The organism is Brevibacillus sp. YAE8 (genome assembly GCF_057543335.1).
The window spans coordinates 1-57,671 of record NZ_BAAIYG010000021.1 but is presented as its reverse complement, the minus strand read 5'-3'; the positions used below and the strand labels follow the sequence as shown (position 1 = coordinate 57,671).

49 protein-coding genes and 1 other RNA gene (1 of these 50 running past the window's edge) are annotated in these 57,671 nt (G+C 52.0%); 41 read left to right on the top strand and 9 right to left on the bottom strand.

Annotation, left to right across the window (positions count from 1 at the left end; genetic code table 11):
• Nucleotides 1–121, bottom strand: the start of a protein-coding gene (locus AC27IT_RS20285; protein ID WP_327920076.1) for a FecCD family ABC transporter permease. The gene continues 890 nt to the left of window position 1, outside the view; 121 of the gene's 1,011 nt are visible here — the first part of the coding sequence; the start codon lies at nt 119–121; its stop codon lies beyond the left edge, outside the window.
• Between the two features lie 208 nt (nt 122–329).
• On the opposite strand from AC27IT_RS20285, the gene AC27IT_RS20280 reads away from it, so the two are divergent.
• Complete coding sequence (locus AC27IT_RS20280; RefSeq protein ID WP_025849005.1) at nt 330–1,340, top strand: ABC transporter substrate-binding protein; 1,011 nt, start codon at nt 330–332, stop codon at nt 1,338–1,340.
• Between the two features lie 77 nt (nt 1,341–1,417).
• Here the strand turns inward: AC27IT_RS20280 and AC27IT_RS20275 are convergent, their stop codons facing one another.
• From AC27IT_RS20275 to AC27IT_RS20255, 5 genes are all read right to left on the bottom strand, one after another.
• Complete coding sequence (locus tag AC27IT_RS20275) at nt 1,418–2,671, bottom strand: YjgB family protein (RefSeq protein ID WP_327944795.1); 1,254 nt, start codon at nt 2,669–2,671, stop codon at nt 1,418–1,420.
• The gene (locus AC27IT_RS20270) at nt 2,661–3,185 is read right to left on the bottom strand and encodes an RNA polymerase sigma factor (protein WP_327944794.1); all 525 of its coding nucleotides are present in this window, start codon (nt 3,183–3,185) and stop codon (nt 2,661–2,663) included. The genes AC27IT_RS20275 and AC27IT_RS20270 overlap by 11 nt, the downstream gene beginning before the upstream one ends.
• Before the next feature lie 120 nt (nt 3,186–3,305).
• On the bottom strand, nt 3,306–4,052 hold the full coding sequence (locus AC27IT_RS20265; RefSeq protein WP_005826954.1) for an ABC transporter permease: 747 nt from the start codon (nt 4,050–4,052) through the stop codon (nt 3,306–3,308).
• Entirely contained in the window at nt 4,049–4,804 is a 756-nt protein-coding gene (locus AC27IT_RS20260; RefSeq protein WP_007782223.1) for an ABC transporter ATP-binding protein, read from the bottom strand. Before AC27IT_RS20260 ends, AC27IT_RS20265 begins: the two co-directional genes overlap by 4 nt.
• Before the next feature lie 79 nt (nt 4,805–4,883).
• Entirely contained in the window at nt 4,884–5,279 is a 396-nt protein-coding gene (locus tag AC27IT_RS20255) for a YqzM family protein (RefSeq protein ID WP_327944793.1), read from the bottom strand.
• A 298-nt stretch (nt 5,280–5,577) separates the two neighbouring features.
• On the opposite strand from AC27IT_RS20255, the gene secG reads away from it, so the two are divergent.
• The 6 genes from secG to AC27IT_RS20225 all read left to right on the top strand — a co-directional run bounded on the left by secG (nt 5,578) and on the right by AC27IT_RS20225 (nt 12,893).
• Complete coding sequence (gene secG / locus AC27IT_RS20250; protein WP_003843341.1) at nt 5,578–5,820, top strand: preprotein translocase subunit SecG; 243 nt, start codon at nt 5,578–5,580, stop codon at nt 5,818–5,820.
• 143 nt (nt 5,821–5,963) lie between these two features.
• Complete coding sequence (gene rnr, locus AC27IT_RS20245; protein WP_025849014.1) at nt 5,964–8,468, top strand: ribonuclease R; 2,505 nt, start codon at nt 5,964–5,966, stop codon at nt 8,466–8,468.
• 205 nt (nt 8,469–8,673) lie between these two features.
• The gene (smpB, locus tag AC27IT_RS20240; protein WP_005826964.1) at nt 8,674–9,147 is read left to right on the top strand and encodes an SsrA-binding protein SmpB; all 474 of its coding nucleotides are present in this window, start codon (nt 8,674–8,676) and stop codon (nt 9,145–9,147) included.
• Between the two features lie 168 nt (nt 9,148–9,315).
• Nucleotides 9,316–9,672, top strand: a transfer-messenger RNA (tmRNA) gene (gene ssrA / locus AC27IT_RS20235).
• A gap of 139 nt (nt 9,673–9,811) precedes the next feature.
• Complete coding sequence (locus AC27IT_RS20230; RefSeq protein WP_283858335.1) at nt 9,812–10,237, top strand: hypothetical protein; 426 nt, start codon at nt 9,812–9,814, stop codon at nt 10,235–10,237.
• 1 nt (nt 10,238) lies between these two features.
• Entirely contained in the window at nt 10,239–12,893 is a 2,655-nt protein-coding gene (locus AC27IT_RS20225; RefSeq protein WP_283858334.1) for a KGGVGR-motif variant AAA ATPase, read from the top strand.
• 684 nt (nt 12,894–13,577) lie between these two features.
• Here the strand turns inward: AC27IT_RS20225 and AC27IT_RS20220 are convergent.
• Complete coding sequence (locus AC27IT_RS20220) at nt 13,578–13,997, bottom strand: hypothetical protein (RefSeq protein WP_260507610.1); 420 nt, start codon at nt 13,995–13,997, stop codon at nt 13,578–13,580.
• A gap of 959 nt (nt 13,998–14,956) precedes the next feature.
• Here AC27IT_RS20220 and AC27IT_RS20215 point away from each other — a divergent pair.
• The 6 genes from AC27IT_RS20215 to AC27IT_RS20190 all read left to right on the top strand — a co-directional run bounded on the left by AC27IT_RS20215 (nt 14,957) and on the right by AC27IT_RS20190 (nt 23,157).
• Nucleotides 14,957–16,636, top strand: a complete 1,680-nt coding sequence (locus AC27IT_RS20215; RefSeq protein ID WP_026558087.1) for a PucR family transcriptional regulator — start codon at nt 14,957–14,959, stop codon at nt 16,634–16,636.
• Between the two features lie 210 nt (nt 16,637–16,846).
• Nucleotides 16,847–17,596: an aspartate/glutamate racemase family protein gene (locus tag AC27IT_RS20210; protein ID WP_007786486.1), complete on the top strand. Its 750-nt coding sequence runs from the start codon at nt 16,847–16,849 to the stop codon at nt 17,594–17,596.
• Between the two features lie 42 nt (nt 17,597–17,638).
• Nucleotides 17,639–18,979, top strand: a complete 1,341-nt coding sequence (locus AC27IT_RS20205; RefSeq protein ID WP_007786488.1) for an MFS transporter — start codon at nt 17,639–17,641, stop codon at nt 18,977–18,979.
• Between the two features lie 38 nt (nt 18,980–19,017).
• Complete coding sequence (locus tag AC27IT_RS20200) at nt 19,018–21,060, top strand: hydantoinase/oxoprolinase family protein (RefSeq protein ID WP_283858332.1); 2,043 nt, start codon at nt 19,018–19,020, stop codon at nt 21,058–21,060.
• 4 nt (nt 21,061–21,064) lie between these two features.
• On the top strand, nt 21,065–22,834 hold the full coding sequence (locus AC27IT_RS20195; RefSeq protein ID WP_007786492.1) for a hydantoinase B/oxoprolinase family protein: 1,770 nt from the start codon (nt 21,065–21,067) through the stop codon (nt 22,832–22,834).
• Entirely contained in the window at nt 22,822–23,157 is a 336-nt protein-coding gene (locus AC27IT_RS20190) for a cupin domain-containing protein (RefSeq protein ID WP_007786494.1), read from the top strand. The genes AC27IT_RS20195 and AC27IT_RS20190 overlap by 13 nt, the downstream gene beginning before the upstream one ends.
• Nucleotides 23,158–23,851: 694 nt before the next feature.
• On the opposite strand, the gene AC27IT_RS20185 is transcribed toward AC27IT_RS20190, so the two are convergent.
• Nucleotides 23,852–24,865, bottom strand: a complete 1,014-nt coding sequence (locus AC27IT_RS20185) for a LacI family DNA-binding transcriptional regulator (RefSeq protein ID WP_007785944.1) — start codon at nt 24,863–24,865, stop codon at nt 23,852–23,854.
• A gap of 596 nt (nt 24,866–25,461) precedes the next feature.
• Here AC27IT_RS20185 and iolG (AC27IT_RS20180) point away from each other — a divergent pair.
• The 28 genes from iolG (AC27IT_RS20180) to AC27IT_RS20045 all read left to right on the top strand — a co-directional run bounded on the left by iolG (AC27IT_RS20180) (nt 25,462) and on the right by AC27IT_RS20045 (nt 57,414).
• The gene (gene iolG / locus AC27IT_RS20180; protein ID WP_283858331.1) at nt 25,462–26,499 is read left to right on the top strand and encodes an inositol 2-dehydrogenase; all 1,038 of its coding nucleotides are present in this window, start codon (nt 25,462–25,464) and stop codon (nt 26,497–26,499) included.
• Between the two features lie 14 nt (nt 26,500–26,513).
• Complete coding sequence (locus AC27IT_RS20175; RefSeq protein WP_283858330.1) at nt 26,514–27,608, top strand: LLM class flavin-dependent oxidoreductase; 1,095 nt, start codon at nt 26,514–26,516, stop codon at nt 27,606–27,608.
• Nucleotides 27,609–27,659: 51 nt separating this feature from the next.
• Nucleotides 27,660–28,199: an NADPH-dependent FMN reductase gene (locus AC27IT_RS20170; protein ID WP_026558082.1), complete on the top strand. Its 540-nt coding sequence runs from the start codon at nt 27,660–27,662 to the stop codon at nt 28,197–28,199.
• Between the two features lie 157 nt (nt 28,200–28,356).
• Nucleotides 28,357–28,794 (top strand): riboflavin kinase, encoded by a 438-nt coding sequence (locus tag AC27IT_RS20165; protein WP_007785953.1) that lies wholly within the window; start codon nt 28,357–28,359, stop codon nt 28,792–28,794.
• Entirely contained in the window at nt 28,791–29,072 is a 282-nt protein-coding gene (locus AC27IT_RS20160) for a hypothetical protein (RefSeq protein WP_007785955.1), read from the top strand. The genes AC27IT_RS20165 and AC27IT_RS20160 overlap by 4 nt, the downstream gene beginning before the upstream one ends.
• Before the next feature lie 501 nt (nt 29,073–29,573).
• Nucleotides 29,574–30,665 carry a tartrate dehydrogenase gene (locus AC27IT_RS20155; RefSeq protein WP_026558080.1) on the top strand — a complete coding sequence of 364 codons (1,092 nt, stop codon included), beginning with the start codon at nt 29,574–29,576 and terminating at the stop codon, nt 30,663–30,665.
• A gap of 71 nt (nt 30,666–30,736) precedes the next feature.
• The gene (fba, locus tag AC27IT_RS20150; protein ID WP_007785959.1) at nt 30,737–31,600 is read left to right on the top strand and encodes a class II fructose-1,6-bisphosphate aldolase; all 864 of its coding nucleotides are present in this window, start codon (nt 30,737–30,739) and stop codon (nt 31,598–31,600) included.
• Nucleotides 31,601–31,663: 63 nt separating this feature from the next.
• Nucleotides 31,664–32,701, top strand: a complete 1,038-nt coding sequence (locus tag AC27IT_RS20145; protein ID WP_007785961.1) for a LacI family DNA-binding transcriptional regulator — start codon at nt 31,664–31,666, stop codon at nt 32,699–32,701.
• Between the two features lie 249 nt (nt 32,702–32,950).
• Nucleotides 32,951–33,952, top strand: a complete 1,002-nt coding sequence (locus AC27IT_RS20140; protein WP_007785962.1) for a LacI family DNA-binding transcriptional regulator — start codon at nt 32,951–32,953, stop codon at nt 33,950–33,952.
• 309 nt (nt 33,953–34,261) lie between these two features.
• Nucleotides 34,262–35,464 (top strand): MFS transporter, encoded by a 1,203-nt coding sequence (locus AC27IT_RS20135; RefSeq protein ID WP_283858329.1) that lies wholly within the window; start codon nt 34,262–34,264, stop codon nt 35,462–35,464.
• 33 nt (nt 35,465–35,497) lie between these two features.
• Entirely contained in the window at nt 35,498–36,523 is a 1,026-nt protein-coding gene (gene iolG, locus AC27IT_RS20130; RefSeq protein WP_283858328.1) for an inositol 2-dehydrogenase, read from the top strand.
• A 75-nt stretch (nt 36,524–36,598) separates the two neighbouring features.
• Nucleotides 36,599–38,035, top strand: coding sequence for an aldehyde dehydrogenase family protein (locus tag AC27IT_RS20125; protein WP_283858327.1), 1,437 nt, complete (start codon nt 36,599–36,601; stop codon nt 38,033–38,035).
• Nucleotides 38,036–38,061: 26 nt separating this feature from the next.
• Nucleotides 38,062–39,267: a 6-phosphofructokinase gene (locus AC27IT_RS20120; protein WP_007785970.1), complete on the top strand. Its 1,206-nt coding sequence runs from the start codon at nt 38,062–38,064 to the stop codon at nt 39,265–39,267.
• Nucleotides 39,268–39,359: 92 nt separating this feature from the next.
• Entirely contained in the window at nt 39,360–40,373 is a 1,014-nt protein-coding gene (locus AC27IT_RS20115; protein ID WP_007785971.1) for a zinc-dependent alcohol dehydrogenase, read from the top strand.
• Nucleotides 40,374–40,547: 174 nt separating this feature from the next.
• Complete coding sequence (iolD, locus tag AC27IT_RS20110) at nt 40,548–42,416, top strand: 3D-(3,5/4)-trihydroxycyclohexane-1,2-dione acylhydrolase (decyclizing) (protein WP_007785973.1); 1,869 nt, start codon at nt 40,548–40,550, stop codon at nt 42,414–42,416.
• Nucleotides 42,417–42,611: 195 nt separating this feature from the next.
• Nucleotides 42,612–43,535: a myo-inosose-2 dehydratase gene (gene iolE, locus AC27IT_RS20105; protein ID WP_007785976.1), complete on the top strand. Its 924-nt coding sequence runs from the start codon at nt 42,612–42,614 to the stop codon at nt 43,533–43,535.
• Nucleotides 43,532–44,386 carry a transketolase gene (locus tag AC27IT_RS20100; protein WP_025844082.1) on the top strand — a complete coding sequence of 285 codons (855 nt, stop codon included), beginning with the start codon at nt 43,532–43,534 and terminating at the stop codon, nt 44,384–44,386. Before iolE ends, AC27IT_RS20100 begins: the two co-directional genes overlap by 4 nt.
• 3 nt (nt 44,387–44,389) lie before the next feature.
• Complete coding sequence (locus AC27IT_RS20095; RefSeq protein ID WP_026558072.1) at nt 44,390–45,358, top strand: transketolase family protein; 969 nt, start codon at nt 44,390–44,392, stop codon at nt 45,356–45,358.
• Nucleotides 45,351–46,160 (top strand): 5-deoxy-glucuronate isomerase, encoded by an 810-nt coding sequence (gene iolB, locus AC27IT_RS20090; protein ID WP_026558071.1) that lies wholly within the window; start codon nt 45,351–45,353, stop codon nt 46,158–46,160. The genes AC27IT_RS20095 and iolB overlap by 8 nt, the downstream gene beginning before the upstream one ends.
• Nucleotides 46,161–46,236: 76 nt before the next feature.
• Entirely contained in the window at nt 46,237–47,241 is a 1,005-nt protein-coding gene (locus AC27IT_RS20085) for a Gfo/Idh/MocA family protein (RefSeq protein ID WP_283858326.1), read from the top strand.
• 140 nt (nt 47,242–47,381) lie between these two features.
• On the top strand, nt 47,382–48,401 hold the full coding sequence (gene iolG, locus AC27IT_RS20080; RefSeq protein ID WP_025844085.1) for an inositol 2-dehydrogenase: 1,020 nt from the start codon (nt 47,382–47,384) through the stop codon (nt 48,399–48,401).
• Between the two features lie 24 nt (nt 48,402–48,425).
• Nucleotides 48,426–49,922, top strand: a complete 1,497-nt coding sequence (locus AC27IT_RS20075; protein ID WP_312027473.1) for a sugar ABC transporter ATP-binding protein — start codon at nt 48,426–48,428, stop codon at nt 49,920–49,922.
• A gap of 6 nt (nt 49,923–49,928) precedes the next feature.
• Nucleotides 49,929–50,936 (top strand): ABC transporter permease, encoded by a 1,008-nt coding sequence (locus AC27IT_RS20070; protein WP_025844087.1) that lies wholly within the window; start codon nt 49,929–49,931, stop codon nt 50,934–50,936.
• Nucleotides 50,937–50,960: 24 nt separating this feature from the next.
• A complete protein-coding gene (locus AC27IT_RS20065; RefSeq protein ID WP_025844088.1) occupies nt 50,961–51,956 on the top strand; it encodes a sugar ABC transporter substrate-binding protein in 996 nt (331 codons plus the stop codon).
• Between the two features lie 194 nt (nt 51,957–52,150).
• Nucleotides 52,151–53,170 (top strand): inositol 2-dehydrogenase, encoded by a 1,020-nt coding sequence (gene iolG, locus AC27IT_RS20060; protein ID WP_025844089.1) that lies wholly within the window; start codon nt 52,151–52,153, stop codon nt 53,168–53,170.
• 408 nt (nt 53,171–53,578) lie between these two features.
• Nucleotides 53,579–54,571 carry a sugar ABC transporter substrate-binding protein gene (locus tag AC27IT_RS20055; protein WP_025844090.1) on the top strand — a complete coding sequence of 331 codons (993 nt, stop codon included), beginning with the start codon at nt 53,579–53,581 and terminating at the stop codon, nt 54,569–54,571.
• Nucleotides 54,572–54,659: 88 nt separating this feature from the next.
• Nucleotides 54,660–56,348, top strand: a complete 1,689-nt coding sequence (locus AC27IT_RS20050) for a methyl-accepting chemotaxis protein (protein ID WP_155808548.1) — start codon at nt 54,660–54,662, stop codon at nt 56,346–56,348.
• A gap of 232 nt (nt 56,349–56,580) precedes the next feature.
• Entirely contained in the window at nt 56,581–57,414 is an 834-nt protein-coding gene (locus AC27IT_RS20045) for an alpha/beta fold hydrolase (RefSeq protein ID WP_283858324.1), read from the top strand.
• Nucleotides 57,415–57,473: 59 nt separating this feature from the next.
• On the opposite strand, the gene AC27IT_RS20040 is transcribed toward AC27IT_RS20045, so the two are convergent.
• Nucleotides 57,474–57,671: IS3 family transposase (locus tag AC27IT_RS20040; RefSeq protein ID WP_487092065.1), on the bottom strand; the 198-nt coding region annotated here is incomplete at its 5' end.

Genomic DNA, 57,671 nt, shown 5'->3' with positions numbered 1-57,671 from the left:
TTTGCCAGTTGGTGTCAATCACGCCAAAAACAAGGCTGGCATAGCTGAGATAAACCAATAGCAGAATGGCGATAGCCACTCCAAGAATTTTACGAAAATTGCTGCCTAGTAAAGAATTCATGAGGGCTACATCCTTATCTATGCATGTTGTACGACGTGCTTGTTGGCACGGCTATACAGTAATATTAGAGGCAGCCCTAGGCATGTGTCAATGATGTTGATAGTCATTATCAATTTGTGCTTGACTGTAGCCGGACATGAAGGTAGGATAATCAATGTCATTGATTGACATTCTCAATTACACAAATCATTAAGGGGGTCCTCTTACCATGTTTTCTCGTACATATCGGACCGCAGGGTTTAAAACATTCTTTGCGGTTTTGATGGCGCTGTTGCTGGTGGTCACTGGTTGCGGCACTCCGCAGGCAACGGAACAAGCACCGGCAGAACAAAAGCCTGCTGACCAGGCTACAGGCAATGCCAACAGTTCCGACCAATCCTATACAGTCAAACACGCTATGGGCGAAACCACTATTAAAGGTACACCACAGCGCGTTGTCATGCTGACCAACCAAGGGACAGAAACCTTGATGGCACTTGGCGTGAAGCCAGTAGGTGCTGTTGGTGCCGCTCATGATCCGACTCAATTCTACGATTTCACCAAGTCCTTCCTGGAAGGCACCAAGTCTGTTGGTACAGAAGGTCAGCCAAACCTGGAAGCAATCGCTGCCCTGAAGCCTGATCTGATTCTCGGTATGAAATTCCGTCATGAAAAAATTTATCAACAACTGTCCGCAATCGCTCCGACCGTGTTCGTAGAAGAGCCACGCGGCGACTGGAAAGCAAACTTCAGCCTGTACGCAGAAGCTGTCAACAAAAAGGCGGAAGGCGAGAAAATCATCGCTGACTGGAACAAGCGCGTAGCCGAGTTCAAGGAAAAAGCGGGCGACAAGCTGAAAACGCAAGTATCCGTCGTGCGTTTCATGCCTGGTAAAGTTCGCATCTACTATAAAGACACCTTCACTGGCGCGATCTTCAAAGACCTGGGTCTGGCTCGTCCAGCTTCCCAAGACAAAGAAGAGTTTGCAGCAGAAGTAACCAAAGAGCGCATTCCAGAGATGGACGGCGACATCATGTTCTACTTCACGTATGAGACAGGAAAAGGCGAAGCGTCCAAGATCGAGCAAGAATGGACGAACGATCCATTGTGGAAAAACCTGAACGTAGTAAAAGCAGGCAAAGCGTTCAAAGTGGATGACACGATCTGGAACACTTCCGGCGGTGTCATCGCGGCAAACAAAGTGCTGGATGAGCTGGAAGGCTACATCATCGGCAAATAAGCGCAGAGACAAAAAAGACAGGGGCGAGTTGCTCCTGTCTTTTTGCCTGTTTGCATGCGCTGCTGCGGTCTGTGAGGTTACCCTGCCATGTTGTTGACGGTGCCGCGCGGGTAGTAAATGTTCACGTGATCGATGTAGAAACTCTCCGGTTTGCCCGCAGTTCCGGAAAAGACGATTTTCAACTCGTAGTCCGGCGTGACCTTGTACGTGTAAATGGTTTGCCCGGCTGCGGTCGCGGTGCTGTTTGGCTTGCCCAATGCTTGCAAAACCTCTGCTTGCGTGATCGCTTGCAGGCGAGGGTCGTAGGAACGAATATCGACGACTTGCATGCCTTTGTTAAAGGCGAAGACCAGTCCGCGATTCTGGTACGTATTGTATGTGAGTCCGTTGACGTAGGAGACGACATCAGGCTTGCCGATTTGTTTTTCGATTTCGTCAAAGACGTCTTTTTCTACCCGATACTCGCTGCCGAGCGTCTGCCCGTTTTTGGCCAGCTCGCGCAAGTCTTGCAGCATGTCGATGTTGCTTCCGTACAGCATCAGGTTTTTGTTGCCTTGCGGGTAGTAGACGTTGTATCTCACGAGAACGAGGTTCGTGTCACCTGCGCTCTTCAAGCCCTGGAAGATGAACTTCACCTGGTATTTGCTCGTCACGTCGTAGGTGTAAATGGTCTGATTGCCAAATTCGCTGACGCGGTTCGGTTTGCCCCACGCTTTTTCCACTTCGGACAAATGGATTTGATGCAAGCGGGGATCGGTCGTGCGGATGTCGACAAGCTGCATGCCTTTGTTGTAGCCGAACACGACGCCGCGCTTCGTATAGGTGGAGTAGGTGAGTCCGTTGGCTTGATCGGTATAGTCTGGCTTGCCCCAGTCTTTTTCGACTTGGTCGAAGACGGTGTTTTCCACGGTGTACGGTGCGGTAAACCCTTTGCCTTTTTCCGCTTCCGTGCGGATCAGCGGCAGCAACTGCTCGGATTGTGGCGTGACAGGTGCAGGGTTTACGGCATTTCCTTTGCCGGCTTCAGGCCCTGGCGAAGCAGATGTCGAGCCGGGCGTCTGGTTGGTCGGATCTGGCAGTGCGCTCTGCTGATTGTTGCTGATGAGGGTTGCTCCCATCCAGATCGTCGCGGCAAGCACGGAGCAGATCGCCAAGCCTTTTCCCAGCCCGGAAAAGCGGCGGGCAGACACAACTGGTTCGGATTGAGTGCGCGAATGCGCGTCGGTGGAACGAATCGTAGACAAAATCGCTTGTTTTTTTCCTTCGGTCATTTTCATGTCAGGCAGTCCTTTCATTTCTTCTAAAAGTTGTTCATCTGTTTTAAATCGCATCGCCTACCATCCCCTTTCTTTCCTGCAAAAGCTGCTCTTTTACCGCCTTCATGGCCCGATGCATGGTGACGTTGACCTTGCTTTCCGACCAATCCAATATTTCAGCGGTTTCCTTGGAGGATAGTCCCTTGATCCCGCGAAGGATCAGTACCTCGCGATAGGTGGGCTTCATTTGCCGCAGCGCATGGTACAGCGCTTGCTGTTCGTCGTGCAAATGCAAAATCTCCTCTGGCGTCTTTTCTTCGGATTGAACTTTGGCGAGCCATTTGTCCGGCAGCCAGTTGCGAAATCGTTGTTTTCTGGCGAAGTCGATTGCCGTATGCCTGGCGATGGTGAGCAGCCATGTCTTCGGTTGCGATCTGCCTTCAAACGTATCCAGTGACCGCAGCGCCTTGAGGAATACATCCTGGACGAGATCTTCCACGTCTTTGTTTCCGGTATAGTAGACGAGAAACTTGTAGATGTCGTCGCTATAGCGCAGAAACCATTGCTCAATGATGTTGTTTTTGTCCATAGCTGAACCACCTTTTTGCTTTCTACTTGTAATTTGACGACCAAGGTGCGCTTTCATTACAAAAGACGAAAAAAACTGCCGGAATTATGACCGACAGTTTCTGGAAATTCGTTTTTTTAGTTAGTGGTGAAGCATGGCGTCGCGGGTAAACCAGAGCCGATAGCTCAGCATGCTGATGAGGACAGCAGAGACAGCGGCAGAGGAGCTGAAGCTGAGCATGATGAGAATTTGGTAGCGGACGGCTTCGACCGGGCTTGCGCCAGCGATAATCATGCCGGTCATCATTCCGGGAAGCTGAACGAGCCCGATTGTTTTCATCGTGTCAAACGTAGGGATCATGCTCGCTTTGACGGCGCGCTTCAATACCGCTTGAACGGCCTGGCGGGGAGTCGCACCCAGGCAGAGCAGCGTCTCGATCTCGCCACGGGAAGTTTCCACTTCACGGTTCATATGGGAGAGGAACAAGCTGCAAACGATCATGGAGCTACCGATAATCATGCCGCTCATGGGAATGAGGTACTGGGGCGTAGGCGTGACCAGTCCGAGTGTTACCAGCAGTCCCATGGTGACCAGCTCCGTGATCGAAAGCGAAATCGCGATCCGCCAAAAAATGCCGCGCAGCTTTTTCCCTTTGCTGGCGGCGTTCCAGGAGGCGACCGCAATCATCATGGCGATAATCAAGAGGATGAACAGCAGGCTGTCCGCGTGGAAAACAAACTGCAGCACGTAGCCGATGACCAGCAACTGCAAGGTGGAACGGACCGTGCCGATGGCGATTTCTTTTTCCAGCCCAAGCCTTTGCCATAGAGAGAGGAGGAGGGCGATCAATACGAAGGCAAAGGCGATCCAGATGGATGTATAGGTCATGAGTGCACCTCTCTCGCTGTGTGCGCATGCGCGCTTTGCAAAAAGTCGCGGGCTTGTATCGTGGGCGGCGCGTGGAAAAAGGAGTGGCTGGGCAGGTCAGCCTGTAGTTGGTGCTCCGCCAGAAACCAGATGCGCTGACAACGGCTGCGGGCCTCCTCCAGATCATGCGTGACCCAGAGAATGGTCGTGCCTGACTGCTCATGCAAATCGACGAGCAACTGCTCCGTGGCCTGTTTGCTGGCCGTATCGAGCGAGGCCGTCACTTCGTCCAGCAAAAGGACGTCCGGCTGCAGTAGCAAGGTGCGGATAAGGGCAAGCCGTTGCTTTTCTCCGCCAGAAAGCTGGTCGGCCGGCTTTGACCAGTCGACCTGCTCCAAATGAAGCTGCTCGCACAGGGCGCGAGCGAGCTTTTCATCGAATGAGCGCTGATGCAGCACGCTTACGGTACGCAAATTGTCTTCCACTGTGCCCGGCAGCATGATCGCCTGCTGAGCGACGTAGCTCACTTTCATGCGCCAGGCGCCGCTATCCCACTGGGTCATTTCTTTTTGCGCGAGCCGGACCGTACCGCTGTCTGGCGGCAAAAGACGACCGAGAATGCGCAGCAGCGTGCTTTTTCCCTGCCCCGATTTTCCAAGGATTCCGATAATGGCAGGTTCCGGGATGATCGCGTTCAGGTCGTGGAAAAGCCAGTGGCCGGAGGGCGAGAGGACTTTTTTGCCCAAAGCTTCAATCTCCATGACGGTACTCATGCAAAAATCCTCCCATCAACGGGAAAACACCGAAGAGGACGAGTCTCCGGTGTTTCTCCAATACAGGCTATCTATGTACTTATTTATGCTCCGACAGCCATTGTGCAACCGCTTGAATTTCCGGTTGTTTTTTCAGCATTCCTGGAGGCATGCCGCCTTTACCTTCTTTGATAATTTTGGCGATGTCTTCAGCGCTGTGAGTTGCCCCGACTTTAGTCAGGTTCGGACCAGCGATCCCCTCCAGATTTTGTCCATGACAGGAAGCACAGTTTTGCTTGAAAATAGCTTCAGCATCAATGTTGGCAGTAGGTGCACCGCCACCTTGCGCTTCTTCTCCATGTTTTGGTGGGAAAATAATCGATCCTACGAGTGCAATGAGAAAAACTAGAAACAAGATACCAAACGAAGTGAAAAAGGCCTTCGCGGAATCAATTACGTCGTTTTGATTCATGTCTTTTTTGTTGGACCCAGCCATTGACAAAGACCTCCCGAAGCAAATAATAAAGGTTCAACTGCAATTTTACGGCAAAATCTTGACAGTTGCAAGGCGACGGCCAAACAGACAAAGAAAGTACACAATTTGCCAATTTTGTGTAAACAATCTTTTCTAGTATTGTCGCTTATATTGTGCGTAAAACAGGCAAATATTATTTCATGGTAGTTTGGTTTATATATAATGGAAGGGATAGCGGGTTGCTGTTACCTGACAAGTATGATAAAGTGTTTATATTGGTTTTTTACCGCCTTGGAAATCCGTTTTGAGGTGAATGAAGATGGCATTGGCTGCGAAAATTTTACTTGTGATCGCAAGTATTGGCTTAATTATCGTCGTGTTGCTGCAATCTGGAAAAAGTGCCGGCCTTTCGGGAGCGATTGGTGGCGGTGCAGAGCAACTGATGGGCAAGCAAAAAGCCCGTGGGATTGACGCACTTTTAGGGAAACTGACCGTTGTGTTTGCGGTTGCTTTCATGATTTTTGCGATTTTGCTCGGATATTTCTTGAAAACAGGAGCGTAATAGACGAATAGCCGAAAGACAGCGAGTGCGACTTGCTGTCTTTTTCGCTATTCCGATTGCGATGTAGATGAACGGTGAATACTACATAGTAATGGATAAATGGAGGAGCGCGGTAGAGCCACGCGAAAAAAGGAGGTTTGTGAATGACAGATCAAGAAAAGATACTCGCGTTCATGCGGGAGCAAGCTTATCACCCCATGACGGTGAAGGAGCTGGAGGAAGCGTTTGAGCTCAAGGACTCGGCTTCCTTCAAGGAGCTGGTGAAAACGCTGAACGCACTGGAAGCAAGCGGCGAGGTAATTCGCACGCGTGCGAACCGATACGGCGTGCCGGAAAAAATGAACCTGGTGCGCGGGCGTCTGCAAAGCCATCCAAAAGGCTTCGGATTTATTATTCCGGAAACGCCTGACATGGAAGATATATACGTCCACGCCAACGACATGAATGGAGCGATTCACGGCGACACCGTGCTCGTGCGTGTCGAGAAGGAAGCGGGCGGCAATCGCCTGGAAGGGCGAATTATTCGCGTCGTCGAACGGGGCATGACCCAGGTTGTGGGGACGTTCAAGGATGAGACGTACTACGCGTTTGTGATTCCGGATGAGAAACGGATCGGCAAAGATATTTTTATTCCGAAAAACGCATATAACGGAGCGGTAGACGGCCACAAGGTCGTCGCCAACATCGTCCGCTACCCGGAAGGACGGGTCAATCCCGAGGGAGAGATCGTAGAAATTCTGGGGCATAAAAACGATCCGGGTGTGGACATTTTGTCCATCATCCGCAAGTTCAACCTGCCGGAAGCATTTCCGGAGGATGTGCTGGCCGAGGCAGAAGCGGCGCCGGACGAGATTTCGGAAGAGGAGATCAAGGGACGCCGCGACCTGCGCGACCGGATGATGGTCACCATCGACGGAGCAGACGCCAAGGACCTGGACGACGCCGTTTCGCTCGAAGTGCTGGAAAACGGCAATGTCAGGCTCGGTGTGCATATTGCCGACGTCAGCTATTACGTCCGCGAAAAATCGGCTCTGGATAACGAAGCGTATCGCCGGGGCACGAGCGTCTATCTGGTCGACCGCGTCATCCCGATGCTGCCGCACCGTTTGTCCAACGGGATATGCAGTCTGAATCCAAAGGTAGACCGACTGACGATCTCCTGCGACATGGAGATGGACCAAAACGCGCAACTCGTGAAGTACGATATTTTTCTCAGCGTGATTCGCACGAACGAACGCATGACGTACGCCGATGTGCGCAGCATCCTGGAAGACAAGGACGAAGCCTTGATCGAGAAGTACAGCGAGCTCGTCCCGATGTTCCAGGAGATGGAGAAGCTGGCGTTGAAGTTGCGTTCCAAACGGATGCAGCGCGGCGCAATCGACTTCGATTTCCGCGAAGCGAAAATTTACGTCAACGATGAGGGCACCCCGACAGACATCGGGTTCCGCACGCGCTCCATCGCGGAGCAGATCATTGAGGAATTTATGCTGGCGGCCAACGAAACAGTGGCCGAGCATTTCCACTGGATGAAGCAGCCGTTTATGTACCGGATTCACGAAGACCCGAACGCCGAAAAGCTGATGGCCTTCATGGAGTTCATCACCAACTTCGGCTACTCGATCCGCGGCAAGGGCAACTCTGTCCACCCGCGCGCCCTGCAGCAGCTTTTGGAAGAGGTAAAAGGCACGCCGGAAGAGATTATCATCAGCACGGTCATGCTACGTTCCATGAAGCAAGCGCGCTACGACGCGGAAAGTCTGGGTCACTACGGCTTGTCCACCGAGTTTTACACGCACTTTACGTCGCCGATTCGCCGCTACCCCGACCTCATCGTCCACCGACGCATTCGCGAGTGGATCGAGCAGGGCAACAACCTGTCGGAGAAGCGCCTGGCGTACTGGGCCGAGCAGATGCCGATTATCGCCGAGCACGCCTCCCAGCGCGAGCGGCTGGCGGTAGATGCCGAGCGCGAGACAGACGACCTGAAAAAAGCTGAGTTCATGAAGGAGCGCGTCGGAGAGGAGTTCGAGGGCGTCATTTCCAGTGTGACCTCGTTCGGGCTGTTTGTGGAGCTGCCCAACACGATCGAGGGCCTGGTGCACATCAGCTTCCTGACCGACGACTACTATCATTACCACGAAAAAATGTACGCGCTGGTAGGCGAGCGGACGGGCAAGCAGTACCGCATCGGGGATGTAGTGCAGGTCCGCGTGGCGAACGTCAACGTGGATGAGCGCACCATCGACTTCGAGATCGTCGGCATGACCAAGGCAGCCGGATTCCGCGGCAGCCGCGAGCGCACGCCGCGCGTCATCGACGGCCGGGGCACAGGTCGCAAGCCGACTCGCGGCAAGCAGGATCGCTCCCGCGGTGGCCGTCCCGAGCGGCCAGATCGCCAAAAGGCCAAAAAGCACCCGGCGGAAATCCGCCAGAAGTACAAGGATCGCCGCAAAGGCGAAGGGAACAAAGCTTCGCGCGGCCCAGCTTCCGGTCCAGCAACTGGAAACAAAGACGTCCTGCCGATTGGGCAGGGTGGAGAAGAGGCCCAAGGGGAGCAGCAGAAGGGCTTCTGGGAAGATTTTGTCCGCTCCAAAAAGAAAAGCCGCAAGAATGTAGTCAGCCAGGCGAAACGGAAGCGGCGTTAATTAAACGGTTGTGTAAGGGGCTTTCCGTACAGGGGAGGCCCCGGCAAGCAGGCAGAGACGAGCTTGAACAGGGAGGAGACTTCCTGTTTGCGATCGGGTGGACGCGGCAAACACGGCAGTTACCCGGCAAATGTCTTGCCACAGCGGGCAAAATTTGCTAGACTAACTGTTACGAAACGCAGTACGTACAAGCGAGGTGATCTCCATGTCAAAAGATAAAGCCGGAACCAAGACAGTCGCCCAAAACCGAAAAGCGCGCCACGATTACCACATCGAGCAAGTATTCGAAGCAGGGATTGCCCTGACCGGTACGGAGATCAAGTCGGTGCGTGCCGCGCGTGTCCAGCTCAAGGACAGCTTTGCCCGCGTACAAAACGGCGAGCTGCTCCTCTACAACGTGCACATCAGCCCGTACGAGCAGGGCAACCGTTTCAACCACGAGCCGGAGCGTACCCGCAAGCTGTTGATGAGACGACTGGAAATCCTCAAGTTGAACGGCCTGATTCGCGAAAGAGGCTACTCGCTGGTCCCGCTGAGCATTTATTTGAAGGGCGGCTGGGCCAAAGTCGAGCTCGCACTCGTCAAAGGGAAAAAGAACTACGACAAGCGCGAAGACCTCAAGAAAAAGGACGCTGCCCGCGAAGTCGAGCGCGCCCTGCGCGAACGCCAAAAGGCCTGAGCGCTGCCTAACTGGTTTGCTTTGGCAGGCCTGGCAGCAATCGACGTTGAGTTTTGCCTGCCGCTTGTGCTATATTAAATAGGCAGCAAGCAATACACCATTTTGTACACAACAGTCTAGGTGCGGATCAATGGCTCTTCACCTAGGCTTTTTCTCACCTTATACCATGGGGGCGTTCTGGATTCGACGGGGATGGTAGAGCATGAGAAGCGAGCCGGGGGGTTGCGGACCTCGTCACCAACGCAAACGCCATTAACTGGCAACAAACAACTTTCTCTCGCTGCTTAATAACCAGTGAGGCTCTCCCACTGCATCGGCCCGTGTGCCGTGGATAGGGCTCAACTTTAACGGGCTACGCCGGAGGCTTCCGCCTGGAGCCAAAGGAAGAAGACCAATCAGGCTAGGTGCCAGGTCAGCGCGTCACTCCGCGAATCTGTCACCGAAACTCTAAACGAGTGACTGCGCTCGGAGATGCTCATGTATCGCTGTTTTCGGACGGGGGTTCGAATCCCCCCGCCTCCACCATAAAAACACTACATAAAAACGTCTGTTTCTTTATAAAAGAAGAAATAGACGTTTTTCTTATAGCATGCAGGAATTTGGTAATAATAATGGAATTGGAAATTGAGATTATTCAATACTATTTATCTCTAGGAGTTTGAAAATGATACATGCTAAGGTACACGAACTAAAAAAAGTTTTCAGAGTTCATTATCTAATTTCTAAAAGTGCAAAAGAACCACATGTAAAGTTTTCACATAAATTGCTCCTTTTTTATGCCGTTGAGTGTGGATTGAAAGTATTGCTTCTTCAGAAAATAAGAGGAAGTACAACAGAAGCATTTATGCTTCACAGAGAGCTTAAAGATAAACTTAACGGAAAAAATGGGCATAATATCAAATATATCCTCAGTTATCTAGGATATGGGCATTTTAAGCTTCCTAGCCTTAGTTGTATGAATGGCAGTAGTGCGCCGCCATCTGAATACAATCAAATTTGGCGGTATGGTATTGAGGTAGACTTTGAAAGTGAGAAAAGAATTATCGAAGAGTTGTGGGAAATAGTTGAGTGGATAAATAGGAGGATATAGTATGGATTTTTTTTATACCTGGTATGATGTGGAACGGAAGTTTAAATTGCAAAATTGGCATCATAAATGGAGTAGTGTAGACGTTTATAATGACGAAATTGTGATTAGCACAGTTCATGATTTTACTGAAGAAGATTATTTAGAATCAGATATTATCTTAAAGGAAATGTTCGGTCTTCATTACTCTAGAGAGAGTAGATTCATTAGGTTAGACTTTGGAGAGCGGATTCTAAAAATATCGTTTGAACACTTGGAGAATGGATTTCATGAAGATAATCAGTCATTACCATTATTCAAGGAATTATCAAGGAGATTTTCTGAGCCAGAAGATCTTAAGGGTGTGCCTGTAATTGCTTTTCATTCTTATAAAGGTGGGGTAGGTCGAACATTATCATTGCTCTCAACGGTGAGAGCTTTAAGCACCAAAAGGAATACTGAAAAGAATCGTCAATATCGCTTACTAATAGTTGATAGTGATATCGAGGCCCCAGGATTAACTTGGTTGGCTGAAACGCAAGGCATCTTCAGTGATATGAGTTTATTAGATGCCTTGGCATTAGTTCATGACAATAAAAATTGGAAACAAGTATTGCCGTTTGTTGCAAAGAAAATCAAAGAGACAGCTCTTCGGTTGCCAATAGAAAGACAATTTGTTGAGCATTTTTTCTTGCCTGCATATAGGGAAGTTCAACAAGTAATGCTTATGCCAACTACCCCTGAAAATATAATCAAAATGAACGATAGAGAGTGGGTAATTACTGATTTTTTATCAGAGCTTGGAAGGGAATTGGAAGTTGATGCTGTTTTGATTGACTTAAGAGCAGGAGTTAGTGAGTTTGCGGCACCTGTTTTGTTTGATCCAAGAGTAAGGAAAATTTATGTATCTTCAACTTCTCTTCAGTCCCGGAGAGGACTAAAGACAATTTTAAAGCAAATATATGATAAGCCTCTTCATGAAAAATATCCATATCCTACAGTGTTAATTTCTATGGTTCCTGAAGAAATAGATAATGAAGAACGTATGAATATGGCTGAAGAATTTCTTGATGTATTTAAGAGTATGGAGAAAGAACAAGATATTGACAAACCGTTTGACCGACTTGTAGAATTTCTATCGTTTAGCTCTAATTTGGTACATCTTGAAGGGTTTGATTCAATTGATAGAAAGTTATCCAACTCAGAAATGTCTAAAACCATAGATTTATTAGTATCAGATTGGGTGGACATTAAGGCGAATTCAGAGAGGGAGAACTCTATACCCAATAATAAAAAGTCATCTTTTTTAAAAAAATTAGTTACTACAGCTACAGAAATGGAGCATGCAGAGACAAAACTTATCTCTAACTTCTTAACGACGATTCCTCTAAAGAATATTACTCGAAAGTATCGTTATACTGCACCAGTTTCAGTTGTACTCGGAGCAAAGGGATCAGGCAAAACATTTGCATATTTACAGTTGTTAAGATCAGGCACGTGGGAAAATTTTATAAATAAGGTTGAAGGTGGAAATGAAAAGTTCGAAACCATAACTCATGTAGTACCCTTTCTTAAACCAAAGAACCTTGCAGATGAGTCCGTTAGTGATATGTCCCTTCATATGGATGCGCTAAGAACTGCCTTAGGTTTTGACATTAGTATTAGGAGTATCTTATCTTTAACTGACGAGATAGAATTATTTGAGGCTAACACTGGAACAGAAGCAGAATGGAAAACCTTCTGGAGGAAGAAAATACTGGAATTTACGGGGTTGCCTTTTGAGAATTTTGAAGATTTACAGACATATTTAGAAAAAACAAATAAAAGAGTTCTCTTTATAGCAGATGGTCTTGAAGAGCTCTTCTTAAATGTAACCAACTCATCCAAAGAAAGAACTGCAGTTAGGGCATTATGTCAGGGAATTATCAATGAACTTAGATCTATGCCTGAAGGTCGAATCGGTCTACTGCTGTTTTTAAGAAGGGATGTTGCAATTAACTCAGTCGAGCAGAATTGGACGCAATTCTATGCTCAATATTCTTTATTTGAGCTTAAATGGACGAATGTTGAGGCATTGCGACTAGCCCTCTGGCTAAGTTGTGAGGTAGACAAATCATTTTATTCATCTCAAATACCGATTGAAAACTTAACTGGTGAAGCACTTGAAGAAAAATTATACCCACTGTGGGGAATTAAATTAGGGAGGAAAGACTCTAAAGAAGCGTATTCAGCAAACTGGATTATCGCTGTTTTATCCGATTTAAACGAACAACTACAAGCAAGAGACATAATACGGTTTCTAAGGTATGCAGCGATTGAAAGTACAAATACTACTCCTTTAAATGACCGATATCTGTCTCCTTCTGCAATACGTAATGCTATTAAACCATGCTCTGAACAAAAAATAAAAGAAATTGAGCAAGAAATGCCATTGGTAGAAAAAATCTTTGCTAAATTACAGTCAAAATCTCCTGATCAGAGACAAGTCCCTTTCCAATTAGAGGATTTTGGGCTATCGAATGATGAGGCGAGATTCTTGGAGCAACAAGGATACTTGGTTAAAATTGACACTGGTTATTATATGCCAGAAATTATTCGGAGAGGGCTTGGATTCAGTTTGCAAAGTGGGGCAAGACCAAAAGTTTTCGCTTTATTAAAAAGAGCACAACGTAGGAAGTGAGGGACAGTAGCTCGTCCGGAGCAAGAATTAAACTTACCAGAGGTTGGTTTTTTGTGAGTAATTAGGGTATGCAGCGGCTTGTCTTGTTAACATGGGTTTACTAGGAAGAGACATACCCTGATCCTTTTCTTACATGACGAGTAATTTGTTTAGAAACTAATTATTAGCCTCACATTTTCGAACTAAGATGCATTTTTGGACAATACTGATGTTATGTTGTTACCTAAAACTGCGAGCTCTCTCGGCGATGCTCATGTATCGCTGTTTTACCTCTATGGGGCACTGAGGTCCGATAGGTGTTCTCCACCTGCATAAAAAAAGCCACCTGCAGAGGTGGCTTTTTTGCGATGTGCCACGCATGGCGACTAACTAGGCGGTGAAAAGTGTAACCTGTCCAAAGTCTCGCTATGCATGAAATGGCTCAATCATCAGTCATCACAACGATACTGAAATGCAGGCCCTGTCTGTATAAAGTACCCGCTTCTAACTTGCCCAGCCCAGTTTTTCAGAGCGGATTTCCACTGGGGGCTTTTAAAAAAATCATCTACCGATACAGAACTAGAAAACCAAACGATGGGAGTAAACGGAGCGAGCTGACCAGCCCCTCCCCAAATGCCGCCTGCCTGAACCTCGTCCTCAATCACAAGTAGCAATGGTAAACCGTATTGATAAGCCATTGCAGGTTCAATTTGCAAAAAGGCGAGTACGGTTCTCCCTCTTCGTGGCCCTCGTTGGTCGTAGAAGGACAGAAGCCATGCCATAACTCGAGTTAATCATCGTACGAATGTTTTCCAGTGTAGTATTCGGATATTGTTCTGTGTTGGGCAAAGTGCGCGGGAAGAGGAGTTCTTTCTTGATTTCTTTGAACATGCGAATCACGAATTGCTGTTGGATAGTAAACGGCGGCTGTGGAGGACCGAGCGTAAACAAATTTTGATGACTAAAAAACACAGGGATTCGAAAAAACGCCGAAGCAGCGTCGTTCAAATCCTGCAAGTCCTGGTAGCACTGCTCGATTTCTTCCTTGCTTAAACCTGTGTTCGGAGTAGAATGCACAACTTGGATTTCGTACTTTTTACTTCTCTCATCCTTTTTCGAACTCATGTTGTCACCTCCACAGTGAAGCGTATTCACCAAAATACGGCGGTGACTGGACAAATTAAGAAAATGTGCTTCTTTGCCTGATGAACATAATCAGTTCGGTCTGGGAATGAATGGGGAGAGTAGGCGAAGATAGAATGGGACGGGGGAAAGGTAACCCTTCCTTCGAGCAGATCAAGCTGGTGCGGGACGACAGTTATTGCAAACGTCTAGTGAAGATCGAGCGGAAGCAACGGGCTTACATGCGAGATTTTGAGGGATACACTGAAATAAGAACCGTTCATTATGGGACTGGCCCCCTCTGTAGGACAGGGATCAATTTCGTCTGAACTTATTGGCGACAGTGTGAAGCAATATCTTCACCTCTAAATGTTAGAATGAATAGAAAAAAACTCTTGATTTCCCCAGAACAGGCAGCCGCGAATTACCTGAAGGTACATCCGCTTGAATTGCGGTTAATCAATCAGGTGTATGTATATCGTCCGCAAATGGGGCGGGGAGATCAATTTGTTGATGCGATTACTGGACAGGTGATAACTCCGTAAGGGAACGATAAATAGGAGCGACTACTCTCTTAACGATCAAGGAATAGTCGTTTTTTCCTTTCTCCTTTCCATAAAACATCCCCGCCCTTACCAGCTACCAACAGCGCGCCTTTCAGGTCCAAAGTCATCCAGAAACCCAAGCGAAATGCCCAGACTGCACAAGGCACTATCACTACCAAAAGTCAATCCAAATACAAAATGATATAATAAATGCGACTATTCATAATAAAGACTATTTCGATCAGATTTACAAATGCATAAACGAAGCCAATTAGAAATGAACGAGCTAGAAAAAACAATAATGCCCGCAACACTCTCTTACGAAACAGTATGATCTTGTGAAGCTCGTCTAATCAACGAATCAGGAAAGGTACCTTATCTACTTCTAGGAAGGTTAGGCCGAGAGGAGGATCGAAAATGGGGATCACGGTGCAGGAGATGCTGCGGTTGGACGCGCTGCAAAGTTTACGTGTTATCGCCGGTTTCGATGGTTTGGACAGGATCATCAATCAGGTAAATGTTTTGGAAATGCCCATAACCGAAGTGGAGCATTTAGTTTTGGGAGGCGAGCTTGTGCTGACCACCTTTCACAGCTTGAAAGATGATCTGGAGGCACAAGTGAATACGATTAAAAAGCTTGCTGAAAACGGGGCAGCAGCTTTGGGGATTCATCCGATGATTGCTGACAAGATCATGCAGAAGGCGATCGTGGAGGCAGCGAATATTTCTGGCCTTCCTGTCATTTTGTTGCCTCCTGCGATGCCTTATGCTACGGTTTTTTCTGCCGTGTTGGGGACGATCCTGAATCGGCAATCACAGTTGTTGAAACAATCGGAAGAGATTAACAGGGAGATGACCCGTGTCATACTGTATGGCGGTGATGTGAATGCGATTGCCAAGACGTTGACCGGATTAATCAAGCAGCCGGTAATGATTACCGACGATATGTTCGAAATTTTGGCTTTAGGGTCAAAAGAAGCGGCAGAACATTCGTTTTTAAAAAAGTGTTTGCTTATGACAGAAATGTCGGAGCGGATTCAGTTTGATAAAGCTGGAAACTGGACACACGATTCTGCGATGGAGATGGTGTTTCACTCCAGCTTGTTTGAGATAGAGGGGCGGTCTGTACGGCTGATCGTTATGCCTGCAGGAGTGATAAGCGATCCTCTGGGGTACATTTTTACCTTAGAGATGGGGGCTCCCTTACAAGAGCTTGATTTCATTGCTATCTCGCACGCTTCTACTGCGGTCGCTCTGGAGATTGCCAAGCAGCGGGCGATTACCGAAGCGAAAAGGCGAATGCGAAGTGACTTTTTGACGGAAATGTTCGAAGGGAAATATGTTAGAGAAGAGGATTTGTACGAGAGAGCGAGAGCGGTCGGGCTCAATCTGGTGAAAAAACATATGGTGCTGGTCATGCGTTTTGACTTCAGCGATGGTCTTGAAAAAGAGATGGGTAAATTGGAAAGCCGCATCCACGCGGCGGTCCGGTCAACAATCAATCAGCATGCTCCCAAATGCAATTTTGTGGTAAAGGGGGACATGTTGGTCATTTTCATTCATTTTGACAGGCAATTTGACAAGCAACATTCGCAACAAGAGGCGAAAAATCTTGCGGTCCTCTTAAAAGATGCTATCGAAGCGGGAAGCGGCAAAGCCCGCGCATCTGCTGGGATCGGCGGTTTTTATCCGTCGCCGTTGAATTTGGACCAAAGCTACAGGGAAGCGCTGCAAGCTCTTGAGCTCGGCTGCAAAATGTTTGGGACAGGCAGTATTACAGCAGTGAATGAGCTGGGTGTATTCGGGATTCTGGGGGAAATATCCGGCAAGTTGTTAGACCAGTTTACAACGGGGCTGCTCGATCAGCTCTATCAATATGATGCCAAAAATCAAACGGATCTCGTAAAGACGGTGGAAGCGTATCTGGATGAAAAGGAAATCTTTACAGATGTCGCAAAGCGGTTGTTCGTACATCCCAATACGGTCAAATACCGGATTGAAAAAGCGAAGGAGATTCTCGGGTTTGATCCATTTAAAAAGCCTGAGGAAAGATTGAATTTCCATCTGGCGCTGAAGGCCAGGAAGCTATTGCCATAAAAGAAGCGCAAAACAGCTCGATTTGTCTGCGATAGACAAAGAAACGGGCTGTTTTTTGTTTGTTTTAAATATTAAGATTATTATTTTTGTGTGAAATAATGTGAACAGAAACAAGCAGTATGACTGAAAGCTATGCAGGAGAGGGGGCTGTGGGCTGCATGATGGACACACAAGATTGGGAAAAACCAAAACCGATGAGGGGGCATTCACATGGATAAAAGAATTTTGTGGATCAATCCGGTCACTACTGATTTGTTCGACACCATTTTCAAGAGCGAGTTTGACAGGATCAAGCAGGCGGGGACGATTGTGGATGTGGTTTCCTTGACCCCGGGGCCTGGACCGACTCATCTGGAGTACAACTGCTACGAAGTGATGCTGATGCCCGAAATCCTCCGCGTGATTAAAAGAGCCGAAGAAGAAGGCTACGATGCGGCAATTATCGGCTGCTTCTATGATCCTGTCTTGAGGGCGGCTCGAGAGATTTCGAAAAAAATGGTCGTCACGGCTCCGGCTGAAGCCAGCTTGCATATTGCGTCGACATTGGGAGAGAGTATCTCGATCATTGTCGGGCGGCGCAAGTGGATACCCGAGATGAGAGAAAACGTCCATAAATATGGCTTTGCCGACAAATTGGCTTCTTTCAAGTCACTCGATATGGGCGTGCACGATTTTCAGAAAGATCATCAGGTGACCATGCAGCGAATGCGTGAGGCAGCGCGAGAGGCTGTCGAGAAGGATGGAGCCAATGTGCTTGTGCTGGGATGCACGATTGAATTTGGCTTTTATCGGGAAATTCAGGAGGAACTGGGTGTTCCGGTTATTGATGCAAGCCTTGCACCTTTTAAATACGCCGAATTTTTGATAGAGCTCAACCAAAAATTCGGTTGGAGCCACAGCAAGCTGGATGGCTACCAATCGCCGCCTGATGAAGAAGTGGCCTGCTGGAAGCTGTTTTAAAAAACGAGTTAGCGGCTGTGAGAAGAGATAAGGGGGGCCATTATGAGAGCAGAAAGCGGAGTGGAGGTACTGCAAAAGCGATCAGTACCCGTTGGAGCGCTGTTTGAAAACATGCCGGTTACCAGTCAGCATTGGCAAGCGGGATTGGTGCTTTTTTTCTCCTTTGTGATTGAATCGTGGGAAATGATGATTGTCATTCTGGCAAGCGCTTCAATTGGCGGCGAGTTTCAACTGGACGGCACTCAAATCGGATCGCTCATCGGCTCCATTTATCTTGGGATGATCCCGGGATGCCTGCTATGGGGAAAGCTCGTTGATAAAATCGGCCGCAAGCAATCAATGATTTTCAGTTTTGGGCTTTATGGAATCATTTCGCTTATTAGCGCATTCTCACTCACCTACGAAATGCTTTGGTGGACCCGCTTCTTGTCCGGTGTGGCGCTCTCTGGGGTTTTGGTGGCAACGTTCCCGTACTTCGAGGAGCTGCTCCCCATGAAGGTGCGTGGGAAGGCCGCGGTGTATCTGGCTTCTGGATGGCCTGTGGGCTATTTGCTTGCCATTGGCACGACCTACCTCTTTATGGAGCTTGGCTGGCGCTGGATTATTGGCGTCAGCTCGCTTGCCGGTTTGTGGTTCCTGGCAATCGCGGCGTTTGTGCCTGAGTCGCCGTACTGGTTGGCCGGAAAAGGTCGCCATTCGGAGGCGAAGGAGGTTATTGACAAACTTTCCAAAGGCACGATGCAAAGAGAGATTAACAGCGTCGAGCTTGCTGTGGAGAATGTGAAAACAGGTTCTTTCCTGGAGATTTTTAGAGGGCAATTCCGGCGTTCGACAATTTTGCAGCTCCTCATCAACTTTAGTTTTTCCTGGGGATATTGGGGACTGTCCTCCTGGATGCCGGCACTTTTGGCGAAAAAAGGATTGAGTGCGCCGGAAGGAATGGGCTTTATGGCAATATCTGCCCTCTTCATGTTTCCCGGTTACATGGTCTCCTCGTATTTGACGGGCAAATATGGACGCAAAAAGGTAATGGCGCTGTTCGTCTTTTTTGCAGCGGTCAGCGGGTTTGGCTTTGCCAACGCAAATACCTTGCAGGAAATGTATATCTGGAATTTTGCCCTTTCGTTCTTCAGTTTGGGGGCGTGGGGAGTATGGGATACATGGATGGCTGAGCTGTATCCGACAGAGGTCCGCGGTGTCAGCTATTCTGTAGGGATGACCGGCCAACGGGTAGCCAACGCGATTGCGCCAAGTGTAATCGGAGCTATGCTGGCGATCAACAGCAGCTTTTTGACTACGGTTTCCTTTATCTCCGCTTTTCTTGTCGTTACATTTGTGGCTTCGCTTTTCCTGAAGGAAACGGAAGGCGAGATTTTGCATTAATGCTGTAACAGTCCATTACTCCTAGAAGGGTGGTTCCTATGCGTGTAGCTACAGATATTGGAGGAACGTTTACTGACCTGGTGTACTTAGATGAGAACGGTAAAATCGGTACCGCTAAAAGCGATACAACACCGCCCCATTTTGAGCAAGGGGTTATCCAAGTGATTCAAAAGGCTGGGATTGATCCTTTGGAAATCGCGACTTTTATCCACGGAACGACGGTAATTATCAACGCATTGACGGAGCGCAAGGGAGTAAAGACCGGGTTAATCACGACAAAAGGGTTCCGCGATGTGCTGGAAATCGCCCGAGGCAACCGTCCCGATTTGTTCAATGTTCGCTATCAGAAGCCGACCCCGTTTGTCGCGCGCTTTCTGAGGAAGGAGGTCAGCGAGCGGATCAACTATAAGGGGGAAGTCATGACCGAATTGGCGGTGGAAGAGGTGAAGGCCACTGTCGAGCAACTGCGGGCGGAGGGAGTCGAGGCTATTGCGGTGTCATTTCTGCATGCCTACGCCAACCCCATTCATGAAAAGCTGGCGGTGGAAGCGATCAGGGAAATTTGGCCGGAGGTAGCAGTGACGGCTTCCCATGAGGTGACCAAGGAATGGCGCGAGTACGAGCGGATTAGTACGGCAGTGCTGAACTCTTATGTCAAGCCGATTGCCAAGTCCTACATCGACAAATTGAGTAACCATCTTCACGACATCGGGCTTGATGGCAATAAATATATCATGCAGTCCAACTCTGGCACGACTACTTTTGAGCAGTCAAAAGAAACGCCGATCAACATGGTCGAGTCGGGGCCAGTAGCCGGGATTTTTGGCTCAGCCATCTTGGGGCAAATTCTTGGGGAAGAAAACATCATTGCTTTTGATATCGGAGGAACGACGGCCAAATGCTCCCTGATCGACAAGGGGGAAGTAAAGGTTACGACGGAATACCGGATTGAGAAAGATGAACGAAATGCTGGATATCCGATTAAAGTACCCGTGGTCGACATCGTGGAGATCGGGAATGGCGGAGGTTCCATTGCCTGGATCGACGGTGCCGGCTCATTAAAGGTGGGGCCACAGTCGGCCGGGGCGTTGCCAGGGCCGGTCGCCTATGGACGTGGCGGTGAAAGTCCGACTACAACCGATGCCAATTTGGTTACAGGGCGGTTATCGCCTGCCAATTTTCAAAACGAGGTAAATATGGAAGCGGTCAAGCAAGCGATCCACGAAAAGATCGCAAAACACTTCGGCATCTCCGTGGAAGAGGCGGCGCTGGGAATTATCCGCATCGCCAACTCCAACATGCTGAATGCGTTGAAGCTCATTTCCATCCGCAAGGGTTACGACCCGCGAGAGTTTTCCCTGGTTGCATTCGGAGGGGGAGGACCGATGCATGCGCTGGCATTGGCCAAGGAATTGGGTGTGAAAAAAGTTATCATCCCGATTGCGTCTTCGGTCTTCTCCGCATGGGGCATGCTGATGACTGACTTGCGACATGACTACATCCAGACTTATATTCGCCGAATGAACGGACTGAATCAGGAAGAACTGAATCGTGAATGGAACCAACTGGAAAAAGAAGCGATTGACCAATACGAGCGCGAAGGAATTGCAGCGGATCAGGTACTGTTTGTACGATATGCGGACATCCGTTACGTCGGACAGGAGCATTCTGTCAAGGTTCCCGTGCCAAATGGACTGATGGATGCAAAAGCGATTGAGGAAGTGATTGATCGTTTCCATGACCTGCACGAGCAGCATTACACGTTCAAACTAGAGCATGCACCGACGGAGATTGTAAACCTCCATCTAACGGCGTTCGGCACAGTGCAAAAACCACGGATAGCCAGTCTGGGAAGACAAGGGGACAATAGCGAGGAAGCGCGCAAGGAAGTGCGTCCGGTTCTGTTCGAAGAGTATGGATGGATTGACACGACAGTCTACGATCGCGAGCTACTGAATGCCGGAAGCGCGGTGAAGGGTCCGGCAATTGTCGAGGAAACCTCTTCTTCAACGGTCATTTATCCTGGACAGCATCTCATTGTTGATGAATATGGCAATCTAATCATTACTACGGGGGTGTAGTCAGATGAGTGAGACAACGTTGAAACATGACCAGTTTACGCTTGAGATTGTGAAAGATTCCCTGATCGCCATTGGGGAAGAAATGTTTCATACATTGGCGCGCACGTCGATGAGTCCGATTATTTACGAGGTGCTCGACTTCGCCAGCGGCTTGACAGATGCAAAAGGTCAACTTCTGACTCAAGGCAACGGTGTAACCGGATTTATCGGGATGCTGACCTTTATGGTGAAGGAAACCTTGAAAAAGTTTTCCGCCAATGGGGAGCTAAAGCCGGGGGATATCATCATCATTAATGATCCTTACGGTGGAGGAGGTTCCCACTTGTCTGATGTAGGTCTTTTGCTGCCAATCTTTTACGAGGGCGAGCTGATTGCCTTCTCGGCCAATAAGGCCCACTGGACCGAAGTAGGCGGAAAAGACCCGGGTTCCTGGACGACCGACTCTACGGAGATTTTCCAGGAAGGTTTGCAATTTCCTTGCGTCAAGCTATTTGAAGAAGGCAAGCTGAATCAGCCGTTGGTTGATATCATTGCAGCAAATGTCCGTTTCCCTGATCTCTCGCTTGGCGATATGTGGGCGCAGGTTGCAGCATTGCGAACAGGGGAGAAGCGCTTTCGCGAATTGTGCGATAAGCATGGAAAAGCGGTAGTGAAGGATGCCATTGACCATTTGTTAAGACATGGCGAACAGTTGGCAGTAAAGGAAATTGCCAAGCTGCCGAAGGGCACGTATGAAGCCATAGATTTTATTGATGATGACGGAGTTGGAAACGGTCCATTCAAGGTACAGGTGAAGGTCACCATTACCGATGACGAGTTTATTTGTGATTTCCGCGGTAGTCATCCGCAGGTGTTGGGGCCAGTCAATTGCTCCTATACCGCCTTGGTTTCCGCCGTTCGCGTCATTTTCCTTGCGGTGACGAACCCGTCTCAGGATGTAAACGATGGCGTTTTCCGCCCGCTCCACATCCTTGTAGATGACCGCTCCATTTTTTCTGCGGAACGCCCGGCAGCCGTATCAACCTACTGGGAAACCATGATGTATGGAGCGGATCTCGTCTGGAAGGCACTTGCACCGGTCGTTCCCCATCGGTTGAATGCGGGGCATCTGCTTTCGGTGTGCGGGGTGGTGCTATCCGGCATCCATCCGGATACGCACGAACCGTTCCTTGTGGTTGAACCTTCAGTCGGAGGATGGGGCGCAGGAGACGGACTGGACGGGATGGCCGGACAGTTTTGCATCGGCGATGGGGAAACGTACAACGTGCCGGTCGAAGTAGCCGAGACACGTTATGGCATCATGGTCGAGGAGTACAGCCTGCGTACGGATGGTGCTGGTGCCGGTAAATATCGCGGCGGCTCAGGAGCTATCCGTTCGTACCGCGCGATGTCTGATGGTCAGACGATCACGGCAACCTTTGGCCGTCACAAATATTTGCCATGGGGCTTTAACGGGGGGCATGACGGCTCCCGCAATGAATTTGAGATCGTCAAAGCAAATGGCGAAGTGGCTGGTCCATTTGGCAAATATGCACGCTTTCCGCTTAATAAAGGAGATGTCGTGCGCCTTGTTACCGCAACAGGTGGAGGATATGGCAATCCGCTGGAACGTCCGATAGAGAAGGTCGTCCTAGATGCCAAAAATGGCTATATTTCCGTAGAACAAGCAAGAGACTTGTACGGAGTAGAGCTGGACAAGGCAACGTATCGTGTAGAAGGGGTGACACCACAGCGTCAGTCTTTTGAACAGGAGGAACAGCAATGCTCATTGTAAATGCCAATGCGATTCAGCCGGAAGATCGTCCAGGTGTAACCCTGAAAACCTTGTTTACCGAAAACCAGGTAGAGAACGGAAAAGCTACTTTTGGTGTCGTCGTCGTTCCGCCTGGTGCGCGTATTCCTTTAAGCGGTTTGGGGAGCCATGAGCAGGACGAGTATTCAATCGTCGTAAAAGGAACGATTCTTGCTGGTACTAAAGAGCGAGAATATCGTATGTCAGCAAATGATGCGTCTCTTATTCCTGCTGGTGAGGCCCACTGGGCATACAACGACGGGAGCGAAGAATGCGAAATCGTCTGGGTGCTTGTAAAGCGATAGGCGAAATAGCGGCATAAATACGGAGAGCACGAAAAAAGAACCTGCTAGAATTGGCGATCTCAATGTCACCGTGAATAGAGCATAGGCTCATATAGGCTCATGCGCTCGGATAGGGCAGAGCAACATACCTTGAATCTACGGACAGGCTGTCGACTTTCTCGACAGCCTGTCCGCTTGGTTTAGCGGTGTTTTTGCATGCGGATAATAGTTTTTGGATAAGTTGTTTCGTTTCTTTTTTACAATAACAAATTCGCGGAACATCCGTTGCACGAACTGTTTTCGGGCGATGTCAGCACAAATAAGACTACAGATAGAGTGGAGGGCCTCTTTACCGAGATTACATTGCTGCATAAACACATCGTCGATTCCGATCTTTGGGGCGATCTGTCATCCCTCGTGTGTCGATTTATCCAATTTCATTTTGCTAAAGTGCCATTTACATAAGTTAATTGGGGAGACGTGGGAGCTTCAGCTTTGTCGCAACAGCGCCGACCCAAGACAGGATTGAACCAAAAAACACCGCGCCATTCTCAGGAAGCTGCTTTTCTGCGCCGAGGTCGGTAGTGTGGTAGATTGAAAGGTGCAGGTGATAGGCCAATCAGCTACCGTTGGCCCATCACTATCACTACCTCAACCGACAAGCCATCAGCTTTTCAGCCGAGCAACCCCGCAACCCTACCTATCCCACCCGCCTTCAACGCACCAACTCCCTCGTCGACCTCCTGACAACCAGCTCCGGCCGAAGCTGGATTTTTTGTTTGTTGCGCTGCATCCCTTTGATTTCCTCCAGCAGCAGGTTAATAGAGAGACGTCCCATGTCTTGAATGGATTGCGCCATGGTCGTCAATGGCGGGTTGGACATGGCGCTGAGCACAGTGTTGTCGAAGCCGATGACGGACAGGTCATCCGGAATAGACAGCCCCAGCTCCATAGCTGCGTGGATGACGCCGAGCGCCAGAATGTCGTTTCCGGCGAAAATAGCAGTCGGGCGCTGGGGGGCGGAAAGAATCTCCAGCGAAATTTGCTTGCTCTCCTCGATTGTGGCATTCGGAGAGCTGAAAAAGGTCAAGGTTTTCTCGTATTTCACCTCAAATTCCTCGAGCGCGTGCTTGTAGCCGCGCAGCCGTTCTTTCCCCAGCAGCAGCTCCCCCAGTTGAATCGTACCGATCCGGCGGTGCCCAAGCTCCAGCAAATGCTTCGTGGCCTCGTAGCCGCCGATAAAATCGTCGACCGAGACGCTGTCGATCGGCAGCGGTGTCGTCAGTTCTTTGTTCACAATTACAGTAGGAATTTGCTTGTCGAGCAACTCTTTAATAAACGACTCGTCCTGCGAGCCGGAAATGATGATGATTCCATCGACCTTTTTGTCGATCAAAAAAGCGCTGTGCTTGAGTTCATTCGCTTTTTGGAAGTCCGTGCTGCAAATCAGGATGCTGTAGCCTAATTCGCGGCCACAGTCTTCGATGCTTCGGGCAAATTCAGCGAAGAACGGGTTCGCCAAGTCCGGAATCAACAAGCCGATCGAGTGGGAGAGCTTCCCGCGCGGCGCGGAAGCCACCGTCTTGGGCTGGTAGTTCAACTGCTCCATCACGCGCAGCACCTTTTCTTTGGTCTTGTCGCCAATTTTCCCGGTATTATTGATGACTTTCGATACGGTAGCAGTCGATACTCCCGCTTCTTTTGCCACATCGTATATCGTCGGTTTCATGCATGTACCCCCAATTTTTAAGCAAATAAGCGGACAGATGATCCATCTCCAGCGGAAACGCCGTGTTTTGCGCTGGCGCAACACGTGTTTGCCGGATGGCTTCGGGTGTTTGCGGGCGAGCGGATTGTTTTTTCAGGTGATAAGCCCATCCCAACGCCGCCCCGCGAAAAACTGCGTGAGCCACAACCGCTCTATGTAAACTATACCATAGCGAAGAGGGAAACTTAAAGGTAAAACAGCGAAATTTAAGGTAACAAAATCAAGTTTGTTACCTTAACTAAACTCACGAAAAAAATTATTCAGAAAATTAATTAACTTTCTTGTTGAATTGATAAAACAGAGGGTTTATACTGAGTTACAAATGGAACAGCCCACTTTTTACAGTGCGCTTCCAAACAAAACGCGAGGAAACAAAAGGGGGTAACGAAAAGCGGTTAACTAAATGAAGTGTTTTGTTTCTTTCGTTTGTTACCTTGCTGCTTTACCAGCGCACGCCGCGAAGCCATACCCGTACGCATCTGGGAAACTACGTGTTCAACTCGCGCATGTGCAAAAGCGGTGTTCAATTGCCATTTTAGGAAAGGGGTTCGAGTGTCGTGGATCGGAAAGTGCGATGTGCCGTTTTGGGGTTGGGGAGATTGGGCAAAATTCATGCCGAAAATATTGCAGGGAAGATAAAAGGAGCGCAGCTCGTAGCTGTCTCCGATGTGATGCCGGGCGTAGCGGAAACATTCGCCCGGGAGCATGAGGTGAAATACTGGTCCACAGAGCCGGATGCGATCATAGCGCGCGATGACATTGACGCCATCATCGTTGTGACGCCAACCAGCACGCATGCCGAGCTGGCTCGGAAGGTGGCCCGGTCGGGAAAAGCGCTGTTTTTGGAAAAGCCGATTTCGACAGACATTCAGGTCGCGAGAAGAACGGCGAGCGTGATTGAGGAAGCAGGGATTACGTGCCAGCTTGGGTTTATGCGGCGGTTTGATCCGGCTTACGCGCATGCCAGAGACAGAATTGCGGCAGGAGATATCGGGACGCCGCTCTATTTCAAAGGCGTTACGCGGGACCCATTTGTCGCGCATGAAGAGTACGTGGCGACATGCGGCGGCATTTTTACCGATTTGAACATCCACGACTTTGATATCGCCCGCTTTTTGATGGGCCAGGAGATCGTGGAAGTGAATGCGATGGGATCGGTCCTGGCTTCGCCGATCGTGGCCAAGTATGACGATGTGGACCAGGCGTTAACGTATTTACGGTTTGCCGATGGGGCCGCAGGCGATGTGGAAGGGTACCGAAATGCCAAATACGGCTACGACATTCGCGCGGAAGTGATCGGGACGGAAGGGACATTGGTCATCGCCGGCTTGCGCAATCATAACGTGACGCTTCTCGGGCCGAATCAGGGCAGCTTTGACATTATTCCGTTTTTTATGGAACGGTTTGAGACCGCTTACTTGCGCGAGCTGGAGCATTTTATCGAGTGCTTGCACCGCGATGCCAAGCCTGCTGTCGGCATCAAAGACGGATTGATCGCGCAGGAAATCGCCCATGCGGCCAAAACCTCTTGCCAAACCGAACAAAAAGTGCGCGTAAATGTGCACGGACTGAGAAACGAGCATTTTTCTTCATAAATGGAGGGATTATTATGACGAAATTGAATATCGGAATGTTTTTGATGCCGCAGCATCCGCCGGAGCGATCTTTGTACGATGCGACCCAGTGGGATCTGGAAATGATTGAATATGCCGACAAATTGGGGTATAGCGAAGTGTGGATCGGGGAGCATTTTACCGCGCCGTGGGAGCCGATTCCATCCCCGGATTTAATCATCGCGCAGGCGCTGTTGCGGACAAAGCAAATCAAGCTGGCGCCCGGTGCCCATTTGCTGCCCTATCATCATCCGGTGGAGTTGGCGCATCGCGTCGCCTATCTCGACCATCTCGCCCAAGGCCGCTTGATGCTCGGGATCGGGGCAGGCGGAACCCAAACAGACTGGGAGCTGTTTGCTGTCGACGGAAAAATAAACCGGGAAATGATGATGGAAGCGTGGGAGCTGATGCAGAGATTGTGGTCAGACGAGGAGTCCTTTTCGTTCCGGGGGAAATTTTACAGCGCCAACCAGCCAAAGGCGCGGCATGACGGGATTCTCGGACCGCATATCAAGCCGTTCCAAAAGCCGCATCCGCCTATCGGGATTACAGGGTTCAGCGCGGGTTCAGCCACATTGAAAATGGCGGGCGAACGCGGATTTATCCCGATGAGTCTCGGCTGGAACAGCGAGTATATCAAATCGCACTGGAATGCGGTGGAAGAAGGGGCGCGCTCTGTAGGGAAAGAAGCGGACAGAAGCAGTTGGCGCATCACGCAAGACGTCTTTGTCGCGAAAACGGATGAAGAAGCAATGGCCGGAGCGTTGGGAGGCATGATGGGTCGATTCTTTGACGAGTCATGGCTGCCGCTGTTTAAAAAGCAGGGCGACATCAAAAACTTGAAGCCCGATCCGGCGCTTGCCGACGAAGAGGTAACTGCCGAATTAATGGCCAAAACCGACTGGCTGATAGGATCGCCGGAAACGGTCGCGAAAAAGCTGCAAAAGCTGTACGACACGGTCGGCGGTTTCGGGACTTTGCTGATTACGGGCTACGACTACAGCGAATCGCCGGAAATATGGAAAGAGTCCATGCGCCTGCTGGTCGAGGAAGTTTTGCCTCGCCTGCATGTAAAGCCGCAGACGGTGTAGCCGAAAAGCGAGCTGTGCTGTTTGCAGCTAAGCAGAAGGGAAGGGCTTATTATGAAGCTGTTGGGAATTTCCGGGACGGTTACAGGCAGGAAAACGGCGGCTGTCGTCCAGGAGGTTTTGCGTCACGTAAAAAAGCAGGACGACAGCATAGAGGTGGAATTGCTGGATTTAAGCGAGTACCAGGTGCAGTTTTGTGATGGCCGGGACCCTGGGACCTATACGGGCGACACCAAAAAAGTGATCGAACTGGTAACGGCTGCGGATTGTTATGTCATCGGCACACCGATTTTCCAAGGTTCGCTCACCGGAGCGCTGAAAAATTTGTTTGACCTGATTCCCGTCTCTGCCCTGCGCCATAAAGTGATGGGGTTTGTCGCGACAGGCGGAACGTACCAGCATTACCTGGTCATTGAAAATCAACTGAAGCCGATTGCCGGTTATTTTCGCGCATTCACGGCTCCAGGCTACGTCTATGCGCATGCTGACCATTTCAATGCGAATAACGAAGTAGTCGACCGGGACGTCTTGGAGCGAATCGCCCTTTTGGCGCAGGAGATCGTGTTCATGCAAAAGGCGCTCAAAGGAAACTGAGCGAGCGGAAAAGGACGATGCAGCGTGTGGGGGTTCTGGCAAAGCGAGTCCGTGCTTCGGGTAGGTGTGCTTGGAACGCCGCGGCTACAAACCGCGGCCACAAACCGCAACAAAGACAATTGGAGCGACCAATACGCTACGGAAAGAGGGGAAGAAGATGGAGCAGCCCATTTGTACTTTGCACGGCCAGGTGGTGAGCGGCAAGCAAGTAGGCAGAACGCTCGGCTTCCCGACCGCGAATCTGTCTCTGCTTCCCCCGCATCCCAGGCTGGAGCAGGGCGTGTACGGGGTGACGCTTTTGTGGAACGGACAGACGCATGCGGGCGTGATGAATGTCGGCCGCAGACCTACTTTTCACGATGGAGTGCAAATCAGCCATGAAGTGCATTTGTTTGAGTGGGACGGAGACCTTTACGGAGCGTGTGTATACGTGGACGTACATTTCTACGTCAGGCCGGAAATGGCCTTTTCCGATCTCACTCAGTTGCAAAAGCAGATCGAGCGCGACGTAAACAGCGTGAAGGCAGCGTTTCGGCTGTCCGGGCAAAAAGGGCGGACAAGCAGAGCGGAACAGGAGGCGATGATCGGCTTGTGACAGCAGCGAGCATTGTGCATTTGCCGGACTTGACGTTTGCGCAGCATCTGCAACGGGAATTTGGCATCAATCGCGGCGTTTTCAATACGATGGATGCGTGGTTTTACGAGCATGGGTACGTGGAGATCACGCAAAGAAGGAAGCTGTTGATCGAGTTTCTCCGCATCGCTCGCGAGCAGAACAGGCAGGGGAGACGGATGCGATTTGGTCACGGCGGTCTGGCTGCCAAAATGAATGATTTTCTCATGCAAAACAACGCGCATCAACGGTTCAGCTAACATCCTCGACGGGGGCCTCGTGCCTCCGTTTTTTGTTTTGCAGGGCAGCAGCATAGTGTGGCTCCAAATGAAGGGCCAGGGCCAAGACCACGGCCAAGCCCAAGACCAAGACCAAGACCAAGACCAAGACTTGTGCCCTTTGGAGACAAACTCTTCGCTCATGACTTGACTCCGCGCCAGCGCTCCAATGGACTCATGAAATCCAGAGAAAGCCCAGACGCAAGCCTCCCCCTCCCTCGAAGAAACCGCTTAACCTGCTTTCGTTAAAATACTCACATTTTTTCGATAAATACATTTACACCGGAATTGATCGTAAACTATAATACTAGGGTAACCGCTTAATCTAGCGTCAATTCCCTATTTTTTATGAATGCTGTCCGCAGCGGGGACGCCGGAAGCGCGAAAAAGATTTCCTTGTTATTCGATGCGATTAGTAATGAACACGGGTGTATAAACGCCACAATCCAACAACAATGCAAGCGATTGTGAAAGGAGAAACGTATGACGAAATTGTACAAAATTGCCGTCATCCCGGGAGACGGGATTGGCCCTGAAGTGATCCAGGAAGGGGTAAAGGTGCTGGAAAAGGTCGTAGAGCTGACAAATGTTCGATTCGATTTTCATTACTTTCCGTGGGGCTGCGAGTATTACCTCCAGCACGGAAGGATGATGGCAGAGGATGGCATCGAGCAGTTGCGGCAGTTTGAGGCCATTTACCTGGGCGCAGTCGGCTTTCCCGGCGTTCCCGACCACATATCGCTCTGGGATTTGCTCTTGAAGATTCGCAAGGAGTTTGACCAGTACGTGAACATTCGCCCGATCACGCTGTTGGATGGAGCGCCGTGCCCGCTGAAAAACACGGGGAAGGAACAGGTCGATATGCTGTTCATCCGCGAAAACAGCGAGGGCGAATATGCGGGAGCGGGGGACTGGCTGTTCAAGGGAAAAGACAACGAGACCGTGCTGCAAACGAGCGTTTTCTCGCGCAAAGGGACGGAGCGGATCATTCGCTACGCGTTTGAAACGGCGCGCAAAACGGGCAAATCGCTGACCAGCATCAGCAAAGGGAACGCCCTGAACTACTCCATGGTGTTTTGGGACCAGGTGTTTGCGGAGGTAGCGAGCGAATACCCGGATGTCCCGACGCACTCGTATCTCGTAGATGCAGCCAGCATGCTGATGATTAAGCAGCCGGAACGATTCCAGGTAGTCGTTACCTCCAACCTGTTCGGGGATATTTTAACCGATTTGGGGGCAGCGCTCGCCGGAGGCTTGGGCTTGGCCGCTGGAGCGAATATCAATCCGGAGCGGACGCATCCTTCCATGTTCGAACCGATTCACGGCTCAGCGCCTGACATTGCGGGAAAAGGGATCGCGAATCCGTTGGCGGCGATCTGGTCGGCCAGTCAGATGCTGGAGTTTTTCGGCTATGAAGAGCTGGCAGGCAGCGTCTTGAAGGCGATCGAGCAGGTGATGGTCGAGGGCGCAGTACTGACGCCCGACATGGGCGGAAAAGCTTCGACCTCCGAGGTTGGCGATCGGGTAGTCGAGGTTTTGGCGAGCATGCACGCGGCAGCCAAGGCACAGGCGTAAAAGCAGGAGCTGCAACGAACAATAAAACGAGCAAGCGACAAAATACCATTTTTTACTATAGGAGGATTCAGATGCCACTCGTATCCATGACAGCGATGCTGAACAAGGCAGTACAAGAAAAGTATGCAGTCGGACAGTTCAACATTAACAATCTGGAGTTTACGCAAGCGATTTTGCAGGCGGCAGAGGAGGAACAATCTCCGGTTATTTTGGGAGTCAGTGAAGGCGCGGCTCGCTACATGGGCGGCTTCAAGCTGATTGTCGGCCTGGTGAAGTCGTTGATCGAGGAGTACAAGATCACGGTTGACGTCGCCATTCATCTCGACCACGGCTCTTCCTTCGAAAAGTGCGTGGAAGCGATTCATGCCGGGTTTACTTCCGTCATGATCGACGGCTCGCACCATCCGCTGGAGGAGAACATCGCGATTACGAAAAAGGTCGTCGAGGTCGCTCATGTGCTCGGAGTATCCGTAGAGGCGGAACTCGGGCGAATCGGCGGGCAGGAAGACGATCTCGTGGTCGATGACGCCGAAGCGATGTACGCCATTCCGGCCGAGTGCGACAGGCTGGCGAAGGAAACAGGAGTGGACTGCCTGGCCCCGGCGCTCGGGTCTGTGCACGGACCGTACAAAGGGGAGCCGAAGCTCGGCTTTGACCGTATGGAGGAAGTGCAAAAGCTGACCGGATTGCCGCTGGTGCTGCACGGAGGGACGGGCATCCCTACCCAGCATATTCGGCGAGCGATTTCTTTGGGCACAGCGAAAATCAACGTCAACACGGAAAACCAGATCGCCTCGGCAGCCGCCGTTCGCAAAGTGCTGGCCGAAAACCCGAACGTCTACGATCCGCGCAAATATTTGGGCCCTGCCCGAGAGGCGATCAAAGACGCGGTGAAAGGAAAGATGAGAGAGTTTGGCTCCTCGGGAAAAGCGTAGACGGCCGCTTTTTGGCACAAACATGTTTCAAGACCGATTTTTCTTTACAAAGAGAGGGTAGAGATGAAGCCGACCATTTACGATGTAGCAAAGAAAGCGGGGGTGTCGATTGCTACTGTCTCGAAAGTCATCAACAATACCGGCCGAATCAGCGAGAAAACGAAAAATAAAGTATGGAAGGTCATTGGCAGCCTGAACTATCAGCAAAATGTGATCGCTACTGCACTGACCGGGAAGCATACGTACACCATCGGACTTTTGATTCCGGATTTGTCGAACCTGTTTTTCGCCGAGCTGGCGCGCAGCATCGAAGACCGCGGGAATGAGCTAGGGTACAACCTGGTCATTTGCAGCACGGACTACAACCCCGACAAAGAAGCGAAGTATATCGAGCTGTTGAAGCGAAAAAATGTAGACGGGTTCATTTTGGCCTCGGGCTTCGAGAACACCTTGGAGGTGGAAAAGCTGATCGCGGAAAAGTATCCGGTCGCCATCGTCGCCCGCGACGTCCCAGCCTTCAATGTGAACGCGGTGTGTATTGACGATTTTCAGGGCGGGTACGATGCGGCCTCCTACCTGATCGAGCTGGGCCATCAAAAAATCGCGATTATCGCCCGCGACGTCTGGAGCAACCGGGAAAGAATCCGCGGCTTTCGCAAAGCGCTGGAAGATCATGGCGGGATTCGCGAGTACGCTTTCAGCCAGTTTACGCTGGAGTCGAACGTCCCGTGGGGCAAAAAAATCGCGCTCGATTATTTGAACTCCCCCGACCCGCCGACTGCCTTTTTTGCCTGTAACGACCTGCTGGCAATCGGGGCAATCGAGGCGATCCGCGAGAAAAAGCTGCGCGTCCCGGAGGATATCTCGGTCGTAGGTTTTGACAATACGGTAATTGCGACGATCATTGATCCGCAGTTGACGACGATTGCCCAGCCGATTCAGAACATGGGGCGCGAAGTGATGGACCTGATCGTGGCCGAGATCAAAGGGGAAAAGCAATACAAAAGCAGAATCGTGCTGAATACGAAACGCATCGTCCGCGACTCGACCACGCGGCTGAAAAAAGAGAGAAGTATAAGCAAGCAAAAGTCAAACGCCTAGCGGTTTTCTGCTACGCGTTTTTTTATTGGCGGCGGCCCAACCAGAAGCCGTGACGCGGTCGGGGATGCCCCGTGTCCCCTCTGTGCCCCTCCGTGCTGCCCTGCGCGCGGATATGGGTTATTGCTTCGCGATTATTTGTTCTTTACAATAAATATAAGCTTAAAGCGCTTAATCACTTGGAATGAAAACGAAGTTCATCCCGGACGTCAGATAGATCGCCATCACTATGATGGAAGGAAGGAAACTACAATGAAAAAAACCATTTATGATGTGGCAAGGGAAGCGAACGTGTCTATTGCAACCGTGTCCAAGGTCATCAACAACACGGGGCGGATCGGGGAAAAGACGCGCCAAAGAGTATTGCAGGTCATGAAGGAGCTGGATTACCAGCCGAGCCTCGTGGCTTCCGCCTTGACGGGCAAGTCGACGTACTCCATCGGCCTGTTGATTCCCGACCTGGCGAACCCGTTCTTTGCCGAGCTGGCGCGAAGTATCGAGGACCGGGGCCACGAGCTGGGCTACAGCATCGTCATGTGCAGCACGGACTATCGCCCGGAAAAGGAGTCGAAGTACATCTCGCTGCTTAAGCAAAAGAGCGTGGACGGGTTTATTCTTGCGTCCGGATTTCAAAATGATGCCGTGATCCGCGACTTGCTGAATCTGAAAATTCCGATCGCCGTACTGGCCCGCGACGTCTCCACTGTGTCCGTCGATACGGTAACCGTGGATGATTTCATCGGCGGCTACAACGCGACACAGCATTTGCTCGACCTGGGCCATCAGCAGATTGGCGCAATCCAGCTCGATCTGGAGGTCGGCCGGGAGCGCACGCGCGGTTACCGCCACGCCTTGCAGGAAAATGGTTTGGAATATGATGAAAAATACGTCCTTTTTGGTCCGTCGTCTGTAGAAGGCGGCAAACAGATGGGCTTGAAAATGCTGCAGGCTGCTGAACGGCCAACCGCCATTTTCGCAGGCAATGATTTGGTCGCGATTGGGATTATCCAGGCGGCGAGAGAGCTGGGTCTGTCGATTCCCGATGACGTCTCAGTAGTCGGCTACGACAACACGATTCTCGCTGCTATCTCCAATCCGCCGCTAACGACGGTCGCCCAGCCGTTTCACGATATGGGCCGGCAAGTGATGGACCTGTTGATCGAGGAAATCAAAGGGGAAAAGAAAGGGAAAAAGCGGGTAGTGATGCTGCCGGAACTGTGCGTGCGCGAATCGACCAAACGAATCAGAAAATGAAGCGAGAAAGCACCGGGGAAACAGGGTGCTTTTTTTACGTCCGCCAAAGCAAAAGGAGCGAAAGAGCGCCCATTGTTTGTTCAAGCGAGCCGTGTTCAATGGTGCGGACGGAGGCAAAAGCGAGGATGCGCCTGTCCAGCGCATCCAAGCCGTCCAGCGCAACAGGTGGTTAATAGTCTAACAATTGCGTTGATTTGTGCATTTCAGAATTAATTCTTTACACACGCGCGGAGCATCCCCTATAATAGAGTTAGGGAAAACGCTTAACCAATATGAAGTGACATTTTGTGCGAAAAGGCGATGAGCAAGATGCAGGCACAGCAGCTCGAAGCAAAGGATCATATCGTATTTGTCTTCGTCACCTTTATGTACTGGGCTTCTCAATATTTGTACACGCCGATACTGTCGCCGTACCTGGAGTACAAGGGCGCCTCGTACATGCTGATCGGGGTTGTTTTGAGCAGCTACGGCGTGACCCAGCTTCTTTTGCGCTTGCCGATCGGCGTCCTGTCGGATTACAGGCAGGTCAGACGGCCGTTTATCTGGCTTGGCATGGTGACCAGCCTGCTTAGCTGCCTCGGCTTTGCTGTCACCGATCATGTCGGATGGGCGCTTTTTTCCAGGGCGGTCGCCGGGATTTCGGCCTCGGCCTGGGTTGTCTTTACGGTTTTGTATTCGAGCTATTTTACCGGGGCAAACGTTACAAAAGCGATGTCGACGATCCATTTTATTACCGTTTCCGCTCAATTGATGGGGATGGGGGTCAGCGGCTACCTGGTCAGCCGCTGGGGGTGGAATGCCCCGTTCTGGATCGGGGCAGGAGTGGCTTTCCTCGGCCTGGCGCTCTCCTTTTTGATTCGCGAGCCGAAGCCGGAAGCATCCCGGAAGCCGATCGAGCCAAAAGATTTGGCAAACGTGATGAAAGAGCCGATTTTGCTGAAGGTATCCATTTTGTCCATTATCGCCCACGGCATGCTGTTCATTACGATGTACGGCTTTACGCCGTTGCAGGCATTGAAGATCGGCGCAGACAAGGAGAGTCTTGGCTGGCTTGTCGTCGCGTTCATGCTGCCGCACGCTGTGGCCTCTATTGTGGCGGGGAGATATTTTGCCGTCCGCTTCGGACATTGGCCCACGCTCGCCATCGGGTTTGCGGGCAGCGCCGCTTTTACGGTCGTGATCCCGTATGCGGACACGATGCTCACGCTGTGCCTGACGCAAATCGGCAACGGCTTTACGCAGGGAATGGGCTTTCCGCTGTTTTTAGGAATGGCGATTCAGTACATAGAAAGTGAAAAGCGGGCAACCGCAATGGGCTTTTATCAAGCGATCTATTCGTTGGGCATTTTCTTGGGGCCTTTTCTTGCGGGCTGGCTAAATTCAGGCGGCGGATTGGCAACTGGCTTCATCTTCGCCAGTTTGTCTGGATTGTTGGCTGCAGGACTATCCATATATTGGAGCAAGGCAGAAAAAAGATCACTGACGACAGGCGTTTCTTTGGACAGGAAGTGACGGCCTGCCTTAACCGGAAGAGGAGAGATCACGATGAGCAAAGTAAAGGTTGGCATCATTGGAGCAGGGCGCATCGGGAAGCTGCACGCGGAAAATCTGGTCAAACTGCACCGCGTCGAATTGAAGGCGATTTCGGATATTTTCGCAGAGCAAGTGCGAGAGTGGGCTGGCAGCATCGGGATTCCCCTTGTCACCGATGATTACAAGGCGATTTTGCAAGACCCGGACATCCAGGCTGTCTTGATCTGCTCGCCCACCGATACGCACGTCCCCATCATCACGGAGGCAGCGAGAGCGGGCAAGCACATATTTTGCGAAAAGCCGATCAGCTTTCAGTTGGAGCAGACGAGAGAGGCGCTCGAAGTCGTCAAAGAGGCCGGAGTGAAGTTCCAGGTGGGCTTTTGCCGCAGGTTTGACCACAGCTTGAAAAAGGCTCATCAAACCGTCAAAGAAGGGGGAATCGGCGAACCGCACATTTTGCGCATCACTTCGCGGGACCCGCATCCGCCGGGCAAAGACTACGTAGCAGCCAGCGGCGGTCTGTTCTTCGACATGGCGATTCACGATTTTGACATGGCAAGATACTTGGTTGGCAGCGAAGTCGAGGAAGTGTTTGCGCAAGGGGCGGTGCTCGTGGACCCGCTGTTCGCAGAATGCGGCGACGTGGATACGGCGATTACGACGCTGAAATTCAAAAACGGCGCGATTGGGGTCATTGACAACAGCAGAAAAGCCGTGTACGGCTATGACCAGCGGGTAGAGGTGTTAGGGTCGAAGGGATGTGTGACCGTCAGCAATGTCACGCCGACCACCGCAGAGATCAGCACAGCCGAGGGAGTTTTCCGGGATAAGCCCAAGTATTTCTTCCTGGAGCGGTACACCGACGCTTTTGTACAGGAAATCGAAGACTTCATCGACAGCATCCTGTTGGACAAGGAAGTTCCGGTCAGCGGCTATGATGGCTTCCAGGCTGAATTGATCGCCATGGCGGCGAAGAAGTCGTTTGCCGAAAACAGGCCGGTCAAGCTCGAAGAAATCAGCGCAGTCCAGTCTGTGTAAGGCCCAGCATTTTTGTTCCAATTTTTTTTACGGATTAGGTTAAGCGCTTATCTAAATGTTCAGGGGGGAGAAGAAATGGAAGCAGTGAAGCAAGTGCAACGTTTGTTCATCGACGGGGAGTGGGTAGAGACAGCGAAGACGCATCCGATTTACAACAAGTACACAGGAGAGCTGTACATGCAGGTGTGCAAGGCGGGGGAAAAAGAGGTGGATCGCGCAGTAGAGGCAGCCGAGTACGCTTTCTACCATACGCCTTTTTCCGCAGAAAAGCGCTACGACGTGCTGGTGAAAGCTTCCCAACTGATTAAGGAAAACGTCGAGGAGTTGGCCAACTGCATTGCCCAGGAGGGCGGCAAGCCGATTCGCGATGCGAAAGTGGAAGTGATTCGTTCCGCGACGACGTTTCTTTTGGCGGCGGAGGAAGCGAAAAAGCTGAGAGGGGAGATCATCCCGAGCCAGGCTTCCCCTGGAAACGAATCGCGCCTGATCTATACGATCAAAAAGCCGATCGGCATTGTGTGCGCGATCTCGCCGTTCAACTTCCCGCTAAACCTGGTTTCGCACAAGGTGGCTCCGGCCTTGGCGGCAGGAAATCCGGTGATCGTCAAGCCTGCTACGGATACGGCCCATTCCGCTCTGCTGCTGTGCAAGCTGTTGCAGCAGGCAGGCGTGCCAAAAGGGTACGTGCAATGCGTGGTCGGCGGCGGTGCGACGGTTGGCGAACAGTTGCTGAAAGACCAGCGGATCAAAAAGTATTCGTTTACAGGCTCGCCGGAAGTAGGCAAGCACATCCAGCAGACGATCGGCATGCGCAAAGTCACGCTGGAGCTCGGGTCCAACTCGGCGACGATTGTGCATGAAGACGGCAATGTCGAGCAGGCGGCAAACAAGCTGGCGAAAATGGCTTTTGCCAATGCGGGGCAAATCTGCATTTCCGTACAGCGCATTTTCGTGCACAAGGCAGTGGAAGCGAAGTTCATGGAGCTTTTCCTGGAGCGGGTGGCGCAGCTCAAGGTGGGCAATCCGCTCGACCCGGACACGGACGTAGGGCCGATGATTAGCGAAAAAGAAGCGCAGCGGATCGAGGCATGGGTAAACGAAGCGGCAGCAAAGGGCGCGAAAGTGTTGACCGGGGGCAAAAGGGAAGGAAGCGTCTACTATCCGACGGTCATTACCCAGGCGAAAAAGGGCATGAAAGTGTACGACGAGGAAGTATTCGCGCCAGTAGTTACAGTGGCGTCCTACGAAACGATCGAGGAAGCGGTGAAGCTGGTCAACGACTCCAAGTTTGGCTTGCAGGCAGGCGTGTACACCAAATCTCTCGTCCTGGCCCACAAGCTGCCGCATCTGCTGGAAGTAGGCGGCGTGATCGTCAACGATACGTGCTGCTTCCGTGCCGACCAGATGCCGTACGGAGGCGTCAAGGAAAGCGGAATCGGGAAAGAAGGCCCGGCATTTGCGATTGAGGAAATGGTCGAGACGGTGGCCGTTGTCATCAACCTGGAAGAGTAGATGAATCATGGATGGAGAGTGTGGAAATGACCGGAAACTGCCTGATCGCTCAATCCGGTGGACCAACCGCTGTTATCAACAATTCATTGTACGGAATCATTGAGGAGTCTCTTCAATCGCCGCAGATCCGGAAGGTTTATGGGGCGAGAAGAGGGGTGTACGGTCTGCTCAACCAGGACTACATTGATCTGGGTCAACTGTCCAAACCGCAGCTAGAGATGCTGAGAATGACGCCGGGCGCGGCGCTCGGCTCCTGGCGCTACAAGCTGAGCGCCCACGAGATCGAAATCATCGTCGCCCACATGCAGGCGAACGACATTCGCTACTTTTACTACATCGGCGGGAATGGGTCCATGCACGTCGCTCATTTGATCCATCAGGCTGCCCGGAAAAAAGGGTACGAGCTGAATGTGATCGGGGTGCCGAAGACGGTAGACAACGATTTGACGCAAACCGATCATTCGCCCGGCTTTGGCAGCGCAGCCAAATTTCTCGCCACCTCCATCCTCGACATGTCCATGGACATTATGAGCTTGCCGAAAAGCAATCGCATCACGATTGTCGAGACGATGGGGCGCAATACAGGCTGGCTGGCGGCCTCGTGCGCGCTGGGGCTGCAGCAGGAAACAGGCATTCCGCTGTTGATTTACATTCCGGAATCGCCTTTTTGCGAAGAAACGTTTTTGCGCGATGTGCAAAAAAAGTACGAGGAACACGGTTCAGCCCTGGTCATTGTCTCGGAAGGCATCCGCGACAAAGAAGGCAGGCTGATTGCCGACAACGCTCTGGCGCGGGATGCGGTCGGGCGTCCGCAGCTCGGCGGCGTGGCCGGCTATTTGAAGGACGCCATCGCCAATCAGGGAGCGGGCTTGTCCGCGCGATATATTTTGCCGAGCATTTGGCAGCGCAGCGGGATGATGTTCTCGTCCGGGGTGGATGTCGAGGAGGCGTATTTGGCGGGAAAACACGCTTGCTATCACGCCAGGCAGGGGATCAACGGAGCGATGGTCACGCTGCAGCGCAAAAAGGGGCCGTTTTACGCCGTGGAATACGGCTCCGTCCCCCTCGCGGAAGTAGCGGGAAAAGAAAAGCTGTTTCCGCTGGAGTGGTACGACGCCGACAGCCATTTTGTCAAAGCCGAGTTTTTCGACTATATATATCCGCTCATTCAGGGCGAGGTGTCCATTCCGATGAAAAACGGCCTGCCTGCTTACCAGCACTTTATTTCCTGAAGGGCGGCGCAGTCGGGCGCGGACAAGAGGGACGAGGAAGCGGAAAAAACAGAACGGATGCAGCTTAAACAGCAGAAGGGAGCGAATGGGTCATGTTAGCTGGCGTATTTGAGCAGGCAGGGAAATTTTCCTTGCAGGAAAGGCCGGTTCCGGTCATACAGAAGGCAGATGAAGTGCGGATCAAGGTGGAGGCAGCCAGCATCTGCGGCACAGACGTGCATATTTTGGCTAATCCTCCGGGACATCCGGCGACGGCAGGCGTGATTCAGGGACATGAGTACGTCGGAAAAGTGGTAGAGGCAGGAGCGGATGTCACGAACGTCAAAGTGGGCGACCGGGTGGTAGTCGATCCGACGCTGACGTGCGGGTACTGTGATTATTGCCAGATGGGATACGTGAACATGTGCGAGCATATGTCGACGATGGGTATTTTCGTGGACGGGGGCTGGACTTCCTACAGTGTCGTTCCAGCCAGAAATGTGCACAAAATCGCAGACTCGGTTCCGCCGGAGATTGCCGTCTTTGCCGAACCGCTGTCCTGCGTCATCAACGGCATGGACAAAATCAAGGTGCAGCCGGGCGAGAGCGCTGTCGTGCTGGGCGCAGGGCCGATGGGACAAATGTTCATCCAGATGTTGAAAGCGGCGGGAGCCGGAACGATCGTGGCCGTTGATTTCTCGGATTATCGCCTGGAATACGCCCGCATATCCGGGGCGAATGTGACGGTGAACCCAAAAACAAGCGACGTGGCGAAGTCTGTACAGGACGCGACGAAAATCGGGGCGGATGTCGTCATCGACTGTGTTGGTTCGCTGTTCGATCAGAGCCTGACGCTGGTGCGCAGAGGGGGACAAATTTTGCTGGTGGGCATGAATCAGCACGCCTTGCCGCCGATCAAGCAAAACGATATTACCCGCTATGAGGTAACCGTAAAAGGCACGTATATCTCGAACCACACGTTCCCGAAAGTAGTGAAGGTCATGGAGGCAGGGCTGCTGAATTTGGAGCGGCTGATTACCCATCGGGTTCCTTTGGAGCGCATCACGGAAGGAATCGACGTGATGAAAAAAGGAGAAGCGATCAAGGTGATCGTGCAGCCCGCGTAATCGCCTGCGATCCGCGAGCGGTAGTCTGCACGCGTCCAGCCAACTGCCGGAAAAGACAGAAAAAAATGAAAAAAAGGGTTTGTGGAAGCTCGGGAATCGAGTATAATCAAGGAAGAGAAAGCGCTTAACTTAACAGTTACGTGGAGAGAAACATCGAAGCTGAGGGAGGATAACATGGCAAAAACAATCCGCTTAACGATGGCTCAGGCATTGCTGCGATTTTTGGACAATCAATACATTTCCGTGGACGGTCAGGAACGAAAATTCGTCAAAGGCGTCATGGGGATTTTCGGACACGGAAATGTGACAGGGATGGGCGAAGCGCTGGAGCATTTTCAGGGAGAGTTGACCTACATCCAGGGGAAAAACGAGCAAGGAATGGCGCATGCGGCCATTGCCTACGCCAAACAAAAGAACAGGCTAGAGATTTTTGCCTGCACGTCTTCGATTGGGCCCGGCGCCTTGAACATGGTCACAGCCGCCGGGACAGCGACGGTGAACCGGATTCCGGTGCTGTTTTTGCCAGGCGATATTTTTGCCTGCCGCCAGCCTGATCCGGTCTTGCAGCAAATTGAAAACCCTGCTGACTACACGATTTCATCCAACGATGCGTTCAAGCCGGTCAGCAAGTACTGGGACCGCATTACACGTCCCGAGCAGTTGATGACGGCCGCCCTGAACGCGATGAGGGTGCTGACGGACCCGGTCGACACTGGCGCGGTCACCTTGGCTCTGCCCCAGGATGTGCAAAGCGAAGCGTACGATTACCCGGCTGAGTTTTTTGAAAAGCGCGTCCATTTCGTCGAAAGAAGAGCGCTGTCGGCTGCTGCGCTCGCACGGGCAGCGGAAGCGATCCAGACAAAAAAGCGGCCGCTGATTATCGCCGGGGGCGGCGTGCACTACTCGCTCGCTACGGCAGAACTGATTCGCTTCGCCGAGGAGTTTGGCATTCCGGTAGCGGAGACGCAAGCGGGAAAAAGCGCGGTGCCATGGGACCACCCGCTTCAAGTAGGCTCGATTGGCGTCACAGGCTCGCTCGCCGCAAACCGCCTGGCCAAAGAGGCCGATTTGATTATCGGCGTCGGAACGAGACTGACTGACTTCCCTACCTCATCCAAAACGGCCTTCCAAAATCCAGATGTGGAGTTCGTCAGCATCAATGTCAGCTCCTACGACGCGCTGAAAATGAACGGAAAGGCCGTGGTAGCCGACGCGAAGGAAGCGCTGGTCGCAATCACAGGCGCACTGCGGCAAGCGGAATACAAGTCCGCCTACTCGCCGGAAGCGATTGCTGCTCTGAAGAAGGAGTGGGACGAAGAAGTGGACCGGGTCTGCTCTGTGGAGCGGGCGGAAGGCTTGTCGCAAATGCTCGCGCTGGGCGAGATCAACCGCTTCCTGGGCGAAAAGGACATCATTGTCGCTGCTGCCGGAAGCCTGCCCGGAGATTTGCACCGCCTGTGGAGATGCAAGGCCCCGAAAACGTACCATATGGAATACGGCTTCTCGTGCATGGGCTACGAGGTGTCCGGCGCGTTCGGCGTGAAGATGGCAAGCCCGGATCAGGAAGTGTACGCCGTCGTCGGGGATGGCAGTTACTTGATGCTTCATTCGGAGCTGGTCACGAGCATTCAGGAAGGGCAAAAATTTACGATCCTGCTGTTCGACAACAACGGGTTCGGCTGCATCCACAACCTGCAACGCGGTCATGGCAGCGAAGGCTTCGGCAACGAGTTCCGCTATCGCGACGAACAGACGAACCGGCTGACGGGCGAGTATTTGCAGATTGATTTTGCCAGCCACGCCAGAAGCATGGGCGCGAAGGCGTATACGGCCCGCACTGTGGAAGAGCTGAGAGCGGCCTTGCAGCAGGCGAAGGAAGAGACTGTCACGACGCTGATTGACATCAAGGTGCTTCCCGGAACGTGCTCGTCCGGCTACGAGTCGTGGTGGCGGCTCGGGGTAGCGGAAGTATCCGCGAGCAAAAAGGTTCAAGCCGCTTATGAAGCGATGAACAAGCAGATCGAGATTGCGAAAAAAATGTAAGCGTTGCCGGCGTTTTTATGCAACAGGCAAGAATGGCTAAAACTCTTGTCCAGCAGGAGGGCAACAGACGAGACTTCGAGTGGAACGAGCAAGCAACCGCTGTGCCTTATAGGTACGAAGGCTCCGCCAATGGCGTGGCGCAGCCAAGTTTCTAAACGCGTCGAGTTAAGCGCTTAATCAAAAGGGGCGACAGTCATGACAGATAAAGGATACAACTTCAAGCTGGGGGTTCACCCGATCAACTGGGTCGGGGAGGATGTCAAAGAACACGGGGATCACTATTCCTACGAGCAGGTCATGGATGAGATAGCCAGCCTTGGCGTTACAGGTGTGGAAATGAGCAGGAAGTTCCCTGCCGATCCGGCTGTTTTGCAGCAGGAGCTGGGCAAACGGGGGCTGCGGCTGACCTCGCAGTGGAAGTCCGTGCTGTTCTCGGATGCGCAGCGCCGCGACGAGGAGCTGCAGGCTTACCGGAAGCACGCGCAATTCCTCAAGGCGATGGGAGCAGAAGTCGTCAGCACGGCAGAAGTTGGCGGCTCGCTGCATTGGGACCCGCGCCGCTCCCCGCATGAAAAGCAGGTCGCACACTTGACAGATGAGCAGTGGAAAAGCCTGGCCGAAGGGCTGAACCAGGCAGGGGAGATTTGCCGCGAATTGGGCATGAAGCTCGTTTACCACCATCACGGCGGGACGGTCGTGGAGCAGCCGGAGGAAATCGACCGCCTGATGGAAATGACCGATCCCGGGCTTGTCTACCTGCTGTACGATACAGGCCATGCCTACTACGGCGGCAACGACCCGTTGAAGCTGCTGCAAAAGTATTACGGGCGGATCGGCTACGTGCACCTGAAAGATATTCGCCAAAGCGTTCTCGACCAGGCAAGGGCGGAACAGGCTGATTTCGTCACCTGCATCCGCAGAGGGGTGTTCACTGTCCCAGGTGATGGAAGCCTCGATTTTGCCCCGATTTTCAAGGAGTTGGTCGAGCGGGATTATCAAGGCTGGGCTATGCTCGAAGGCGAGCAGGACCCGCTCGTTCACAACCCTTTTGCATACGCGAAAAGATCCATTGCCTTCATCGAGCAAACGATATCATCAACCAGAGGTGAGAAAGTATGAAGACGGTTTCCGCTCAGGAAAAAATCAATTGGCTGCAAAAGAAAAGCAGCGAGACCCGGAGGCTGATTCTGCAAACGGTGCACCAAGCAGGGGCAGGCCATGTCGGCGGGCCGCTGTCTGTGACCGATCTTTTGGTCGCTCTTTATTTTGACGTGATGAATATCAAGCCTGACGAGCCGCTGTGGGCGGAGCGGGACCGCTTTGTGCTATCCAAGGGGCACTCCGCGATCGCCCTCTATACGGTGCTGGCGCTGCGGGGCTACTTCCCGGTGGAGGAGTTGAAAACGTTCGACGATATCGACTCTCGCCTGCAAGCCCATCCGGACATGAAGCTGCTGCCCGGACTGGACATGTCCACAGGCTCGCTGGGGCAGGGAATTTCTGCCGCAGTCGGCATGGCGCTGGGCGCAAAGCTGAAGCAGCAAGCGTTCTCCACATACTGCATCATTGGCGACGGCGAATCGCAGGAAGGGCAAGTATGGGAAGCGGCGGACGTAGCGGCCAAATACGAGCTGGACAATCTGGTAGTCATCATGGACTACAACAAGCTGCAGCAATTCGGCTGGAAGGGAACGGAAGGCCGCGAACGGGAAATCCCGATCTTTTCCCCGGAAGACCGCTGGGCGGCGTTCGGCTGGAACGTGCTTGCCATCGACGGCCACGATGTGGAACAGATCATCGAGGCGTGCCAGCAGGCGAAGCGCGTGCAAGGCAAGCCGACCGTCGTAATTGCCCACACCGTTAAAGGCAAGGGCGTAAGCTTCATGGAGAACAACTACACATGGCATGCGAAAGTGCCGAATGCGGAAGAGCTGAAAGCAGCCTTGGAAGAACTGGATATGGGGGTGTAGAAGATGCAATTACAGCTTGATAAAAAAGTAGCCATGCGCGATGCGTTTGGCGAAACATTGCTGCAATTTACGAAGGACGATCCGCGAGTGTACGCAGTCGATGGCGACCTGGCGACCTCCACCAAGCTGGATAAAGTAGCGGAGGGGAATCCGGCCAAATTTTTGCAGATGGGCATCGCCGAGCAGAACATGCTCGGAGTCGCTTCCGGTCTGGCAACAGTCGGCTTGCAGCCGTGGGTGTGCACGTTTGCCGCTTTTATTGTGAAACGCTCTCTGGACCAGATCGCCGTGGCGATTGCCCAGCCGAAGCTGGACGTGAAAATGATCGGGGCCTACAGCGGCTTGCTGACCGGATGCACGGGAAAAACGCATCAAGGTCTGGAAGATATCGCGATCATGCGCAGCCTGGCCAACATGGTCGTCCTGGCTCCGGCGGACGCGGTCGAAGTGAAAAAGGTGATGGAGTTCGCCCGCGACTACCACGGTCCCGTGTACATTCGGCTGGCGCGCGACCCGCTGCCGACCCTTTTTGCGGAAGAAACGCACACGTTTGCGCTCGGCAAAGGCGTCAAGTTGATCGCAGGACAGGATGTGACGATCATTTCAACCGGGACGCAAACAGGCCGCGCCGTTCAGGCTGCGAACCTGCTGCGCGCGGAAGGCATTCAGGCGGGTGTCCTGCACTTGCCGTCCATCAAGCCGATAGATGTGGAAGCTATCGTGGAGGCCGCTGAACGGACAGGGGCGATTGTCGCCACAGAAGAACATAGCATCTACGGCGGGCTGGGCAGCGCTGTAGCTGAGGTGCTGGTAGAGAACAAGCCCGTGCCGATGACAAGAGTCGGGGTGCGCGATCTCAATTCGGAATCCGGGCCAAACGACGCCCTGCTGAAAAAATACCAGATTGCCGTCGAGGATATCGTCCAAGGGGCAAAGGAAGTTTTGCAGCGAAAGGAGAAGGAAAATGTCTAAATTGATCGTTCCGAGCCAGCAACCAAACCAGGAGAAAAGCGTGGTCAAGGTCACACCGGAATCGGCAAACTGGGGCTATGTAGGCTTCGAGGTGTACACGCTTGCCAAAGGCGACAAAATCAGCATGGACACAGGGGAGCAGGAAGTGTGCATCGTGCTTCTCAGCGGGTATGCCAACGCGAGAACAAAGCAGCAGGAGTGGAACAACATCGGGCAGCGCATGCACATTTTCGAAGAAATCCCGCCCTATGCCGTCTACGTGCCATCTGGCGATCAGTATGAGGTAGAAGCCTTGACAGATGCCGAGATCGCCGTGTGCACAGCTCCGGGCAAAGGCACGTACGAGGCGAGACTGATCGCGCCAAAAGACATTCGGGTAGACATGCGCGGCTCCGGCAAAACGCTGCGCCGGATTCATAACATTTTGCCTGAGGATCAACCGGCGGACAGCCTGCTGATTGTCGAAGTCTACACGCCAAACGGAAACTGGTCGAGCTATCCGCCGCACAAGCATGACCAGGAGAACCTGCCCAACGAAGCGTATCTGGAGGAGACGTACTACCATCGCATCAAACAGGCGAACGGCTTTGCCTTGCAACGCGTGTACACGGACGACCGCTCGCTGAACGAGACGATGGTGGTCAAGGACGGCGATGTGGTGCTGGTGCCAAAAGGCTACCATCCCGTATCGGCACCTCCCGGCTACGACCTGTACTACTTGAATACGATGGCGGGGCCAGTGCGGACCTGGAAATTTACCAACGATGCCGACCATGAATGGATGATGACGCAAACGGTGTAAGCGAAGCAAGCGGGCCATGGGGATTCCTATGGCCTGCTTGAAACGAAGGGGAAAGCAGAAGGGGAGTGGAGCACAGATGAGTCAAAAACGCGTGCGCTGGGGCGTGTTGAGCACAGCCAGAATCGCGGTAAACACGATGATTCCGGCGATTCTGGAGGCGGACAACGCCGAGGTTGTCGCCATCGGCAGCCGGAACGAAAAAGTTTCGGAAGTTTCTGCGAAATTCAATATTCCCAACGTCTATAACAGCTATGAAGAAGTGCTGGATGATCCCGAGGTGGATGCCGTGTACATTCCGCTTCCGAACAGCATGCACAAGGAATGGGTGCTCAAGGCGGCAGACAAAGGAAAGCATATTTTGTGCGAAAAACCGATCGCGCTGAATGCGGCGGAAACAAAAGAGATGATCGAGCATTGCCAAAGCAGGCAGGTGCTGTTGATGGAGGCGTTCATGTACCAGTTCCATCCGCAGCACCAAGTGGTGAAAGCGCTGCTCGCGGCCAACGAGATCGGCACGCCCAGGCTGATCCGCGCCAACTTTACCTTTCGGATCGAAGACCGGAGCCGCGATTACCGTCTGGACCCGCAGCTCGGTGGCGGCAGTTTGTACGACATCGGGTGCTACTGCATTCACTCCATCCGCAATATTTTGCAATGCGAACCGAAACGGCTGTACGTCCACTCCCCGCGCGATCCGGAATTTGACGTGGACATGTCGGCTGTCGCGCTGCTGGAGCTGGACAACGGGATGCTGGCGACGTTTGACTGCAGCTTTGACATGGTGCGCCGTGAACGGTACGAGATTGTGGGGACGCATGGGACGATCCAGGTGCCGCGCTCTTACAATTTGCCCGAGTATTTTGACGGGGAAGGCATCGTGATTGTGGAAAAAGAAGACGGCGTGTCCAGAGTGGAAAAAGTGCGCGGGAACGAGTACAAGCTGGAAGTCGAGCATTTTTCCCAATGCGTGCTGGACGGCTCCCAACCGCTTTATTCCGGGGAGAGCATCTTGCAAAACATGAAAGTGATTGAAGCCTGCTATGAATCAATCCGCTCGGGCAAGTGGGTAAATCTGGCGTAATAAAAATGATCGAATTAAATATTTTTTCGAACAAATTTGAATTGAAAATCAACTGAGCCTCATTTAAACTTAAGGTAAGCGGTTACCTTAAAACTCTGAGAGAAAACGTTTTAGCAAATAGCGATGATGGAGGAATAAATATGAGCGGCCAAGTGCGCACGGCAGTAATCGGATTAGGAAGACTCGGATATTGGCATGCAGAAAACCTTGCGACAAAAGTGAAAGGCGCCCAGCTAGTAAAGGTAGTGGACCCGTTGGAAGGCCGCGCGGAGCAGGTAGCAAGAGAGCTGGGAGTTCCAGGCTGGTCCAAAGACCCTCGCGAAGTATTTGAGGACGCAAATATCGACGCGGTAGTTTTGGTCACACCTACGAGTACTCATGCGGAGATGATTACCCAGGCGGCGACGCACGGAAAACAAATTTTTGTTGAAAAACCGATTACCCAAACCGTAGAGGAAGCCGACGAGGTTATCCAAGTGTTAAACAAACACAACGTTTTCTGTCAGGTAGGCTTCATGCGCCGATTCGATCCGGCTTACGCGGAAGCAAAAAGACGGATCGCGGCCGGGGATATCGGCAAGCCGCTCTACTTTAAAGGAGTGAGCCGCGACGGCAACTGCCCGCCCGCAGAATTTATCAAGCACAGCGGAGGACTGTTCCTCGATGTCGCCATTCACGACTACGATATCGCCCGCTTTTTAATGGGGACGGAAGTGGAAACGGTTACAGCGACGGGGAATGTGCTCTTGCACACTTTTATGAAAGACTATCACGATGTCGACCAGGCGGTGACCACCCTGACCTTTGCTTCGGGAGCGGCGGGAGACATCGAAACAATGCGAATCGCCCCGTACGGCTACGATATCCGCGGCGAAGTCATCGGCACGGAAGGCTCCATTCAAATCGGATCGCTGCGCCACCACGATGTTCTTTTGCTGACTGCCAATGCCAGCACGCATGACATCATTCCTGACTTCCCGACGAAGTTCAAGGACGCCTACCTGCTGGAAATGATTCATTTCATTGACGCGGTGCAAAAGGGAGAGCGGCCTGCGTGCACGGAAACAGACGGAAAAATCGCCCTGGAGATCGCAGCGGCAGCGACCGAGTCGTTTCAAACAGCGAAGACGGTAAAGCTCGATAAAAAAGTGTCCATTTAATCAATCCAAATTGAAAAAATGGAGGTGACTACCTTGGCGTTGCTGGAAATGAAGGGCATTAGCAAAGCATTTTCCGGTGTGACGGTCTTGCACGACGTTCATCTGGACGTTCGGCAAGGAGAAGTGCACGTCCTGCTCGGGGAAAACGGCGCAGGAAAATCAACGATTATCAAGATCATGACCGGAGCCTACACGAAAGACCAGGGCGAGATTCGCTGGGACGGCAGGCCAGTCGAGATCGCAAAGCCGAGCGATGCGATTGATATCGGCATTGCCACGATTTATCAGGAGCTGAACCTGATTCCGCATCTTTCGGTCGCAGAGAACATTTTTCTGGGCCACGAAAAGAAAAAGCACGGCCGCTACTCTTTTCTGGATCGGAAGTACATGCGAGAAAAATCGAAGGAACTGATGGCGAAGCTGGGGCAAAGCATCGACCCGAACGCATTGGTGAGCAGCTTGGGGGTCGGACAGCAACAATTAGTGGAAATTGCTAAAGCGCTTTCTTTGAATGCCAAGCTGATAATTATGGACGAACCGACATCGAGCCTGAGCGCCCAGGAAGCCGAGCAGTTGCTGGCGACGATCGAATCGTTGCGGGAGCAGGGCATGACGTTCATTTACGTGTCCCATCGGCTGGAAGAGATCAAGCGCATCGGGGACCGGATCACGGTTTTGCGGGACGGGGCAAAGATCGAAACGGTAGATGTCAGCACGACGTCCATTGACCGGATGATCGAGCTGATGGTCGGCCGCTCGCTGCATAACAAGTATCCGAAAAAGACGTTTACCCGGGGACAGGAAGCGTTGCGGGTGGAGAACCTGAAGCTGAAAGGGGCTGCCCACGCCATCAGCTTTGCTGCCTATCAGGGCGAGATTCTCGGCTTTTCCGGTTTGGTCGGCGCTGGCCGCAGCGAGCTGATGAAAACGATCTTCGGCGCGGAGCCGAAGGAGACGGGCAAAGTCTACGTCTTCGGAAAAGAAGCGGTGATTCGCCAGCCGCGCGACGCCATCGAGGCAGGATTTGCGTTCATTACGGAAGACAGGAAGACGGAAGGGCTGTTCCTCGATCAGTCGCTTATTTTCAATATGTCCATCGCCAATTTGCGCGAAGTCAAAAGCAACGGGCTGCTGAGTCCGGTGAAGATGAAGGAAGTAGCGGAAAAGTACGTGCGCGAGCTGCAGATTCGCCCGAACAATATCAATCTGATGGGGCGGAACTTCAGCGGAGGAAACCAGCAAAAGGTCGTCATCGCCAAGTGGCTTTTCACCCAAGCGCGCATTTTTATTTTTGACGAGCCTACTCGCGGCATTGACGTGGGAGCAAAGGTAGAGGTCTACAACTTAATCAATGACCTGGTGGACTTGGGCGCATGCGTGCTGATTGTTTCGTCGGATTTGCCGGAAATTCTCGGGATGTGCGACCGGATTCTCGTGATGAGCGACGGACGGATCACCGCCGATCTGCAGCGGGAGGAAGCGACGCAAGAAGTAATCATGAAAGCAGCAACAGGAGGTTGATAGAAAATGAAGGAACAGTCCAACTCTGTGACAGTCACCACAGGGACAAGTGCCAGCAAGACACTGAGCTTGAATTGGAAAACGTTTGTCGGCAAGTTTGGGGCTTTGTTCGGACTCCTCATCCTTTCCGCGTGCTTGAGCATTCTTTCTCCGAATTTTCTGCAAGCCGAAAACTTGATGAATATCGCCCGGCAGTCTTCCATCAACGCGTTGCTCGCCATCGGCATGCTCTTGCCGATTTTGACGGCGGGAATTGATTTGTCTGTCGGCTCCCTGCTGGCATTGGCGATCACAACGACGGGGATTTTCGTGGTGAACTGGGGGATGCACCCGCTGCTTGGGATTTTGCTGTGTCTCGCGATTGGAGCGCTCGGCGGATGGTTCAACGGGGTTTTGCTCACCAAGCTGAGATTGCCGCATCCTTTTATCTCTACATTGGGCACGATGAATATTTTTCGCGGGCTGGCACTCATCATCACAGCCGCCTCTCCGATTTTCGGCTTCCCGCTCATCATCAACTACGCCGGCTATGAAAACATCGGGATTTTCCCCGTGAGCTTTATTCTCGTGATAATTACGTATATTCTTTTCCATCTGTTTCTTACGCGCACAGCGACGGGACGGTATATTTACGCGATCGGCGGCAACAAGGAAGCAGCCCGGCTGGCTGGTATTCCTGTGGACCGGATTCTGATTCTCGTCTACACCTTGAGCGGCTTGATGGCCGGTCTGGCGGGCCTTGTCCTGATCGGAAGGACGGATTCGGCGTCGCCGATTGCCGGATTGTCGTATGAGCTTGACGCGATTGCAGCCGTCATCATCGGTGGCGCCAGCTTCTTCGGCGGTGTGGGGACGGTATGGGGCACATTGATCGGGGCGCTCATCATCGCCGTGCTGCGAAATGGCTTGAACTTGCTCGGGACGACCTCCGATTTGCAAGTGGTCGTCATCGGCTCTGTCATTATCGCTGCCGTGTACGTCGATGTCCTGCGCCAGCGTTCGGCCAAAAAATAGGAAGGCGTCGAGGAGGAGCGGACGATGAGCAGGAAGATTTGGAAAGCCGTTTTTTCAAGCATGGTCCTTTTAAGCCTGGCAGCATGCGGGCAGCAGCCTGGCAGTCCTGAAGGCTCTTCGACTCAGCAGCAGCCACAGACGGGTTCCGGTGAACAAAAGCCGAAAATCTACGTCGTCTTGAAGACGTTGAACAGTGAGTATTTCCAATTCATAGAAGCGGGGGCAAAAGCGGCGTTCCAGGATTTCAACGTGGACGGGACGATCATGGCCCCCTCGAACCAGACACAAGTGATGGAGCAAGTCAACATGATTGAAGACTTGCTGAACAAAAACCCCGATGGGCTGGTGCTTACTCCCAGCCAGCCTGTTGCCGTCGTTTCGGCGTTGGCGAAGTACAAAGCAAAAGACATCCCGGTTGTGTTGCTGGACAGCGATGTGGATTGGGAGGACAAAACGACTTTTATCGGCAACGACGATGCGCTGAGCGGGCAAAAAGCGGGCGAAACATTGGCAGCGAAGCTGAGCAGGGGAGACAAAGTAGCGATTCTCGAAGGGATTTCCGGCACTCCGACCAGCGCCAAGCGCGTACAAGGAGCGAGAGAGGCACTGGAACAGGCGGGAATGATCGTTGCCGCTTCCGAGGCTGCGAACTGGGATCGGGTGGAAGCGGTATCGGTCATGGAAAACGTCTTGCAAGCCCATCCTGATATAAAAGGCGTGGTCGCCGCAAACGATGAAATGGCGCTCGGCGCGATTCGCGCGAGTGAGGCGAAAGGCAAGGATATCGCCGTCGTCGGAATGGACGGCATCATCGAGGCGATTGAATCGATCCAGAAAGGCTCGATGGATGCTTCAATCGCGGTGAAAACGTATGATATGGGCTACAAGGGCGTTGAAAATGCGGTAAAAGCCATTCGCAAAGAAACCGTGCCTAAGCAAATCGTGACAGAGATTGACGTCATTACGCCGGACAATGCCGAAGCAAAGCTCGCCCAAGCGAAAGGGCTTCTAGGGAAATAAAGGAAGGAGCTATCAACGCTACAAAAGCTACGAAGCTCGGCGCGGTCAGGCTGTTTGTACGAATCGCCTGTCTTGAATGCGAGCTGCTCAAGGGCCAGATGGCTGGCCTCAGCCGATTCTCAGGGGGAGTAGTTTTTCGCTCTCTGGGCGAAGCGGCAGCTCCAGCACTCGATAACAAAAAGGGGGACTGACGGATGGCTGAAACAGTCCGTTGTGCCGTAGTGGGACTTGGTCGGGCTGGTTTTTCCCATGCCGAAAATCTGGTCAACAGCGTAAAAGGAGCGGAGCTTGCTGTCGTTGCCGCTACCCGCAAGGAACACGCCGAAGCTGTAGCGAGCAGGCTCGGGGTCAGGCACGCGACCAATACCGTAGACGACATCTTCGAAAATCCCGAGATTGACGCTGTCATCATCGCCACGCCGACTGCCACGCATAAACAACTGATCCAACGGGCGGCAGAGAGCGGCAAGCATATTTTTGTCGAAAAGCCGATCACGCGAACATCGGAAGAAGCAGAGGAAACGATCCGCATCATCCGCGAGCACCGCGTCATGTGCCAGGTCGGTTTTATGCGAAGGTTTGATCCTGCCTATGCTGAAGCGAAAAAACGGGTGGACGCAGGCGATATCGGCAAGCCGATCTACTTTAAAGGCATCGGCCGTGATCCCGGCTCTCCGCCTCTTGACTACATGAAGCATAGCGGCGGGATTTTTCTGGACTTGTGCATACACGATTACGATATCGCCCGGTATCTGATGGGCGCTGAGGTCGCTTCGGTCACAGCGTTTGGCCGCATTTTGGCGCATCCTTTTCTGGAGGAATGCCGCGATGTCGATCAGGCGTTGACTCATCTGACTTTTCACTCCGGGGCAATGGGAGACATCGAAGGCAGCCGCAACGCCTTTTACGGCTACGATATACGCGGGGAGATCATGGGGACAGAAGGGACGATCCAGATTGGCTCGTTGCGGCACCACGATGTGAAAATCATGACGGCCAAAGGCAAAACGCACGATCTCATTCCCGATTTTCCGACCAGATTCAAAGATGCTTTTTGCCTGCAATTGCAAAGCTTTGTGGACAGCATCCGCAACCGGCAAGCGCCAGCGGTATCGGCAGCCGATGCCAAAATCGCCCTGCAAATCGCGGAGGCGGCTACCAAGTCGTTTCGGACAGGTACGACTGTGCAAGTAGCGGCCGATCAGCCGGAGTGAAATTCAGATTATTCAGTTACATCAGGCGCAGGAAGCCGCACCTGCCGGGCTGCCAGCGTCCTGACGCTTGTCTCGATTTGGGGGAGGCGTGTCAGGATAAGTAGTCTTTCGATTTTGATTTTTCAAAATGAAAGTGTTTACACTCGGGAATGGTCTGTATTATAATGCCATTAAGAAAACGCTTAACCAAACATACGAGACAACTTCATCGGCCAAAAAGCGCTGAAAAACGGGAATGTTCGCCTGTTTTAACACAGCGCAATCTATGTTCTATCCATTTTTTTATGAGAATTGGTTAAGCGCTTATTCAAGCCGCAAAAGGTTGAGAAGGAGGGAGCAGGCCGGTCGAGGTTTTCCAAAAACGTATGTGGGCTATAGCAAAAAAGAATGAGCACACGGGGGGTTCCTATGAAAAAGAGAATTGCGATTCCATTGATTTTGATGATGATGTTCTCCGTTCTGGCCGGCTGCGCTGGGCAAGCAAACAATAGCACTGGAGCGACGGACGGAAATCAGCAAGGGTCTTCAGACGGTAAGCCAAAAGTCACCGTTGTCTTGATGGAGCTGAGCGCGCAGTATTTTAAATTCATGGAAGCGGGAGCAAAAGCTGCTTTTCAAGAGTTTGGCGTAGATGGAAAGGTGATTGCTCCTTCCAACCAATCGCAAGTCATCGAGCAGGTAAACATGATCGAAACGACGCTGAATGAAAAGCCGGATGCGCTGGTCTTGATGCCTTCCCAGCCTGAATCCGCTCTCCCGGTATTGAAGAAGTACAAGGAAAAAGGCATCCCCGTCCTGTTGATCGACACAGACGTGCCGAATTGGGAGGATAAAACCTCTTATATCGGAACCAATAACGACGAAGCAGGCTATACAGCCGCACAGCTTGTCGCCAAGCAGCTTAACAAAGGGGACAAGGTCGCCATTCTCGAAGGAATCGCCGGAACTTATGCCAGCGAGACGCGGATTGCCGGAGCGAAAAGAGGGCTGACGGAAGCCGGGCTGGAGATCGCAGTTTCGCAGTCGGCTGACTGGGATCGGGTAAAAGCTACTTCGGTAATGGAGAACATTTTGCAAGCGCATCCAGACGTCAAAGCGGTCGTTGCGGCCAATGACGAGATGGCGCTGGGAGCCGTGCGCGCTACGGAAGCAAAAGGCTTGAAAATCCCTGTCGTCGGCGTCGACGGAATCATTGAGGCGGTTGAGTCCGTGAACAAAGGCGTCCTGTTCGGCTCGGTTGCGCAGAAGCCGTATGACATGGGCTACCTCGGCGTGAAAAATGCGCTGGCGGCGATTAAAGGCGAGCCGGTGGAAAAACGCATCGACAGCGGACTCGATACGATCACCAAAGAAAATGCGGAATCCAAGCTGAAGGATCTGAAAGCAAAGCTGGGGCAATAAAAAGCACATGGAATAAGCGACGGAGGAGGAAGGTCACACTTCCTCTTTCTGCTTATTCACTATCCTTTCCACGACAAGGTGAAGCAGCGTGCAAAGTTCAATTGGAAAACGATTAGTCGGCAGTTTTTTGTTCATGGCCATTTTGCTCGGGGTGACGAGCGGCATCGCTTATTGGGCGTTAAGCAAGGTCAACCAGTCTTACCTGGATGTTTTGAATCACACGGTCGTTCTCGAAGGCCATGTGAAAAATATGAAGTACTACGTGGTCCAGCGCAACCAGCATATCGATCATTACTTGCTGACGTTCGATCAGGACTACCTGTCTTTGTTGCAGCAGGATAGCGAAAAAATCAGCGAGCTGTTGGAGCAGTCGGCTGCCTTGATGGATAGCGAAGAAGGGAAGTCCAAAATTGACTATTTGCGGGAATGGAATACGATGTTCGGGCAGAAGGTGGAGCACGTCATCGCGCTGAGCGCGACAGACAGGGAAAAAGCCAAATCAGAAGCGGTCCACAGCGTGATTCCGTTTGGGAACATCATGCTCGACATGGCAGAGGAAATTACGGCTCAGCTCGAACAAAAGGTCGAGCTGGAGCTGGCAGACAATCAACAGCATGTCGCCTCGACGCTTTTGACGATGATTGCGATCAGTGTCGGGGCGGTTGTGGCCGCTGGCTGGATCGGAATCAAAATCGCCCGCTCGATCTCCAGGCCGCTGGAATCGCTGACCAAGGCGATTGAGGTCATCGCTTCGGGCCATATTGCCACAGAAGACGTCCACACACAGTCCAAGGATGAAATCGGCCAGCTCGTGCGCGGCTTCAATGCCATGAAAAACAACCTGCGGCAGTTGGTGCAGCAACTGCAAGAAAGCGCCGAGCGCCTGGCTGCCTACTCGGAGCAGCTCATGACGAGCGCGGAGCAAACGAGCCAGGCAACGGAGAGTATAACCGAGATCGTCCAGGAAGTAGCGGTCAGCTCAGACCAGCAGTTGCATCAGATTGAGGAAAGTGTCAGTTCCATCCATCAGCTTTCCGCGCGGATTCGCGATTTTGCCAAGGAGGCCGAAGAGACGGCTGCGCTATCTGCAGAGACTGCGGAAAAAGCGGTGCGCGGCAACGAGGGGGTACAGTGGAGCAAGGAGCAAATGAACGCGATTCACGCTTCGATTCAGCAACTGGCCGAAATGGTTGCCACGCTCGGCCAGCATTCCAAGGAAATTGAGCAAATTGTCGAGGTGATCTCCAACATCGCTTCGCAAACGAATTTGCTGGCCTTGAACGCAGCGATCGAAGCAGCGCGAGCCGGGGAGCACGGGGCCGGGTTTGCGGTTGTGGCGGATGAGATCAGAAAGCTGGCAGAGCAATCGACCTCATCGACGAGGCGGATTGTGTCGATCATCCAAAACGTTCGGGAAATGACCGTCAATGTCGGGGAGTCCATGCAAGCGGGGAAACAAGAAGTGGCTGCCGGGATGGAGCTTGTCCAGTCGGCAGGAGACATGTTCGTGGAGATCGAGCGATACGTGCAGATGGTTTCGCGGCAAATCGAAGCAGAAACAAGCTCGTTGCACAGGCTGTGTGATCGGGTACAGCTCGATGTTGCCGTCGTACAGGATGTGCGGAATATGTCGGAGAAAGTGTCGGCAGGAATGCAGCACGTATCGGCTGCCACCGAAGAACAGCTTGCGTCGATGGAAGAGATCGCCAGCTCGGCCAAGCAGTTGTCCAGCCTCGCGGATGAATTGCAGGCGGCGGTCGGGAAGTTCAGGCTGTAAGCGGCTTCTGTCCGGCGCATTGCCGAGGAAAATGAGCAAGCTGCGAGTCTACGGTTTGCTCTTTCTTGCGGGGATGGTCTTGTTTTACATCGTAGCAATCAGCGCAGCAGCGATTCGTCTGCTGAAAACATCCGATGTGGTCGCGTGAGCCTGGAAAAGAAGGGTTTTTCTGGACAGCAGCGAATAACGGTGTAAAAGTCTGATAATTCGACCTGATTAGGAGGCGGCGGCGATGGTTCAAGGCGGCAAGTACGTGATGGTGGAGCCAGGGGTCGAAATTTTTGTGCAGGACACAGGACAGGGCAAGCCGATCGTGTTTATTCCGGGCTGGACGTTTACTACCGAAGTGTTCCACAAGCAGGTCGAGCATTTTCAAGAGACGAACAGAGTCGTCGTGCTCGACCCGCGAAGCCATGGCAGATCGTCCGTGACGATGCACGGAAATGACTACGCGACACACGGCGCAGACCTGGCAAAAGTGATCGAGGCGCTGGAGCTGAAAGATGTCACGCTGGTCGGCTGGTCTTTTGGCTGCCTGACGATGTGGGAATACGTCAGACAGCACGGAACGCGCGATTTGAAATCATTGGTCTTTATCGACCTGTCGCCGAAGCCGCTGTCGACCAATCATGAGCAGGACTGGGTGGAAGGGCCGCTCGACGAGATTGCCGCTGCCTACAACTATTATTTGCGGGACTCCGAAAAGCAGCGGGAATTTATCGAAGCGTACGCGACCGGGGTTATGGTACAAAGAGAGTTGCAGGCAGAAGAGCTGCTCTGGATTATCGAGCAGTCCATGAAAACGCCTCCCTACATCGCGGCGAACTTGTTTGCGTCCGGGATGTTTTCCGATTACCGGGCAGAGGCGAAGCTTGCGAGCGAGTCTGTGCCGACGCTGACGGTGGTGGCGGAGCATTGGGCAGAGACGGCCAAACGGTTCCTTGAACAGCATGCGCCGAAGTCCGCGGTGGAAGTATTGGGCGGGCACATGATGTTTTGGGAGCATGCCGACAAATTTAACTCACTGCTGGCTCAGTTCATCCATGCTGAAAAACATGTGGGCTAGAAAAAGGAAAAGGCAAAAGGCTGCACTTACCCCTGTCAAGTAGACACACACTAAAAAGCTTAAGCAGCCAGTTTGACTCGGTATTCAACCGGGGCACACTGGTTTAATCTTTTCTGGAAACGTTCATGGCTATAGAACCATATGTATTCATCAATGGCTTGAAGAAGCTCTTCCTCTGTTTTACACTGAGAGAAGTACGACGTTTCCGTTTTCAGATGGGAAAAGAAGGACTCTATGCATGCGTTGTCTAGGCAGTT

What these genes read in the sequence shown, in the direction of transcription:
- AC27IT_RS20165 (WP_007785953.1), top strand. Translation starts at nt 28,357, where the DNA reads ATGGAGCAGCCCATTTGTACTTTGCACGGCCAGGTGGTGAGCGGCAAG.
- AC27IT_RS20255 (WP_327944793.1), bottom strand. Translation starts at nt 5,279, where the DNA reads ATGGCTGGGTCCAACAAAAAAGACATGAATCAAAACGACGTAATTGAT.
- iolB (WP_026558071.1), top strand. Translation starts at nt 45,351, where the DNA reads ATGTCTAAATTGATCGTTCCGAGCCAGCAACCAAACCAGGAGAAAAGC.
- AC27IT_RS20175 (WP_283858330.1), top strand. Translation starts at nt 26,514, where the DNA reads ATGACGAAATTGAATATCGGAATGTTTTTGATGCCGCAGCATCCGCCG.
- iolE (WP_007785976.1), top strand. Translation starts at nt 42,612, where the DNA reads ATGACAGATAAAGGATACAACTTCAAGCTGGGGGTTCACCCGATCAAC.
- iolG (WP_025844085.1), top strand. Translation starts at nt 47,382, where the DNA reads ATGAGCGGCCAAGTGCGCACGGCAGTAATCGGATTAGGAAGACTCGGA.
- AC27IT_RS20265 (WP_005826954.1), bottom strand. Translation starts at nt 4,052, where the DNA reads ATGACCTATACATCCATCTGGATCGCCTTTGCCTTCGTATTGATCGCC.
- AC27IT_RS20145 (WP_007785961.1), top strand. Translation starts at nt 31,664, where the DNA reads ATGAAGCCGACCATTTACGATGTAGCAAAGAAAGCGGGGGTGTCGATT.
- smpB (WP_005826964.1), top strand. Translation starts at nt 8,674, where the DNA reads ATGTCAAAAGATAAAGCCGGAACCAAGACAGTCGCCCAAAACCGAAAA.
- AC27IT_RS20195 (WP_007786492.1), top strand. Translation starts at nt 21,065, where the DNA reads ATGAGTGAGACAACGTTGAAACATGACCAGTTTACGCTTGAGATTGTG.
- iolG (WP_025844089.1), top strand. Translation starts at nt 52,151, where the DNA reads ATGGCTGAAACAGTCCGTTGTGCCGTAGTGGGACTTGGTCGGGCTGGT.
- fba (WP_007785959.1), top strand. Translation starts at nt 30,737, where the DNA reads ATGCCACTCGTATCCATGACAGCGATGCTGAACAAGGCAGTACAAGAA.
- AC27IT_RS20220 (WP_260507610.1), bottom strand. Translation starts at nt 13,997, where the DNA reads ATGAGTTCGAAAAAGGATGAGAGAAGTAAAAAGTACGAAATCCAAGTT.
- AC27IT_RS20215 (WP_026558087.1), top strand. Translation starts at nt 14,957, where the DNA reads ATGGGGATCACGGTGCAGGAGATGCTGCGGTTGGACGCGCTGCAAAGT.
- AC27IT_RS20115 (WP_007785971.1), top strand. Translation starts at nt 39,360, where the DNA reads ATGTTAGCTGGCGTATTTGAGCAGGCAGGGAAATTTTCCTTGCAGGAA.
- AC27IT_RS20280 (WP_025849005.1), top strand. Translation starts at nt 330, where the DNA reads ATGTTTTCTCGTACATATCGGACCGCAGGGTTTAAAACATTCTTTGCG.
- AC27IT_RS20225 (WP_283858334.1), top strand. Translation starts at nt 10,239, where the DNA reads ATGGATTTTTTTTATACCTGGTATGATGTGGAACGGAAGTTTAAATTG.
- AC27IT_RS20120 (WP_007785970.1), top strand. Translation starts at nt 38,062, where the DNA reads ATGACCGGAAACTGCCTGATCGCTCAATCCGGTGGACCAACCGCTGTT.
- AC27IT_RS20055 (WP_025844090.1), top strand. Translation starts at nt 53,579, where the DNA reads ATGAAAAAGAGAATTGCGATTCCATTGATTTTGATGATGATGTTCTCC.
- AC27IT_RS20205 (WP_007786488.1), top strand. Translation starts at nt 17,639, where the DNA reads ATGAGAGCAGAAAGCGGAGTGGAGGTACTGCAAAAGCGATCAGTACCC.
- secG (WP_003843341.1), top strand. Translation starts at nt 5,578, where the DNA reads ATGGCATTGGCTGCGAAAATTTTACTTGTGATCGCAAGTATTGGCTTA.
- AC27IT_RS20270 (WP_327944794.1), bottom strand. Translation starts at nt 3,185, where the DNA reads ATGGACAAAAACAACATCATTGAGCAATGGTTTCTGCGCTATAGCGAC.
- AC27IT_RS20070 (WP_025844087.1), top strand. Translation starts at nt 49,929, where the DNA reads ATGAAGGAACAGTCCAACTCTGTGACAGTCACCACAGGGACAAGTGCC.
- AC27IT_RS20230 (WP_283858335.1), top strand. Translation starts at nt 9,812, where the DNA reads ATGATACATGCTAAGGTACACGAACTAAAAAAAGTTTTCAGAGTTCAT.
- AC27IT_RS20185 (WP_007785944.1), bottom strand. Translation starts at nt 24,865, where the DNA reads ATGAAACCGACGATATACGATGTGGCAAAAGAAGCGGGAGTATCGACT.
- AC27IT_RS20190 (WP_007786494.1), top strand. Translation starts at nt 22,822, where the DNA reads ATGCTCATTGTAAATGCCAATGCGATTCAGCCGGAAGATCGTCCAGGT.
- rnr (WP_025849014.1), top strand. Translation starts at nt 5,964, where the DNA reads ATGACAGATCAAGAAAAGATACTCGCGTTCATGCGGGAGCAAGCTTAT.
- AC27IT_RS20095 (WP_026558072.1), top strand. Translation starts at nt 44,390, where the DNA reads ATGCAATTACAGCTTGATAAAAAAGTAGCCATGCGCGATGCGTTTGGC.
- AC27IT_RS20275 (WP_327944795.1), bottom strand. Translation starts at nt 2,671, where the DNA reads ATGCGATTTAAAACAGATGAACAACTTTTAGAAGAAATGAAAGGACTG.
- AC27IT_RS20140 (WP_007785962.1), top strand. Translation starts at nt 32,951, where the DNA reads ATGAAAAAAACCATTTATGATGTGGCAAGGGAAGCGAACGTGTCTATT.
- AC27IT_RS20170 (WP_026558082.1), top strand. Translation starts at nt 27,660, where the DNA reads ATGAAGCTGTTGGGAATTTCCGGGACGGTTACAGGCAGGAAAACGGCG.
- AC27IT_RS20125 (WP_283858327.1), top strand. Translation starts at nt 36,599, where the DNA reads ATGGAAGCAGTGAAGCAAGTGCAACGTTTGTTCATCGACGGGGAGTGG.
- iolD (WP_007785973.1), top strand. Translation starts at nt 40,548, where the DNA reads ATGGCAAAAACAATCCGCTTAACGATGGCTCAGGCATTGCTGCGATTT.
- AC27IT_RS20155 (WP_026558080.1), top strand. Translation starts at nt 29,574, where the DNA reads ATGACGAAATTGTACAAAATTGCCGTCATCCCGGGAGACGGGATTGGC.
- iolG (WP_283858328.1), top strand. Translation starts at nt 35,498, where the DNA reads ATGAGCAAAGTAAAGGTTGGCATCATTGGAGCAGGGCGCATCGGGAAG.
- AC27IT_RS20100 (WP_025844082.1), top strand. Translation starts at nt 43,532, where the DNA reads ATGAAGACGGTTTCCGCTCAGGAAAAAATCAATTGGCTGCAAAAGAAA.
- AC27IT_RS20045 (WP_283858324.1), top strand. Translation starts at nt 56,581, where the DNA reads ATGGTTCAAGGCGGCAAGTACGTGATGGTGGAGCCAGGGGTCGAAATT.
- AC27IT_RS20085 (WP_283858326.1), top strand. Translation starts at nt 46,237, where the DNA reads ATGAGTCAAAAACGCGTGCGCTGGGGCGTGTTGAGCACAGCCAGAATC.
- AC27IT_RS20135 (WP_283858329.1), top strand. Translation starts at nt 34,262, where the DNA reads ATGCAGGCACAGCAGCTCGAAGCAAAGGATCATATCGTATTTGTCTTC.
- AC27IT_RS20210 (WP_007786486.1), top strand. Translation starts at nt 16,847, where the DNA reads ATGGATAAAAGAATTTTGTGGATCAATCCGGTCACTACTGATTTGTTC.
- AC27IT_RS20260 (WP_007782223.1), bottom strand. Translation starts at nt 4,804, where the DNA reads ATGAGTACCGTCATGGAGATTGAAGCTTTGGGCAAAAAAGTCCTCTCG.
- AC27IT_RS20065 (WP_025844088.1), top strand. Translation starts at nt 50,961, where the DNA reads ATGAGCAGGAAGATTTGGAAAGCCGTTTTTTCAAGCATGGTCCTTTTA.
- AC27IT_RS20200 (WP_283858332.1), top strand. Translation starts at nt 19,018, where the DNA reads ATGCGTGTAGCTACAGATATTGGAGGAACGTTTACTGACCTGGTGTAC.